This is a genomic window from Chryseobacterium sp. GTID13 (assembly GCF_056172655.1).
In genome coordinates, this window is sequence record NZ_JAOCMB010000007.1 from 634,386 (window position 1) to 692,056 (window position 57,671).

Consider the following 57,671-nt stretch of genomic DNA (forward strand, 5'->3'; position numbering starts at 1 on the left):
TACATCTTCTACAGAAAGACGGCTTCTTCCGTTTTCGTCAAAAACAGGAGTTTCCAGAGAAGTTCTGTATTTTCCGGTTCTTTCCCCTACATTCGCCTGGTTCATTTCAATAGCAGGACTGAAAAAGGTCCAGTCAAGGGTATTATTTTCTTTGATTTTGTTTAAATAATCTCTTGCTGCGGTTGCTCCCGGCTTGTAAGCTTCAGGGAAATCCGGAGTATCTACGATCTGTACGTTGTCCGGAGTATAAAGGCTTCCGGCTCCTCCCACTACGATCAGCCTTTTAACACCTGATTGTTCTACTGCTTTTTCAATATTGATGGAACCGTTTAGAAAATCATTATAAAGATTCGGGTTCGTCCAGCCTGCATTGAAGGCACTGATCACGGCATTATTTCCTTTTAAAGCTTCTGCCAGCTCTTCTGTGTTATTTACGTCAACGCTTTTTGCTGTTACATTTTCTTTTGATTCTACTTTGGAAGCATCTCTTACCAAAGCTTCTACCGCATATCCTCTTTCTGTTAATTCATTTACGATTTTGCTTCCTACAAAACCTGTTGCGCCGATTACTGCTACTTTTTTCATAATATTTTATTTTAAAATTAAATTGTAATAAAAATTGTTACATTTATGTTTAAAAAATTTTACTCAAACTGTTCCGAAAACTCTTTCAGAGATTTATCGCCTAAAAATTGAGTAACCAATTGATCTGTTTCTTCAAACAATGTATTTAAATGAGTATTAATCTCCTTCCCTACACTGCAGGCAGGATTGGGATTTTGATTCTTTTTGCCTAAAACTTCAGTATTCTTCACCGCTCTGTAGATTTCAGAAATACTGATGTCTTCTGCATTTTTACCAAGCTGGCTTCCTCCTTCTTTTCCCTGTCTGCTGATAACAAGCCCTGCTTCCCTCAATACGCTGATTTCTTTTCGGACAATCGCGGGATTGATATTGATGCTGCCGGCAATCCATTCAGAAGTGAGCCACTCCTGAGGACTTTTTGCCAATAAGGTCATAATATGTACTGCCGTAGCAAATCTTGTATTGTTCATTGTAATTACATGGCAAAGATATAAAAAATTTTAAATGTAACAAATTTTATTACAGTTAATTTTTTCTTAAAGAATTAATTTATCCAAATCCAACAGCAGATAGTTGATATTCTGGTTGATGGTTCGTGTTGCCGACTGCATCTGGTTCAGCATCGCAGCCCGGTTGTGGAGGTCATCTGCCCTGTAGAAACCTCCGTCACTGAAAATAACGGATTGGTCAGCAGCGGTTTTGTCATCATCAAACTGGTAATGAAGCCACCTTTCTTTCATGCTGCTGATAATGGAATGCTTTTCTTTATTGGAAAATTTTTTCTCGGTATACATGTACCAGATGAAGGGTGGAAAATTCGGAGATTCCAGTTTTTGCCTCCAGATGTCCCTTAACAGGTTTCTCTGGTGGATAAATTCTACCTTTTTCCCTTTTGGATTAAGGGTGGCAAGACCAAAGCCTGCTCCCAGAACTCCCCACTGATATCAACGGCATTACTCCATCCTCCATCCTGGATAATTCCTCCTGCAACGGAAGCTGCAGCTCCTGTTACGATGGAAAGAAGAATCAGCTTATTATTTTTGGATTCATTCAGGTTGTCTACATAATTTCCTATTTGGGCTACTCTTTCTCCTTCACAGTCGAATTCTGCTGCCACAGCATCCAGTTCGGTGAGAGCAATGGTAATCTTACTGTTGATTTTGCTTTTAAGCTGCAATACTTTAACCTGTGAGGCTATGGAAGAATCTTTTTAAGCTCAATAATCTGGTGCACCTCATCAAGGTTATCCAGGGCGTTCAGAATCAAAATACTCTGGTCAGAGAACATTCCTTTTAAATCTTTATTGGCCAGCAAAATAGAATCTGAATTGTAGGATGGAATTCTGTTGCTGTAGTTGTATTTAAAAGGAGCCTTACAGTAACTGTCCTTTAAGGTAAGGATGTTCTGCTTGATGGCCTGATTCTTTTTGGAAACACAGGAAGTGAGCAGGCTGAATACCGCCAAAAGATAAAAGATTTTTTTCATTCAGTTCTATTTTTTACTTTGTGTATTGCTTCTGTAATCGCAAAGACTAAGATTATTTAAACTGCTTTTTTAAGATATAGAGATTTTATCCTGATAAATTTAAAACACCTGACTTTTAGAAGGCTTTGGATGCAATGTATCGGCCGTGCTTTGCAATTATCTGCACGAATATAGTATAAATAAAAAAATTTACCTGAGTCCAGGTAAATTTTTAAGGTATTTTTAAGCCGGATTATTTTATATCCAATAACTCAACTTCGAAAACCAGCGTAGAATTAGGTCCTATTTCTTTGCTGATCTGCTGATCTCCGTAAGCTAAGTGAGGAGGGATAATAAGTCTCCATTTGCTTCCGACAGGCATTAACTGAAGCGCTTCTGTCCATCCTTTAATTACTTTATTTAAAGGGAAAGATGCCGGCGTTCCTCTTTTCACAGAGCTGTCGAAGACTTTACCTGAAATGGTTGTTCCGTGGTAGTGGCATTTTACAGTAGATTTAGGCCCCGGTTTTGCACCATCACCTTCGGTAATGATCTCATACTGCAAACCGCTTGGAAGCTGTACAACACTTTCTCTTTTACCATATTCTTCCATGTATTCCTTACCATCGTTAAGGTTCTTTTCTGCCAGTTCTTTTTTCTTTTTAAATAACATATCTGCTACTCCCATTGTTGATATTTTTTACAAAGATAGGAGTTTTTGAGTTGTGGGAGTGATTTGCGGGTGCGGGTTTTGAGTTTTGGGTTTAACGTTTTATGTTTAAAGTTTCGGGGTTAAAGGAAGCGAATTTAATTGTTTAGGGTATAGGTTGATAGTGTTTACTTCACTGTCTGAGGAAAATTCAAACAATTTTAATATTATGTTAACACAGATTCCGAAACTTGGCGTTATAATTGGATTTAAAAACTAAATGCCACAACCACTAAAATATAATAAGAAATTTGATGAACTTAATGAAGAGGAAAAAAACTTCTGGAAATCAATAAAAGGTCGATTGCAGATTTCGTAGAACAGTCATCTTCCATTAGCGACGTCAACTATGCCACCAGAAATGCCCACGCCAAAACGTATGCAGCAGCTGAGGGTACCTTTTTTATTGATCAAAACATTCCTGAAGAACTTCTTCCGTTTTTTGACAATGAAAAATTTGACCTGACCATCAGGTTTTCGAATGCTCATCTGAAAATTAAAAACACTGAAAAGGATATTCCAGCTTATGGATTTGCCATAAAGGTAAAAGATGAAAACGGCGGCCTGATCGCGAATTTCCCACTCGTTAATTTTCCTTTGTTTCCAACGAATTCCGTATCTCATTTTCTGAAACTATTTACTGCTATAAACCGTTTTTACATCAAAAAATGGAGCAGTATTTTTTCACTGGCTTCTCAGGCTGTTAAGATAATTCCTGCCACCTTTTCTCTGTCTTTTGTTAAAAATATATTGAAAATCCTGAGCAAAAGGAATGATTTTATCCTCTCTTTCGATTACCATTCTGTTGGCGCTTACCGGCTTGGAGATAATATGATTAAAATAAAGCTGGTCCCGGTGTCTGTAAATAAAAAATTCGGACGGAAATTAAAGATAAAAGATGCTTTGAAAAGTTATTTCCAAGATAACGATTATACGGCAGAGGTTTTAATTCAGTTCTGTTATGACCTGAAAAACCAGCCTATTAACAGGCTGAATGTAGAATGGAAAAATTCGCCTTACATCAAGATCGGAGAAGTGAAAATCAACAAAGGATCATTGCTGGATCCTGACAGCTGTACGAATGAGCTGCTGTCATTTAATCCTTTCGAAAGCAAGATATTTTTCCAGCCGGTCGGAAAGATCCAGAAACTGCGGGATGAAGCTTATAAAGTTTCGATGCAGACCAGAAAGAAAATCAATAAGCTGCTTCACGGGAAGAGCTATGAATAAGAAGCTTCAGATAATGAATACCCTGAGTTATTAATTTCAGTAAAATTTTAAAAATAAAAAAGGTGAGCAGTTTTCTGCCCACCTTATTCCGTAATCCTGCATTGGAATTTACCTGAATTTTCTGTCCTCTTCCTGAATGGCTACATCATTGATGCTGGCATATCTTTTCTGCATAAGTCCGTTAGGATCAAACTCCCAGTTTTCATTCCCGTAGGCTCTGAACCAGTTGCGGTCCCTGGTCTGATATTCATATTCGAAACGTACGGCAATGCGGTTGTCAGTATGGGCCCAGTATTCTTTTTTAAGATGATAATTAAGTTCTTTTTCCCATTTTTTCTGCAGGAAACTGACGATTGCTTCTCTTCCGTTAATGAAGGTGTCTCTGTTTCTCCATTCACTGTCTGCTGTATAGGCTTTGGATACTTTTTCAGGATCCTGACTGTTCCAGGCATCTTCTGCCATCTGTATTTTTTCTATTGCCGTTTCAAGGGTGAAAGGCGGAAGCGGATGTTTCTGTTCCATTTTTTAAGGAATTAGGTTATTCATTATTTTTTTGACCGCTCTATTAATTCATTGGATTTGAAAAGCTGGCTTTCTATAATACTGCTTTCAAAAAGTAAATAGATATGATCAGAAAGTTCTTCATCTTTCAAGAGTTGCAGAAAATAATTTCTGAGATCTTTTTTATGTTGCTGGATAACATTTAAAATTTTAACATTATCCATTGGAATCTCCGATAAAATATTGAGGAAACTGCAGCCCCGGAAATTTTCTTTCTCATTCATGTAGATAAGAAAATCAAAAGATTTCAGAATTCGCTGTTTTAAATTTTCTTCGTCATTACAAAAAAGATTCAACTCATTGAACCAATAGTGATGTCTTACATTTAGAAATTCTACACAAAGATCTTCTTTAGATTTAAAATGCTGATAAAAGCTTGCTTTGGCAACTGTAGCTTCGGAAATAATCTGGTTGATCCCTGTAGAATTGTAGCCCTGGCGGCCAAAAAGGTCAAAGGTTATTTCCAGTATTCTTTCTCTTGGAGATTTCATTCTTACAATTTTATACTGCAAATGTACGAGAAAATTTCTATATAGACAGACTAGTCTGTTTATTTTTAAATAACATAATGCCGTTTTTGTTTTTGTTAATTTTGAAACATTAAGGAGAGAGTGAAGGAAATAAGAGTAGTTAAGGAAAAATCTAAAGATTTCTTTAAGCGCGTTTTAAAAGCGAAGCGTTCTTAATGTTCTTAAAACTTAATTTTTGCTTAATGGTTATTCTGTAAACTCATTTTAAGCCATCCAAAATAAAAAAAGCTCCTGAAAGTTGTATTTCAGGAGCTTATATTTTCAAAGAGAATTTATTAATCTTCTAATTTTTCTTTTCCTCTTCTTCTTTTTCAGGGAAGATAATGGATAAAAGAACGGAGATCACCAATACTCCTCCTACAATTCCCAATGAAATCGGAGACGGAATATGAATCCATGGTGCGATCAGCATTTTTACCCCGATGAAAGAAAGGATAATCGCCAGTCCGTAAGGAAGCTTGCTGAACATATGGATGAAATTCGCCAGCAGGAAATAAAGAGATCTTAATCCCAGGATTGCGAAAATATTGGATGTATAAAGGATGAACGGGTCATTGGAAATTGCAAAAATTGCCGGAATGGAGTCTACTGCGAAAAGAACGTCAGTAAATTCAATTACCCCAACCACTACTAAAAGCGGTGTCGCCATCTTGATTCCGTTTTGAATGGTGAAGAATTTATCACCATCATAATTATCGGAAACTTTCCAGAAGCTTTTGATCAGTCTTGCCCCAGCAGTATCGCTGTAATCTTCGTCATCATCGCCATCGCCGTCACCCCATGATTTGATCCCGGCATACACTAGGAACAGACCGAACAGGGTCATTACTACGTTAATTTGTACAGGATGCCCGAAAATATTCATTTCAGGAAGATAAGTCAGGTTAATCAGCCCTACTCCTGCAAAGATGAATATCGCCCTGAAGATAAGTGCCCCGATGATTCCCCAGAAGAGAACTTTGTGATGGAGGTATTTCGGAACTTTAAAGAACCCGAAAACAAGGATAAAGACAAATAAGTTATCCACAGAAAGGGCTTTTTCAATCCAGTAAGCTGCCTGATACTGCGTAAATTTTTCTACGGCCAGTGCATGGCTTTCAGGACTTCCGTCTGTATTGAAAACCCAGTAGACTACCCCGGAAAATACCATGGATAACGAAATCCATACGATAGACCAGATGGTAGCTTCTTTGGATGATACTTCATGGCTTTTTTGTTGAATACTCCTAAATCCAGGAGCAGCATGATAACGACCGTTACCGCAAATCCCCACACCAAGCCTGGGTGCAATTCTAAAATACTTTGATGTTCCACTTCAGTTTATGTTATTATATGATAAAAGCAATAGATGTACAGTATGCACAAATATTGCTAATTTTTAATGATTTTTATTTGGTATCAATAGGTCAATAAGTTTTTAGCTCAAGCTTATAAAATTATTCTTTTTTTCCGAATGAGCCAAAACACCTCTTTACTGATTATTATTGATTATAAATAGTTGGCCTGAACCGTCTGGATCGTCTGTTCCAGTTTTCTGTCTGATGTAGGATCTCCGATGGCATTGAACTTCCATTCTCCGTTTCTCTTGTAGAAAACTCCCATCACCATTGCTACGTGCCCTTTGAATGAAGCATCATTGGCAATATCATATTTAGCAAAAACCTCTCTTACATTGGTAGGCGTTCCTTCATAAATACGGATGGAAGCAAAAGGTATGGTTCCGAAATCCTGGCCCTGGTAGCTGTTCAGTACCAAAGCAACGTGCTCTACATTAGGTTCCAGCTGGCTGAAGTCCACGGTGATCACTTCGTTATCCAATCCGTCATCTCCGTCTACGTCACCGGTAAGGTCATCTCCGCTATGTCTTACAGAACCGTTTTTTGATTTCAGGTTTCCGAAATAAATAACTTCTGTAACGTTTTTGTTGGAGTCATATAAAATACAGCTTCCGTCCAAGTCCACTGCTTCTTTTTTAGTTCCGAAAAATCCTTTTTTCTCGATTGCTCCCCAGTTGATTCCTACACAGGCTTGGGTAAGCTCGGCACCGTTTTCCTTTTTCAGGTTAATTCTCTGACCTTTTTGTAAGTTAATAGCCATCTTTTGTATGTTTAGTATTGTTGTTTATTTTTTGTAAAAAGCGAAATAGCTAAAGGGCAAATGGGCTTTTTTGCAGATTCGCTTTTTTGCCTTTCCGCGATTTTGCCTTCAGCATTTTCACATTAATTATTATTCAAATTCAAATTAAGCATTGCCCGCAGGATGTTTGTTTCTTCATCGAATGCGAATATTTTGCTCATGATATCAATATTCTCCAGGCTTTTAAGATAATCTTTCAGCACATTTTCCACTTCTGCGGGTATCGCTCGTTTTCTTTCGTTGATGGAATTTTCAAGCAGCTCATTCTTTGTTTTAAGCTGATTGATAATTGAACTCTGGTTGGACTGGTTTTCTGAAATATCCAATTTTTCCAGCTCGCCATCAAATAAATAAAGCTTTTTATCATCCACCCCAAAAATAAAATAGTCATCGGACTGGAAGATTTTAAAGAGCTCGTATTCCAATGTTCCGATCAGGTAGCCGCAGACAAAACGTACTTTGAACCCCTGAATGTTCAGCCTTCCTAACAGTTTCCTTTCTATCGTATAATCTTTATACTGATAAGCCGGAAAAGGCTTAGGTTTAAGCTGCTCTTCATCTGCTCCCGTTCTGTAGAATTCCTGACCGTACTTTTTATGGAAGTACAGGACATTATTCCAGTCTGCTGTAAAAACATCTTCTGTAAGGTCTTTGTAGAGGGTTTTCAGATGCTGGGAAAATATTCCGCTGTACATCTTCCGGTCGGTCTGAAAACTGTCTACTCTCCTTTCCTCAAAGCTTTCAATATATTTTGTATTAACATCAATTTCGTTAATAATCGTCAGCATATCATTTTCTTTCTGACGTTTTATTTTGGTCAGAAGCTCAATGAGGCTGTCGGTATACTGCAGGTGAAAAAGCTCCAGCTTACTGTAGTCCAGCGCTTTATTCTCCTGAAACAAATTGTGGATAATATCTGTTTTGATGTAAATAGATATGATATCAATATGTTCAAAAAAATTAGCAAGAAGTTTAAGCTTGGTTAATCTCCTTTTGCTCTGAGACATTATGGTTGCTGCGTCATCACCCACCTTGGTATATTGTTATTTAACCTCTGACATTTGCTTTTAGTTCGTGCTCCAATGTCTGAAGATCCTGATCCAGTTTTCTTCTTCCTTCTGCTCCCTGTTTTTGGATCTGCTTCACTTCGTTCAGTGTATTGATCAGCATTGAAGTGGTTTCTCTCAAAGTTTCTACTGATACGATCGTCTGTTCGTTCGCTCTTGCCACATTCACTGAATTCTGGCCAAGACGTTCTGCATTTTTCTTGAGTATCGCTTCTGTAGTAGAAGATACTTTCTGCTGAATTTCGATATTCTGCTGCTGTCTGAACATTGCCACAGCCAGTGAAAGCTGGTTTTTCCAAACCGGAAGTGTCGTGGTAAGGATCGTCTGCGCTTTTTCTGCGATAGAAACGTTGTTGTTCTGCACCAGCCTGATCTGTGGAAGCGACTGCATCATGATGATACGCACGACTTTAAGATCAGCCATTCTACGGTCTAATCTCGCAATGAAATCTCTTTTATCAGCAATCTGGTAATCCTGGTAGTTTTGCGGGGCAGCTTCCATTTGAGCGAGTTCCTCGGCAGCTCTTTCCATTCTTACATTTCCTGCAATCACAAGATCTTCAATAGCCTTGATAGAATTCACATTGCTTTCAAAAATAGTCTGCAGAACCGCGTTATCTTTGGTAGATGTTATGATTCCGGCATTCACTTTATAGGCAATCTGATCTATATTATTAATGATTTTGTCGTATTTTGCGAACAGATTTTCCACCTGCGTCATGACTTTTTTCATGAACGGAATTTTGCTCAGAAAGCTTTTCACTTTATTCTGCTGAAGCTCATCAACATCTACATAGTTCAGTTCTACCAGGAGATCATTGATCAATGCTCCAACTTCTCCTGAGTTTGATCTTCTTACATTTCCTAAGAAGCTGTCACTCTGGTTGGATAAGGTTTTCTGAAGTTCTGCACCGTAATTCACGATGGAACCTGGATTGTTTTCATCAATAGAGTTCGCCAGAAGCTCATATTTCTGTCTTTCTTCTGACGGTAAATGAGCCAGATTTACATTCCCTTCCTTGTCCACAAGAACCGGCGGTGCTGCATTATTTTGTGCAGGCTGACCTGGAGGAGCCATTGGTGTTGGTTCAAATGTTTTAAGAGGCTCAATTGACCCCATCGGATCTATGGGCTGATTATCCTGATTGTCCATAATTACTTTTGATAAATTGATACAAATTTTTCAAGGCCTTCTCTCTGACCAGCCCCTACTGCTTCAAATTTCCATTCTCCGTTTCTGTTGTAGATTCTACCGAATTCCACAGCTGTTTCAATAGAAAAATCTTCATCCAGCTCGTACTTCAGGATTTCCTCATTGGTATCCGAATTAAAAATTCTGATGAAAGAGTTTCTTACCTGTCCGAAGTTCTGCTTTCTCGCATCAGCATCATGGATCGTTACAACAACGGTAATTTCCTGAATTGCTGAATCTATTTTTGTAAGATCTATTTTGATCTGCTCGTCGTCTCCTGCCCCTTCACCGGTAAGGTTATCTCCCGTGTGGATCACAGATTTATCCGGTGATTCAAGGTTATTATAAAAAATAAAATGTTCATCCGAAACCAGTTTTTTGTCACTTCCCAATAAAAATAAAGAAGCGTCAAGGTCAAATGCTGTTCCTGTAGAAGTATTATTGATATCCCATCCTAAACCTACAGTGAATTTAGGTGCGTTAATATTTTCTCTCTGTCCTTTTTGTAAGTTAATAGCCATAATATAGTTCCGTTTGTGTTAAAGTATTGATGTTATTTTCGTATTCTTTTATTAAATGATAATTGTTGCTGATTGCCAGCTCCAGAAGCAGGTCCATCTGCTCCTTTTTTACTTTAGACGTAAGATAGTCAAAATTACTTGAATCGAGGCCTAAAATATATTTTACAATCCTTGTATTAAATTCGAAATCAGGCTTCTCCATTACTTCTGCAACGTGATTTACATTTTTCACGGCATAATAATTGAAAAAGTTTTCAATCTTCGGATCGAGGTCAAAATTTATCAGTTCCGCATAATAGAGGAACATAAAATCGGCCTCCACATTGTATTCATCCAAAATTCTGTTCACGGTAAATTCATGGCTTCCCGTGATTTTTATATCGTCTATAAAAATACAAAGTTTTCCGCGTAAAAAGTCTTTGTCAATGTAATAAGTATCATTGGCAATCAGATTTTTACGGTCTTCGAAATTGAGGTTCCCGTAATCCGTGATATAGGTGTGGTTTCTATTGATCTTTGATAAAATACTGGATTTCATTCCTTTTTGGAAGAGGTACATGTCCAAATGCTTTTTAAAGAAAAAACATAGGAAATTAGAGGCTGTCGGGATGGCCATGTACGGACTTGGCAGAACCACAATCTCTTTTTCTGTGTTTAAAAGCTCTGCATGTTCTGCAATGAATCCGTCGAATAATTCTTTCGCAAATTTTTCAGCATACGACTTAGCGCCATACTTAAAATAGCTGTATTCCGCAGGTGAGAATGTGAACTCATCCGCCGAATGAATGTGGTGTAAGCTGTATCTTTTGTTCATATATAATATTAGTGTTTTAATAAGTGGGCATTGAAACCGAAATCTTTTGCTCCTTTGTAATCTGCCACCGGGTTGTCTCCGATATGAAGAATACGGTGCATCGGAAGTTCCTGATCCTTAAGATTATTTTTTACTTCCTGAAAAATAAGGGGATTGGGTTTGGAAATATTGATTTCGTCAGAGTAAATATGGAAATCGATATACTGGTCCAGCTCTTCCTGGATCAAAAATTTCCGCATTGTCCGTCCTTTGATAAACCCTGTATTGCTTAAAATATTGACAGTTTTTCCCTGATTTTTGATTTGGTCAAGAAATTCTTTTATATTTTCGAAAATAACAACCGGTTTATACTCTAAAAACAGTTCTTCACTTTTCAGATAAAACGTTTCCAGTTTATTTCTATCTAATTGTTTTACATCTACATTCAGCGCACTCAGAATCATTAAATAGATCTCAAATGTATCAATATTCCCGCCAGTTACTTCATTGATCGTATTGCAAAGATCATCATAATATTTTACGGTTTTGGCAACTTCATCAATAGGTTTATCAACATTAAAAAACGAGGTGAACAGCTCAACTCTTTTTGTTTTAAATTCAGGATGAGATTTGATTAAAGTGAGCCACAAGTCAAAAGAAAAATGACAGTGGTTGTGAATGTCGATATCCGTTTTCAATAGTTTTAAGTTAAAAGTTTTATTTAGCTTCCTTGAAAAAGATTTAAAATTATTTAATCATCAACAAGTGTTTAACAGGCTATTCTTCCCAAAGATAAAATTTTTCTCATAAATGCATTATGTACTTCTCTGTTTTAAGAAATTTTTATGAATTCTGACTGGTTTTTCAAAGTGTTTTAAACAAGGTTTCATTATTTGTTTAAATTCAATTCATCTTGTTTTTACGATCTATATTAATTTTGAACCATTAAGGATATTGAAGGATCTAAGTTTCATAATCAACGATGAATTTTTTTGCTCTCGCTGATTTTGCTGATTCCGCAGATTTTTTCTGCCGCTTCTATTTTTTATCTTCTATCCTTTCTTTTTTCTTCTGAAAAATTCCATCTCTGTTTCCGGTTCTTTAAGGTTCGTTTTATTTTTTCTACCTTTGCGGTCTATGAACCGATTCGCAAATACATCTTCGCAAATCACACCGCCTTAAGGACTAAGGTGAATATTTCTCTCATATCCGGAATTACTTTTTGGATCTGTATTATTTTATATATCAATCAATTTTTAATCTTCACACCTTATTTTACAGACGGGTGTTTTATATATCTCAATAGTTTATGGAAAACATATTATCTGGTTTTCAATCATTGCGGAATGTCAATCTTAAAAATGAAATTCTGGCAGGCTTAACGGTTGCCATGACGATGATACCGGAGTCCTTATCATTTGCTATACTGGCAGGACTATCGCCTCTTACAGGATTATATGCAGCTTTTTTGATGGGAATTGTTACTGCTGTTTTTGGCGGGAGGCCAGGAATGGTTTCCGGTGGTGCAGGGGCAACGGTTGTCGTTCTGATAGCTTTGGCTTCATCTCACGGAGTACAATATCTTTTTGGAGCGATCATCCTGGGAGGGATTATCCAGATATTGGTAGGCACTTTTAAGCTCGGAAAATTTGTCCGGCTCATCCCTCAGCCTGTTATGTATGGATTCTTAAACGGTCTTGCTGTTATTATTTTTATGGCTCAGGTGGCTCAATTTAAAGTAGTTAAGGAGGGTATCACTACATGGATGGAGGGTTCAGCATTAATGATTATGGCTGGCTTAACGGCTCTCACTATTTTGATCGTCCTGATTTTTTCTAAGATAACCAAAGCTGTACCTGCATCATTGGTTGCCATTATCATAGTTTCTGCCCTGGTTTACTTTTTTAATATTGAAACCAAAAAGGTAATAGATATTGCTTCAGTAAGTGGTTCATTACCTTCCTTTCATATTCCTGAAATCCCTTTTACCATAGAAACCCTGAAGATTATTTTCCCTTATTCTCTGGTCATGGCCGGTGTAGGGCTGATAGAATCTTTACTGACTTTAAATATGGTCGATGAGATCACCAATACAAAAGGAAAATCTGATAAAGAGGCAGTGGCCCAGGGAATTGCCAATATTGCCAACGGATTTTTTGGCGGAATGGGCGGCTGTGCCATGGTAGCCCAGACACTGGTCAATATCGGAGCAGGTGCAAGAACCAGAATTTCGGCTATTATCGGGGCTTTAACGATCCTTTTTATTATCCTTGCCGGAAGCTCTGTGATTGAGCAGATTCCAATGGCTGCCCTGGTGGGGGTAATGATGATGGTAGCCATCACCACTTTTGAATGGGCTTCCTTCCGTATCATTACAAAAATGCCCAAATCAGATATATTTGTAGGGGTGCTTGTTGCGCTCATTACGATTATTCTTCATAATCTTGCCCTGGCCGTATTGATTGGCGTGATTATCTCTGCCCTGGTATTTTCTTGGGACAGTGCGAAAAGGATCAGGGCAAGAAAAACAACCGATGAATCAGGTAATAAAGTATATGAAATTTACGGCCCGCTTTTCTTTGGCAGTACAACTGCTTTTGCGGAGAAATTTGATGTCGCCGATGATCCCGAAACTATTGTTATTGATTTTAAGGAATCCCGTGTGGTAGATATGTCAGCCATTGAAGTCCTCAAAAAAATCACTGAAAAATATAAGGCACAGAATAAAAATGTTATTCTTAAGCACTTAAGTCCCGACTGCATCAAACTTCTGGATAATGCCGGTGGTTTTATAGAGGTGAATATTGAGGATGATCCTACCTATCGTGTGATGCCAAAATAATTTAAAAATAATTTTTACCAAAATAATAAGAGTGGATGTCTTCGGGGTTATCCACTTTTTTGTTGAAACCCCTTTCAGCATTACTATTCCAACTTAAAACAATTCACTTATTCGCTTATTTAATATGTTAATTTTAATTAAATTTTATTTTTACATATTTTTTTTATTCATTTTTAAGAAATTACTTCTATTTTTTATTTAAATTTGAAAAATTAACAAACAGATAGGTTACTATTCAACTAAAAAAATTATAGTAATAAAATCTGTTGACACTAAGGTAAATAGCTAAAAATATTACAAAACTGTATGGAAATACCTGATAAGCATATTTATACAGAATTAAAATCTAAAGCATAAAAAGGTTATCTGAATTAACTGATGAGAATATAGAGCAGGAAATGAAAGATATAAAGTATTCTTAAGAAATATAACCTTAACAATTATTGGCCGGTCATCCCTCAGACCGACTATGCATATACAAGATATGCTACCCAGCTTAAATTTCTCTTTTGCTGCCGCTAAGATTTTCTGAAGCGTACTTTTTTGACGCTACAGGCATTCATCTGGAATGTAATATATTGTCTATTTTCTTTTTATAAATTAACAAATAGTACTTATACATGTTATATAAAGAAATTCATATAGGAAAGTTTATCAAAGAGATGGTTGATGAAAATGAGGTGCCTATGGAAAGGATCTGTAATTTTCTCAATAAGGATGAGCAGTTTATTGAAAACGTATACCAAAGCAAATCGATCGATACAGACTTGCTTCTGAGATGGAGCAAGCTTCTGGAATATGATTTTTTCAGGCTTTACAGCTCGCACCTTATCCTGTATGCACCTCCTTCTGCTGTAAACAAAAATCAGAAGAAATCTGATAAAATTCCTTATTTCAGAAAAAATATTTATACTCAGGAAATCAAAGATTTTATTATGAAAAGAATCTTATCCGGCGAGATGACGTACGGCGAAGTGATCAAAGAATATTCTATCCCCAAAAGTACCCTTCACCGCTGGCTTCAGAAAAATAATGATAATACTAACGGATAAATAAAGCTCATTATGCGTCCCAATTACAAAAAGATATACTACGATATGCTGAGGCTGGAACATCCGGAAAAGCTGAAAGACCCAAAGATCAAAGAACTTCTGGAAAAACTGAATACAACCGAGGATATTCTGAATTTCAACGAAAAAATCTTTAAACAGTCTAAGGAAAGCCAGGTCAACAATCAGAAGCTGAAAACCTATGATAAAAAAACCATGTTCAAGCTTTTGCAGTACCAGAATAAGCATGGCTTTTCTACCAGCTATATGTCCAGAAAATACAAGATCAGCAGAACAACGATCATGAACTGGAAGAAAACTTTCGAAGAAGAAATAGAACAAGTAATTAATGCCGGCGAATAACTCAATGGACAAAACATCAATAAAATAAAAAGGACAGACTTATTTTCAGAAGCTGTCCTTTTTATTTATGTATTAACTAATTTCTTTACGGCAAGAACATGCTTACACGGTCCTCTCTCACCCTGGTATTTGCTAAACCATTCGCAGGTACAGCGTTCTTTGTTATTTTCTATAATCACTGTGTGATGTACACCGGTGCCTTCTACCCTTGCTTCGGTTCTCACCGCATTGTTATTTAAAACTTCAACTTTTCCTTCTGCAATAAGCTTTTCTGCATTTTTCATTCTTGGATTTAAACCTACAATACGGCTGAGCTTAAAAGGCAGTCTGCGGTAGAAAAAACCGTTTTCATCCAGATCGTAGCCTAAAAGCCCCATAGCAGCCAGTTTTCCCGTAATATTACCGGTTTTTTCAAGGCTTATATTCTCATTTAAAGCAAATACCGAAGGATTAAAAGACTGGTTGGCGTAAGCATATTTATCCAATGCATCTATCCATTCATCCGAAATATCGTCAATAAGGCTGTTTAAAACAGCTCCTTCTCCGGAAAATCCTCTCCAGGCTTCTCTTGACAATGAAAAGCTAAACCTCAGATTTCCCATGCAGAGCTGCCATGTGGTAGACTGCATATGGGCATGTGGAAATACCTGCATCTGATCAATATAAGGAAGAAGAGGCTCCAGCAGGCGCAGCCTGTGAAGTCCTCCGATGCAAATAGCGTCTGCTGACTTTACCGGTGAAAACATCGGCTTATTTCCCCTGATGATCAGGTAATAATCTGATTTTATGGGTCCCTTGGGTATTCCCCTGAACAGCTGCTGAGTCTGGATTTTATTAAAGCAATAAAGTTTTTCCGATTCGGAAAGATAGATCTGAACGGTACTTAGTCCTTTGATCCATTTCACAGGCAGCGGAACTTTCCGTTCTACTATTTTTTCTTCTTCTTTATAAAGTCCCAATTCTTTTTCACCTACAGAAAGCATTATTTTTTCACTAGGACGGATGCTTCCCAAAGCTGTAATCATGGGCTGATTAAAATCTACATTGGTGGTTCCGTTTTCCAGAAACTCACCGTGAAGTCCGTCAGGTAAAACATCTACCCGGGCATAAACACCGGCACAATGCGAAAAACCTTCAAATCGCAACCGCCCGTTTCCGGCAGTAACAATAGGATCTTTCAGCAATGCCAACTGAAACGGTGACAGGTTAAAGCTTGATTTTACAATATTGGAAAGGGTGATGAGGCATCTTGCCAGTATAAACGGCTGGCTGACATCTCCCCAGAAAAAGCAGGGTGCATTTGTATTTTTCTGAATTTCACTGTATCTGGACAGGAACAATTCTTCGGATGCATCTTTTTTTACCAAAGACGAAGGTCTCTGATAACGGTAAATTAGCGTATCTTCCATATCTATTTTTTTAGAAGAAGATTGCAGATTTTTTCAGGCTGGAGTTTTCTTTCCAGCTATTCAGTTTTTCCTTTAAGTTGGTATCGGTTTCCGATTGGTTCAGAGCCAAAACCTCATGATAAATATCCAGTATTTTTTAAGATTGGTAACGGGTGTTTCCATCTGGAGCAAAATATGGGTAAGAAGCTGCTCCAAAGCCAGGTTATGGTCTTTGCTGACGTTGATCATCTGGTGCTGCATGAGATCTGTAAGTCTTTTAACAGGAGCCCATTCCAGTTTTTCGTGAAGGCCGATCACCCTGCCCAGCTTTTTGTGATCCATTACTTTATAAGAAACATGTTCCAGCCATATTTCGGCAGCTGTTCCACGGATCACTTTGTCCCCGTCCAGGAAAATGGTTCCCAGAAACAGGTAGCCCATTGTATCCAGAGGCTTTTTCATCTGATGGAGAGCCTGGGCAATATTCAGAACAAAATTTCTTTCGTAAACTTCTGCAATTCCTGAATAAAACAGGCAGTCTTTAATGGTTTTAGCTAAAACATTCCCTAATGTATTGGGAAAACTCCATATCAATGAAGGGGTTTCTGAAAAGTTTTTCTGTTCCGCAACAAAGTATTCCAGGAAAAGCTGATGCTCTCTTTTTTCAGGTGATATTTTGGGATCCTGATGTTAAGCTCAACAGGATAATAGGAATTTTTTTGCTGTCGATTGTCTTCCATTCATAAATTCCGGTCAGGAATTCTTTTGGAATATCGTCATAACCAAAGTTTTGAAATTCTTCAAAAACAGTTTCAGGAGAGCGTGTGATTCCGGCCGTCATCCACCATGACGGATGTTCAAATTGTCCTTTGGGAGCAGAATTCCTGCTAAAGAAGAAAACCAGAAGATCTTTATACTCGCCTTTTAATTTTTTCTCCACCAGCTGTAGTGCTTCCGAAGTTTTTTCTAAAGAGCAGCGCTGCAATGCAAGCTGTACATCAAGATCATCCGGTTCTATATTTTTGTTCTGATAAATTTCGAATCTTTCAACCAAAATTTCAGGACTGATCCAGCATGGTTCATGAGTGACTGTAGACAGCAATGGCGTTTTATCTCCTGCCATTACCTGATTAAAAACATGAACCGCTATATGCTTAAACGGCTCCATAGTCAAACCTCCTGCATCAATATCTTTAATAGGCTTCAGCTTTTTATGATAGGTAGAATAAACTTCTCTGGAAGCTTCATCCTCACGGGTTTTCTTATATATTTTGTCAATATTCTTAAGCTGAAACGGAAATTTTTCTAATAGTGAAAGTCCGTAATTGATGATGAGATTACACAATAACACATTAAATTGATGCACTTCCCATTTGGCGATGGTTTTACAGGCTTTTTGAAATACGGGCTCAAAAAGCTTTACGGAGCCGGCATCAGCTTCATCTCCGAAACGGATAAGCCCCGCGAGTGCCAAATCGTAATAGTGGGTTCCCGGATTTTCAATTGCCTGCGGGAGAAGAAACATAAGATCTTCAAAGCTTTGCAGCTCCTGAACTTTACATTCCTCATTGATAAGCTCTAATTTTTCCGGCTCAAAAGCGTCCAATTCCAGCTGCCTGTTATCTATGTACTGAACCAGTAGCGGTCTTACATTAGCCAGAATATTATCTGCATAATGGGACAGCGCTTCTTTTATCTGTTCAGAAACAGGAATATATTTTATAATGATCTTTGCCGCTTTGGTCTGTATACTCTCATCTTTGTTCACAAAGGCTGCACTCAAAGCCAATGCCAGATTTTCTGTGTCAGTTTTCTTTTTCTGAAAAACTTTTTCTGTTACTGCCAGGCTTGCGGCCACCACTGTTTTGACTTCCGAACTGAGAAGATTGGGAAGGAAATTTGAAAATTCATCGGTTCTGAATGCCGGATCCTGAACGATCTTCTTCAAATTGGCAAGCATGGTATTGACTGCTTTTGACTGCACGGAGGCCAAACCGGCCATCAGCTCATCCTGAAATACAATAAGTTCCTCTTCAGAAGGCTTCAGGGCATTGAACGCATCCATGAACCATCCGGTAACATTCTTGTTAAAATTCCTGTTGGCAGCCAGCAGGCATTCTTTGAGGAATCTTTTTCTGTCAATTTTATTCTCGGCAATCAGTTTCTGCACCAATGAAGGCCATTCTCTTTTAAAAGGAAGTGACTTTGAAGGGAATTCGCACATATACCAGAAATGAGTTTCCAGGGTTTCCGGGAATTTTTCCAGATCATGGGGCTGAAGGCTTAAATGATATCCAAGCAGTTCGGGTCTGGGCTGTACATAGCCTTTTTTTGCCCACCCCAGAATATCCTGGTAATTAAACGCTGTAAATTCTGCATCTATAGAATTGTTGATAAAATCCGAAAACCAGGGCGGACATCCCCATTCAAGTATTTTTTCGGTCTGTTCCTTGTTCCCGAAAAGGCTCCAGTAATCTTTCCCGTAATGCTTCTGGTCCATACAGACAAACGATGCTATATCAATAATGGAATGTTGGTCTGCAGAGCCGGCAGTATGGTAGGAATTTTTCGTCATTACGATCTTACTGATCTCCCTGTCCAGTTTTTTTATGGTAGGGACCAGTGCCTTTTTTCTTCGGCCGTAAGCTGTTTCAGAAACGGAATAATCTCATGTGCTTTTTCCTCATTAAGGATCTCATAAAGTCTTTCTTTCATTTTGTTTTTAATTTGATAATAATTTTTTTCAGGTTATTTTAGTTTTGCCATTCTTTCAGTCTTACGGCTTATGCATAATCAGCTACAGGCCGATTAAGAGGTAAAAGTATATCGTCAGATTTTTAAGATTTAAATCTGATGATCTACCTTTTAAGAATGGATATCAATAGTTTTTCAAATGCCTTGCGGGCTCATCCGACAAAGCCGGAAACTTAATTCTCAAATCTCTTCAAAAGCCGTACCACACAAGGTTTCAATCACTACTCAACATATCCACGGAGAACGTTGTGAGCAATAATTCTTAAAGAAAGTTGATAGGGATTGTGTAATAGCCCGGTATCAGTTTTCTTGTACTGGTCCGGGTCCGGCTGGAAGCTAAAATGGCAGGCATGGAGACCTGACTGCAACCCCGGTCTTTATTTAAAAAATTCTTTAAAATAACCGTGGTTTCTTTCTTATCTTCTGGGGTAAACTTTTCAGGAAAAGGAATTATTTCTTTGGTTTTATAATGTAAATAAGTCCTCTTCAATTCATCTTCAGTAAGCATAATTCCAATCTTGGGGACTAAAATAATAAAAAAATGAGTGACAGGGTATGCAATTATCCCCTTAAAGTGAATTTTTTAACAAAAAATTATGCTTTTAATAGTAATTTAATCCGTATTTCTGAATAAAAAGTTAAATTATTTTCCCCTTTTTCTTTGTAGCATAAGATCATTCTTTGAGATAGTTTCAAAACTAAAAAACTCCCTTTCTGAGAAAGAGAGTCATCTATAAAAATAGTTTTTAAATAATTTTATTAACCTTGATTAAGGCACCAGTAAAGAATTTTCGCAATATTCTTCGCATCATCCACACCTCGGTGATGAGTCCCTTCAAGCTTGAGATTAAGTTCGCCTAAAGCTCTGCTCATTCCCACACTTTTTCTCACCGTTGGATGCAGCTGGCCAAACAATGTCTTCACATTGATATGATCATCACTTAACGGATAATCCACATTGAATTTTCTGGCCTGATTTTGCAGCATGGTCAGGTCATAGTTTCCGTAACTGGCCCAGGTAAGATCTTCGGAATTGTATTCTGCTCTGAGGATATCCAATGCATCTTCCAGCATGATGCCTTCATTATCCAGCATATTCTGCGTAATGGAAGTCAGTTCCGTACAGAAAGGACTCACCTTTGAGTACTGCGGCTTCACTAAAATGCCTTCATTTTTTGAGACCTTACCGGTTGCAGCATCCATAATGCAAACTCCGATCTCGATGATCTCGCTTTCCTGGCCTCTGGGCGGTCTGTCGTTCCAGCAGGTGGCTTCCAGGTCTATAATTAATATATTTTCTGTTGTTTTCATTTTTTAATAATTTCTAATTGATTATTCTGCATTTGAATAATGTGTCGCCGGGCATGCAGGGAAAGGAAATAAATGTATTCATACACATTGATTTTCCCCAGACCATTGACTGTCATTGTTGTTTTGCAGAGGAGGCCTTCTCCGTTTTTCATCAGCTCTAAATAGTGTAAACACTGATGATACTGCTTTGAAATCAAGCTTCTGATTTCCTTTAAATCCAGTTCACCTTTTGGCTCCATATGTTCAGGTCTTATCCATTCAAAAGCACCATGTTCGCCTACTTTTTCAAAGTTCTCTTTATCAAAACTGTAATTTTTTATTTCAGCATTCAGATCAAGATGATTGTAATTCCGCATTGCTTTTTTTGAACCTTTTTCGATCAGAATAAGCAGATAAAAGTTGGCAAGATAAATATGTTCTAAAACCTGCTGAACGGTCCAGCCCCCGTTTGAAGGCTGGTAGTTCAGCATTCTTTTATCTTGATCAAACCATTCGTCGACTTCATTAAAACAAAGCGTTAAATGTGTTTTTATAATCTGAATCAATCTAAAAATATCCATTACAAGTTTTTAAAGTTTTTTAAAAGGCTTTCAATATTTTCTTTTCCTACAGGATTCATGGAATGACAATAAAATCTCGGCAGATCCAAATGATGATCCATACAATATTCTACCAGCCATTTGGCACAATCGTAGCCTGTTTTTTCCATGTATTCATCAGAACCGGGTTTCAGATAATGTACCTCTGCAAGATCATGATCAAAAGAGATCATTTCCGGAAGTCCTTTTTCCAGAATTCTGTGGACAAACTGTTCGTAGTTTCGAACGATATGCCAGTCTTTCCTTAGGAAAATGTCCTGTCTGGTATAATGATATGCCTCAACCGGATATCTTATATCATCCAGAAATAATAATCTTTTTGTTAATTTCATTACTTTATTTTAATTAGAAAAGTAAATATTCAAAGCTTTGATAACACTTTTCACATTGGTATTGGGATAAAACCCTGAGCTGTTGATACAGTTTATTTCAACAATTTTCCATCCTTCATCCGTTAAACAAATATCCATTACAAAGGCTTCTTCAAGGTTGAAAAGTCGGATCATTTCTTTTGCAAACGCAAATCCGTCTTCTGCAACTTTTTCTTCGAAAGGAGCGTCATCATTAAATTTATAATAACCTCCATCGACGATTTGCCCGCCAATAATCCAGAGTCTTGCTTCTTTGATCGTACGTTTAGCTTCAGAAACCTGTACTAAAGAATCTTCTGTGATCCTATTTAATTTGTTTTCGATGGATTCAAAAGCGAAATCTCTCCATTCTGTTTCTGTGAAAACTTTTCCAGTAAAAATTTTAGCTTCATTATAAGGTTTAATGAATTTTGTTTCATTTTTTTGCCAGATTAATTCTTCTGAAATTTTATGGACTGAAGCTTTGTAATTCAGAAGGTTATCCCCATAATGTTTTGAATACACTTCATAAAGGTGATTACCTCCATAAAAAGATCCCGGAAACCATTCTGTATTCTGCTTTGCCAATCTCGCAATCGTCACTGAACCATAAACGAAAACATCTTTTCTATCTGTTACAAAATCTATTTTTTGTGCTGCCGGCGGAATATTAATTACATCATAATCAATATTCAGCTCTTCCAATGCATCAAAAATTTTGTAATGTTCCGGATCCAGATATACATTGGCCTGAATTAAAAAATACATGGTTATCAGTTTTTTATTAAGTTCTTTTTATTTGTTTTTCAAAATCTTTGAAATTTCCAGTTTTCTCCATTAATGATTAAACCATCATATCAGCACAATTGGAGCTTGCAAATGCATAAGGTTTTGCTTTAAACACATAGCCCATTCCCAGGATGTAGCCCATTGCATCTTTCAATGCTGCATTAGATTTAAAATCCGGGTCGGTATTAATGTCTACGTGTACCTCCATTTCTACTCCATAAGCATCCAGAATGGCACAGATAGCGTAAGCAATTTCTACGGATCTGTTTACCTCATTCAGCATTCGCTCTTTGATACTGATTTTCTGTATTTCTCTTTCTTTTCTGATAAAGGTAAACGCTCCTTTTCCTTCACGAACAAATACGATTGCCGTTGCATAACTGATGGCATCGCCATATACGTGAGAGTCTGAACCCACACATACTTTCAGCCGGTGACCGTTAGCCTGTTCGCGGATAATGGCTTCTTCTACCAGCTGTGTGATAGGTTTCCGGAAAAAAATTCCTTTCATATTCTGCCATACTTCTTGTTGCGTTTCCATTTTTTCTACATGTTTTTAAATTGTTTTATTTTAATTGTCAATGCTGAATGGTCAATTTGTTTTACTTATCAATTTAAATTCACTTACGAAGTAAATTCACTATTGATTATTGACCATTTATGATCATTTTTCTGCACTCCGAACAGGACTCGAACCTATACCATCAGTTTTGGAGACTGGGATGCTGCCATTACACTATCGGAGTAAATTGTGTTGATTCATCAGGATTCGAACCTGAACAACAAGAGTCAAAGTCTTGTGTGCTGACCAATTACACTATGAATCAGGATAGCTATGATTTATAAATGATGATTGATGAATGATCAATGATATTTTTAGCTTAAATCCATCCTTGATCGTTTATCAGTTATCAATTATTTTCTGTGGAACAGGCAGGAATCGAACCTGCGCCTCTAGTTTTTCAGACTAGCGTGCACACCTTGTACACCACTCTTCCGGGCTTACAATTAATAAGTAATTGGTAATGAGTAATGAGCAATAAATTGTATTCATCAATTCAATATTAACCATTTACAATAATTACTTATTGCTTATTACTCATTATTCATATTTCTGTACCTCTCCCCGGATTCGAACCGGGACTTTACGGGGTTTAAAGCCGTTTTCTCTGCCAGTTGGAATAGAGAGGTATTTTGTACGGAAAGAGGGATTCGAACCCCCAAAACCTTGAGCCTAAATCAAGTGTGTCTACCATTTCCACCATTCCCGCGAATTGTTCATTAGTAATCAGTAATGTGTGATACTACAATTGATTCTTTCATCATTTACAATTACTTATTGCTCATTACCAATCATTCATGAACAAGGTCAGAGAAAGCCTGTCAGTATAAATTATGCCTGTTAGTGTTTTTGATCTTCTTCGCTTGACAAACTTTTCTCTTTCCCGTTTTTCTGTGAATGATCAATCAATTTTATTTCTCAATCTGAACTTTCATGGTATTATGTATTCACAATTGATGTATGACCATTCACGTCTGTACTCCATAAGGGAATCGAACCCTTGTCGTCCGGTAGAAAGCCGGATGCACTTACCGCTATGCTAATGGAGCGTTTAAACCAACCGACCAGGAGTCGAACCTGAACAACAAGAGTACTTTTCCTGCATGCTGCCGTTACATTATCAGCGGTTTTGTGGAAGTAGCAGGATTCGAACCTGCTCAGCAATGAAGCAACAGAGTTACAGTCTGCCCCGACTCTCCAACTTCGGCGTACTTCCAGATATGATTATAAATGATAAGTGATGATTGATGAATGATGAATGATCTTTATGGTCATTAAGCAAATTATGTCACTTATAAATTCTAATTTTTCCATTTGTGAAGAAAAACAAAGCCTGTCTTTATTTTTAGTTTGATATAAGAACTTCTGCGCTCGACAAACTTTACTTTTCTCCGGAACTAATCTCATTTTAGTTATTTGAGATGGCTATGGGATTCAAACCCACTCAGTTTTCACAACGGTTTTGCAGACCGCCCCGACTCTTCCACTTCGGCGAACCATCATTTTATGAGTAATTAGCAATTAGTAATGAGTAATTTTTAAACTAACTTCTAACCTCTATTTTCTAATAAAAAGAAAAAGGCTGTCGGTATTTTCCGTATTTGGCGTAAAGATCTTCTGCTCTTGACATACCTTTTTTCTCTTCTTTTGAAACAATTAACATTTATTTTGTGTGAATGGTGAATTGTCAATCCGTTTTACTGTCAGTTTTTTAAATTTACTTGCGAAGCAAAATTCACCTTTCACTTTTCACTTTTGTAATTTCGGAAGGACTCGAACCTTCAACCTTCGGCTTATGAAACCGATACTCTAAGCCATTGAGCTACGAAATCATTTTTTGAGGTGAATTGTCAATTGTCAATCCGTTTCACGGTCAATTTTTTAAATTCACTTGTGAAGCAAAATTCACCTTTCACTTTTCACTTTCTGTAATTTCGGAAGGACTCGAACCTTCAACCTCCGGTGTATCAGACCGACACTCTAACCTATTGAGCTACGAAATCATTTTTTGAGGTGAATTGTCAATTGTCAATCCGTTTCACGGTCAATTTCTTAAATTCACTTGTGAAGTAAAATCACCTTTTCACTTTTCACTTTCTGTAATTTCGGAAGGACTCGAACCTTCAACCTCCGGTGTATCAGACCGACACTCTAACCTATTGAGCTACGAAATCGTTTTTTGAGGTGAATACTGAATTCTCAATCCGTTTCACGGTCAATTTTTAAATTCACTTGCGAAGCAAAATTCACAATTCACAATTGACCCTTCACCATTCACTTCTCTTCTTGCCATAGACAAAATTCGTCTGGAAAATAGGATTCGAACCTATGACCTCCCGCGTCCAAGGCGGGTAAACAACCACCGTTATCTTTCCAGTTTTCAGATTCACTTCAGCATTTTTTCCGGGAGACAGCCGGGGCCAAATGTTCCATGAATCTTTGCGGTCTATGCGGGAATCGAACCCGCGGTGCCTAAGAGACAGTCGGGCAGGTTACCATTACCTCAATAGACCTTTTTTGTGACCTCGACAGGATTCGAACCTGTAACTTACGGTTTAGAAAACCGATACTCTGTCCAATTGAGTTACGAGACCGTTTTTTTATTTGTGAATGGTCAATTGTCAATTCGCTTTGCTTGTCAATTTTAAATTCACTTACGAAGTAAAATTCACCCATTGACTATTCACGTTTAATAGTAATCCCAGAAAGATTCGAACTTTCAACCTCCGGTTTAAAAGACCGGTGCTCTAACCATTTGAGCTATGAGATTGTTTTTTTAATGTGAACGGTCAATTGTCAATTCGCTTTGCTTGTCAATTTTTCAAAATTCACTTGTGAAACAAAATTCACCATTGACTTATTCACATTTAATGGTAATCCCAGAAAGATTCGAACTTTCAACCTCCGGTTTAAAAGACCGGTGCTCTAACCATTTGAGCTATGAGATTGTTTTTTTATGTGAACGGTCAATTGTCAATTTGCTTTGCTTGTCAATTTTAAATTCACTTACGAAGTAAAATTCAACTATTGACTATTCACATTTAATAGTAATCCCAGAAAGATTTGAACTTTCAGCCTCCGGTTTAAAAGACCGGTGCTCTAACCATTTGAGCTATGAGATTGTTTTTTCATGTGAATGGTCAATTGTCAATTCGCTTTGCTTGTCAATTCTAAATTCACTTACGAAGTAAAATTTACTATTGACTATTCACGTTTAATGGTAATCCCAGAAAGATTTGAACTTTCAACCTCCGGTTTAAAAGACCGGTGCTCTAACCATTTGAGCTATGAGATTGTTTTTTTAATGTGAATGGTCAATTGTCAATTCGCTTTGCTTGTCAATTTTAAATTCACTTACGAAGTAAAATTCACCATTGACTTATTCACATTTATTTTGGGGTATCTTCGGGGATCGAACCCTGTTCTCCGGTTTCACAGACCGGCGCTTTACCAAATAAGCTAAAGAAACCATAAAAAAAGCACCTCTTTTCGGGAGGTGCTGTATATATTTTGACGTGTCAGATCACTGAGACCTACGTATATAAGCACCTTTTATTTATAAATTCAATATCGAGAATCATACAAGGATATCCTTTCGGCTCCTGTCCGTTTGGTCTCGAATACTGATTAGATATGTTATGTAATTGTTTCATTATATTCTTGTTATTTAAAAAGTTTTTGAATCGTGAAAACCTGTTGCTTTCAATTTTCGGTTGCAAAGTAAGTATGAAATTTTTTAATCTCCAAATTTATTTTTCGATTAAATTACTGAAAATCAAATAGTTAAACTAAATATTTAGCATAAGAAATACCTGTCCGCAATATCCTGCAGATTCCTCAAATACCTAAATGACTGTCTCTCATCGGGTTACTTATCACTCTTATTTATTGTATTAAATGTTCATTATTGATTAAAAAATTTTCGTTTATATGGTTATTTTTTTCATTCTAAATAATTTATGGCCTAAAACACAAGAAACGCCTCGATATCTCGAGGCGTTTCTGCGGTATTTTGTTTAAATTTTTACGGGTTTATTGTAAATAATTTTCAAAGCAAGCACATTTCGCCTCATTCCATATCATCCATTCGTATCCGAATAATCCTTTTATTGAAGGGCTATCGCATAGATTTACATTGATATGTGCTCTTTGTAGTGTCATAATTTTCTGGCGCAAAGATATGAAAAATTGTTTTTGAGAAATCAAATTACACTTTTGTTTGCCGGGAATAAGGTGGCTTCGAGTGCCTCAGCCACTTTGTTTTTGTCGGTAGAACAGAACTCTGTTTAATTAAATTTTTAAATTCCTAATTCTTCAATCTTAATTTCTCAATATCCTGTTCCTCCCTGTTTTAAACCTCGAAATATCCTTTAAAATCACACTGTCATCAGGATTGAAATGCTTCAGTTCATTAATGATCTCAGAACGTGTGCTTACTTTTTCTGCAATAATTTCATAAGCAATATGACGGGTTACAGCCTGCAGTTCAGGAGCTTTTTTAAACTCGTATTTCATGGCTTCAAGATAGATCCCTTTTTTATAAGACGGAGTATCCTGATAAATACTCTGAATCTCTTTTTCCAGTTTTTTAAGGTCAAAAATATTGGCGAAATAATTATTCAGGCAGTTGAAAGTGTCTTTGTCTTCATTCCAGCCTTTTAGAAGAATTTTTTGAGCTTCTTCCGGCTGTTCCATTTTTTTGCTGTATACCAGTGATGCTTTTACCATCTGGTTGTTCGCCGTATAATCATCCGCAACCATCTGATAATAGTTCAGGGCATTTTTTATATCATTCAATTCTTTATAAAGGTCTCCTACTTTCTCTTTCTGCTGCATTTCCTTGTACAGATCAATCGCTTTTTTGTATTGCTTTGCTTTTTCGTAGCAGGATGCTGCTTCTGATTTATTATTTAATTTTTTAAGGTAAACAACCGCTGCCTCATTATAGAAACCGCCGTTTTCCAGGGTTTTTGCACCGCGGAAATTATCCTGGAGCAGGTTCATGTATACTTTGGCTGCTTTTTTATAATCTTTTTCCGCGATATATTTTTCAGCAAGTTCTTCGTATTTGTTTCTGATTCTGTCAAATAAGGAGGTCTCCAAATAAAAGTTCGCGCCACCGGAACCTCTTCTTCCCGAACTTTTACTGTTCCGCTCCTTATCCTTTAAAGCAGTAATCACAATCATAATAATAAAGGCCACCACCAGGAAAATAATCAGTGTTCCCACCACACTCCAAAAACTTTCGTGAAAGAGCTGTGCAGCGATGCCAATGATCTTAAACACTGCCAGGATCATAAATGCAATCAGGAACTTGTCTATAAATTTCTGTTTATTCATCGTCATCAGAGTTTAAAATGGTTTTGTCTTCGCTGAACAGGCGGTAAAGGAGAAGGATCACAAAGATGACCAGTATCCATACGAACCAGTTGTACCCAAACATTTTTACCAGCGGATAAAACAGATATACCAGCATGGAAACCAACAGGACAGACAATGTAATCTTCACCCAAAGCGGAACATTATCACCACCGAGGTTTAATGATTTCCTTTTAAAAATAAAAGAATAGAGACCTACAGCCCCAAACATAAAAATCACAAGATACAGGATATCTGAGATCCCGGTTTTCTCATTATTAGCGCGCTCTCCGGATTCAAGGGTTCCAACTTTTGAATCTTTAACCGGAGTGGGCGGAAGCTCTGTTATATCAAGGGTTCCATACAGCTTCCCAAGAGAATCTGCCACAAGAACCTGCTTTTTCTTTAAAATAAATTTCACAATCTCACCGTTCACAGGTTTTCCTTTGGTGTACTGTTTCAGTGAATCTGAAATCCGGCGCTTCATGGTTTCTTCCTGCTGAACAAGATGTTTGGTGATTCTTTTTGAATAAACAATTTTCAGGGAATCCCTGCTGTTTTGCTCTCTGGCATTCAGTTTTTCAATATCATTTCCAACCTCTCCCAGATTTCTGCCTCCTGATTTTTTATACCGTTCTCTTTCATTTTTATCTTTTGACATGGCAGCTCCGGCCGCAGTATATTCATTGGAAAGCTTTTTCCTTTCTTTTCCGTAAATGGAATCGATCTTCATATCAATATCTGTCACTCCGGACTGATAAGCAATGATATCTGCCTTAAGCTTTTCCGTTCCGTTCATAATATTACCCGACGAAACAAGAAAATCTTCTTTCTGGGCTCTGTCTTTATCCGATGGCATGAAAATTCTGAAAAGTATAGCAATCACCACAACACCCCAAAAGATCCACCGGAAATTCCGGCTTCCTGCACTTTCTTTCCGATCTCCCGAACCTCCGAACAGGGAACTCAGCCAGTTATCTCCAAAAGTAAACTTTCCAAAACCGTCACCACGGGACGTCCCCATAATATCTAGCGGGACACCTAGTTCTACAGCTCTGTCAGGATATTTTTCTAAATATTTTAAGTATTTTTCAATTTCTTTTTTGTTTCCTGCCATTACTTTTTTCAGGTCAAAAGGCAGATCTTTCATCCATTCTTCTTCACTTTTCGGCTGCTGAAGGGTTTCCAGGACTTTTTCATCATCCATCTCAACGGTGAAGCTTTCGATATGTTGTGGAATTTTTACCCCGTTGGAAGGTTTTCTTACTTTTCCGATTGAAATTTCAGGTTCCTGTATCACGGAAAGCCAGTCTATTTCTTCCGTAAGTTTGACAAAACCAAATTCAGGATGCATCACCATAAACCGTGAACCGGCAGACTGCCAGTCTTCCGGGTTAATTTTTGGGTAAAATATGGTGTTTTCAGGGATAAACAATTGGTCGTCCACACACTGGAAATAAGCATTTCTCCCGATTTCCTGGGGCGCTTCATCATGAAACACCAGCAAGCATCCGTACAGAACATTAGGCTGATCTGAAGGAATAGCAAAGGACTTTACGCGGCTGAGATCTATTCCCAGTATTTCCATTTCATGAAGCCATAGTCGGGGTGAAGGACCTTTAATCAAAAGTCCTTTTTTAAGAAAAGTGTTTTTAGGAAAAGGTTTTATTCTAAGCTCCATAATCCAGGATCTGGTCAATAAATGCTGTTAAATACTGAGTATACATTTCTTCCATCGTTTTCACTTTTAGTAAGGTATTCTTTGGAAGGTAATATTCTGATCCGCCATATTCGGTATTAGTCGCCAGGGCCAAAAATCCATATTCTGTGGAAGGAATATAAAATGTGGGGATTCCGGTATTGCTGCTTTTAAAGGTAAGCATGCCGCGGGAATCTGTAATGACCTCGCTGCCATCCTGAAATGTAAACTTATTTTTATTCTGCTCTGCAAGGATCTTTACGGTAAACCTGTTCTTATAAAGGTTCAGGGAGTTCTCGTATATTCTGCTGAGTTCATTTCCTGAAACCACCAGATTATTGTTTTCATTGATGCCCATTCTGTTGAAGTTGCTGATGATCTTCATTCCGCTGCGGTTCAGCTTGGCTACTTCAATCTCTGCTTTTGCGACATTTTTATCTATTTCGCCGTCATCATTGAAAATGTTTTCTACAAATACATTTCCTTCCAGACTAATTTTATAAAGGGAAGAATTCGTAGGCTGGTGAAGGTAGAAATTCTTTCCAAAATAGATCAGGTGATAGGAACCGGGGATATTCAGTCCGGTAACGTTCTGCTCGGAATATTCTTTGGTATTCAGATTAAGCTTTGAAACGAGTTTTTTATCAGCCTGGTACTGGCATAAAATAAAATGCTGCTGCTTGTTCTTAGCCAAAGCAAACTGCCCTCTCGGCTTCACCGAAATATCTTCAATCAAAACTTCGCAGCCATGATAGGTTTTATAATAATCATAGGAATGCCTGTCATAATAATTATCGGAAAGATAGGTCTTCAGCAGCTGTTTTTTTGAACTCAGAATATAAAATTCACCTTCGTATAAGAACTGGGCAATTTTATTGGACGGTGTGGGAAACAGCATCGGGTAATTTTGCGGAAGGTCTGTTTTCTTACCGTTGATCTGATGGGCTTTTTGCTTACGCTGTGGCGGGTTGGCCCATAATTCCTGCAAAGGAAGCTTTATTTTCTGAATATGTTTTCTGGCTCCTTTATGGTGCTTGTAGAAATTTAGCTCCCCGTTAGACTCTGTTGTGATCAGGAATTTCAGCCTGTCCCTGTTTTCATGGATTACCTTTTGGATCTTTTCATCGGCAAGGTTTTCCTGATGGGTAATGAAGAACACTTCAAGATCTTTTTCAGTATGTTCTTCGCTGAAGAATTTTTCCAATGCTTCTGAAACTTCCAGAACGGGACTTACCTGGTTGAGGTTTTCAATAATATGTTCCGGTTTATCCAGAGAAATCGGAATACCCGCCTGTCCCAGTGCAAAGGCTTTACATTCTGAATGGGCTTTCGGATGTTTAATGACGGCAATGGCTGATGCAAATGCCATTACTTTGGGTGTTCCCCAGTTTCTAAGGGAAGTATCGATTAAAATAATACGCTCAAAAATATTTTCTTCCGGCGGTATTTCTCTCTGAATATATAAAGCTTCGTTATTGGCTACACGGTTCATAAAAACCTCATCTTCGTTGGCAAATTCAGAAAGCAGCATTCTGTGCAGATCTCCTTTGTTTGCCATATCAGAAATCCCCCGATAGGCTGTTCTCCGGGAGAAAGATGGCGCATAGGAATTCTCAGTCCGCTCCAGATCCTTTTAATGAGACTTCCTACCTGAAAGGTTTTGGGTTCTTCGATCAGTTGCTGAATGAAATCCTTATTTGTTTCTACAGTGGTTTCCTCTTCCACCACTTCGTCATCCAGCTCCGGTTCATCTATATGATCCCGCATAGCATCAACGATAGACTGCGTGGTAGGGAATCTTTCGTTCAAAAGATTGAGGGTACTCAGATCTCTGTTAATTGCTGATGGTCCCGCATATTTTTTCTCTGCACTAGCAGCCAGCATGTGGGGTCTCCGGTAATAATTCGTGAGGATCATTTCTGCCTTTCCGGGAGACAGCCTGTTATGTGAGTCCTGAAATAAGGTTTGAAGAAGTACTATTCTGTTTTGCCCCTGTTTATAGGTTTTATTTAATGATTTAAGCTTTTCAAGGAATTCAATGCTCTTTTCGGCGGTGAAATCAAAATTTCCGATACTGTGAAAATCAGCGGTATGTTTTAAAGGACCTGCGAAATCTGTGTAACCGTCCTGCATTGCATACAACACCATGAGCAATGCCCCGAAAGGAGGCCATCCCTGCGGCTGAAGCTCTTTCAGAATCTCCATTACGTAAGGTCTGTAGGCTATGGCCCCAACGCCCGGAATCGAGATAAGGTTATGAACATGGTACCCGGAATCTCCGGCGATATCCTCGTCGGTTTCCCACTCCCAGAAGTAGTTTTCGTATGACTGGAAATATTCGTTTAAATCCATTCTTTTGTTTTTTCAGTAAGACGGAATGAGCTTACAGACAGCGGCCGGAAATCTTCTTTTTTAATGGGAAGATAGGTTCCGTCTTCATTCCATAACAGCCATTTGTCCAAACTTTTATTATACTGCTGCTGCAGAAGGGAACTCAGATTTTTAAATTCGAATTCAAGGCCTGCCGGCAGAAGATGCCCGTCTCTTGTCCAATAGGTTTTACCCGGAAGGCTTAACAATGGAGTTCCGAGAAACAGGGCTTTATCATTAATCACCGCCCATTCAATTTTTTCAAGTCTGAAATTCGGTTGGGCGGGAATGCTTTCTTTAATTTCTGAAATTATACTTAATAATGCCACAGCAGGATGTTCTTCACTGCCTGGCTTTAAACTGACCTTAACTTTTTCATCTATTCCAAAATAATTCTGATTGGAAGCCGGAAAAGTAAGGCTCAATGCTTTATCTATCGGTGACCACAGCAAAGCAGTTCTCATCTTTTTGTCTGGAACCAGTGCCCCTTTTTAAATAAAAGTCCTTCACGCAGTTCGTACAATATAAAATTCGGCAGCTGCTGAATCTCCGGGGATACAGTCTGTTCTTCGGTGAAACCTTTCAGCCACACGGTGTCTTCATCCACCGCAATATGGATGTTTTTCCAGTCTCTTATTGAGCCGAGAACATCTTCATCGGCACGGGGAATTTCTGCACGGAATTCTTTTACACACTTTGAAGGATCTTCTGCCATAAGCTTTCAATTTCTTGCTGTATATACTGTTTCTGCTCCGGATTCCTGATCCAGTCGCAACGGGTCTGAAGGTATCTCAGTTTATCTTTGATCACATTCTGCTCTTCAAAGCTGAGCATTCCACCGTTCCATTTTTCCACAAGGATTTTTACGTCTTTCATTACTTCCTCCGGATTCGGAGTTTTGTTCTGCATAGCCTGTGGGTGGGATTTCGGATGATCATCTTTTTCAATAGTCCTGTTGATGATGCCTTCAAGAATTTCAATCTGCTCTTCTGTATCCCAGATATGTTTCAGCACCCAAAGGTCGGAAAGTACGGCTTCATTTCTTCCACAGATTAAAGCGCTGGCAGCAATCAGGTTCTGAAGTTTTACCGCTCTACGGTCTGAAATAGCAATTCCTGTATTTCTTAAGCTGATAATGGTATTTAAATATACTTCGTAGATTGGTTTCAAATCCACTGTTTTACAAAGGTTCTGAAGTTCCCTGATTTCGTCTGCAAGAATTTCCGGAATATCGGTTTCTGCTTCATTCTCCAGCTTTCTTCCGGCCAGAAGGACTTGCTGAAGAAGCTCAGGATTTACATAATCTACATTGATTCTGACCAGAAAACGGTCGAATAATGCGTTGAGCGATTCATCTTCCGGGAGAACATTACTTGCTCCCACGAACATAAGCGCCGGCAATTTTTTTGTTTCTTTTCCTCTTTTGAAGATTTTTTCGTTCAGAGCGGTCAGAAGTGAATTCAGAATCGCGGAATTGGCATTGAATATTTCATCCAGAAAAATAATTGAAGCTTCCGGCATCATGCCTTCGGTATTGGTAAGAAGCTCTCCTTCTTTGAGTTTCCGGATATCGAAAGGACCGAAAATTTCGTTCGGTTCTGTAAAACGGGTTAATAAATACTCAAAGTTTTTCCCATCTTTGACTGTTTTTGACAGTGTTCTTACAATGGCAGATTTTGCAGTCCCCGGAGGTCCGTACAGAAAAGCATTTTCTTTTGCCAGCAGGCAGATTCCCAACAGATCCACAACATCATTTTTTCCTACGAAGGTATCTTTTACGTAGTTGAGAACGGTATTAAGTTTTGTAATATTTTGAGTCATCAGTATTTATTTAATGAAAAATCTTAATAATAAAAAGTATATAAATCCGCTAATAATTAATGCGAGCATCAGATCGATATAGAAAGTCAGCGGCAATCCGAAATATTTAAAAACCAATAAACAATAGATCACCACAATAAACAAGGATAAGATCAATGAAAGGTACGGAGACCAAGCGGTAACGATCATCAGTAAAGCAATCACAATGAAATACATCATGGCAGACGCCACTATGTAAAAGTTTTTTCCGTAAGCGTTATATTGGCTGTGAATAAATCCCGCAAAATCTGAAAATTGCTGTTTCCCGGATAATAATGCCCAGGTATTGGAGCCCAAATCACTGAACATGGTCAGCGTATTATTTCCAAGAATAAAATTTACCGTACCAAAAACTACCAGGAAAAAAACTGTTGTCATGAGATGAAAAGCGGTACTATTATTCCCGATTTTTGCTTCATGTCTTTTCAGCTCAGGACCGGTTAAACCAAACTCATCCCCAAAATCAACATTGACATAGCTGGAAAGCGGTATATAACCGTATTTAACCTCAACATGATTTTTGAGGGTATAGGAATACAAAGGTTTTGAGAATGACATAAACATATGAACTTCTTTAATCCTCTTTTTAAAGATGATCTTTTGGGCATAGTATGCCAGAATACTGAAAATAAAAAAGTAGGAAGCTATTACAAAACCGAGTGTAACTGCAGTATTAATCTCCATGTTCAACAATCTTTAAATCTCTCCAATAAGTATCTTTATGCATTCCGAAATCCGCCATTAAAAGTTTATTAATATAGGGAATTTCAGCTAGTTCATAAGCTCTCTTTTCTACAATTCTCTCCAGATATAATTTCCGGTAGGTTTTGTCCTTCAGCACTTTTTCCCAGTTGACTTTTCCCAGATCAAGATGATACCCAATTGCTGAATAATGAAACTGTGTAAGAATGTCTTCCAGAATCTTAATCAACGGATCATCTGGATCTGCAGCATGTAGCAGAGATGCAATCTGTGGCAAGAACCTTAATGATAAATCCGCAGATAAGATGGAAGAAGTATCAGGTGTTATTTTCAATTTCGGAATCAGTCTTTCTATATCTTTTGCTGTATTTTTCCGGATAAGATAGAGCTGGGTACTGTGATATAAAACTTTAGCTGCCCAAACCGCTGCTTCCTTGTGACAATGGATATCCGCAGATAAAAATTCCAGCCTTTCTTTTTCAAATTCCGCTTCAAAATAATCTCCGGCTTCCTGCTCTTCTTTTGCTGAGATATGCTGTAAATCTGAAAAAACAGTCATGTTGCCGCTTTTCCGCAGCAGAAAAATAGTATCCAAAAATGGGGAGCCGGTTTGCATCATCTAACAAAAATAAAACTATTTCGCAGAGAATAAAATTTTATATGGATGATTAATAAGTTAAATACTATTTCCAGTGTAGAATGGATAAAAGTTAATTAAATTAACGATAAATTATTTTTACACTGTATTTTATCCGCATTGCACAGATAATGAACGATTGGCTTTAATGAAAAATAATATGTTTGTGAATGTGTTGAAAATACTTTAATGGATTTAGGTTTCGGCGGCAAAGCCGCCGAAACCTAAATCTAAATCCAAAACTTTACTTTAAAAACAGCGATTAATCAGTTATTTCAATAATGTTATTTTCCGGATCCAGAATTACGCTTTCGTAGTAGCCATCACCTGTTGTACGGGGTTCACCGGCTATGGTATAACCGTCCTTTCTTAAAACTTCTGTCAGTTCATCTACTTTTTCCTTACTTCCCGTAGAAAATGCCAAGTGAATAATCCCGAACTGCTGGGAATCATAAGAGTTCCCGCTCTCCTGAATGTCGGGTCTGTTCATTATCTCAAGACGACAGCCATTTTCAAAACTTAAAAAATAAGACTGGAAGTGCTTTACAGGATTATGGTATTTCTCATTGGAGACGGCTCCAAAATAGGTCTGGTAGAATGTTCTCATTTTTTCCAGGTCTTTTACCCAGATCGCAATATGCTCTATTTTCATTGGTAATTTACATTTTAACTTTGGCTAAAATAAGAAGGAGATGATGGAAATACTTCTTCTGTGTTATTGCTTTTTGATTCTGTATTTGCAATAGTGATTGAATTATCTTTTTTACCACCCCGTCAGATCTCTGATCTGCCACCTCTCCGGAGGAGGGGAATTTTGGGTACGCAAAACTTATGGCATTGAATATATTTCCATCTAAAAGTTGCTATCTTTGTCCCTTCAAAATAACATTATGAGTATTCACATCAGTGCAAAAAAGGAGAAATTGCTAAAGTAGTATTGCAGCCGGGGATCCGCTTCGTGCACAATATATCGCTGAAAATTATTTGGAAAATGCTAAACTGGTAAGCAAAACAAGAGGAATCTTTTATTATACAGGTCTTTACAAAGGTAAGGAAATCACTGTAGGAGCCAGCGGAATGGGTTTTCCGAGCATCGGGATCTATTCTTTTGAATTATTTACGGAATATGAAGTAGATACCATCATCAGAATCGGGACCTGCGGGGCCTATACTACAGATCTTAAGCTTTTTGATATTTTAAATATTGAAAATGCAGCCAGTGAAAGTACCTATGCAAAGTATGCATGGGAAATTGAGGATGAAATCCTTCCTCACCAGGGAAATATCTTCGGGACGATTAATGAAACTGCTCAGGGGCTTTCTTTGGCGGCAAAAGCGATCAATGTTCACAGCAGTGATATTTTCTATAGAAAAGATCAGAATATTCCTGCCATTGCTACAAAATATAACTGCCCGGCAGTAGAAATGGAGGCTTTCGGATTATTTGCGAATGCCCAATATTTAGGAAAAATGCAGCTACGATTCTTACAGTAACCGATATTATTCCTACCCACGAAAAAATTTCTGCTGATGAAAGAGAAAAAGCCCTTAAACCAATGATGGAACTGGCTTTGGAATCGGCACTGAAAAGTCTTTAGAAGGCGAAAAGGCTGAATTGTAAAAAGGCGAAGAAGCTGATAGGCTAATATGCGATTTTGCCATTTTGCCATTTTGCTGTTTTACCTTTTGCTATTTCGCTGTTTCACTAAAAAAAGAGCTTTACTTAATTTGTAGAGCTCTTTTTTATAGTCTGAAAAATTTTCTGGTGGTTTTTGAGGTTTCCTCGGCCACTTCAGAAATGCTGATCTTCTTCCAGTGAGCAACGGTCTGGGCTACATAAGGAAGAAAAGACGGTTCATTGCGGCGGTTCTGTATTTTTGGCATATTTTTCGGGAGCATAAAAGGCGCGTCGGTTTCTATCATCATCCGGTCAAGTGGAGTGTATTTGATAACTTCTTCCAGATGTTTAAACCTTCTATCATCACTTATTGCTCCGGTAAACCCTAAATAAAAGCCTTTATCAAGATAGACTCTCGCTTCATCTAATGTTCCTGTAAAGCAATGGACAACAGCTTCCGGTAGTTCAGAAAGGTATTCATCCGTAATTTCATTAAATCTTTTAAAAGCCGATCTTTCATGGAGGAAAAGAGGTTTGCCAACCTCAATAGCCAGTTCCAGCTGAGCCCGATAACATTTTTCCTGAACAGGTCTTGGAGAAAAATCCCGGTCAAAATCCAATCCGCACTCTCCTACTGAGACCACATGCCCCAGTTTCAGAAGACTTCTGAGTTCAGAAATGCTTTGCAGGTTAAAAGATTTCGCATCATGAGGATGGATTCCTGCTGTAGAAAATAAAATATCAGGATATTCTTCCGCAATTTCAGCAGATTCTTTGCTTCCGCGTATGCTTGTTCCCGTGAGGATCATTTGTTCTACCCCATTATCTAGGGCACGGTTAATAATTTCTTCATGTTCATTATAGAACTGTTTATTGGTCAGATTAATGCCAATATCAATGTATGTATTCATTTGTTTTTTGAATTTGTCATTTAAACTGGCAAAAATATCTGATTGATACGCAGTCTTTTTGCGCAGTGAAGAATTTCGTTTTACTCATTGATAAATTTTTCCAGAAAGCCTATCAGCTTTTTCCCTCCATGGCTCCAGCGGATGCCATGACCTTCCTTTTTCCTGACTTCGAAAACAATTTCATGCTTGTAATGATAAAAAACATTCCACCAGGTTCTGTTGTCCAGAATATAGCAGATCTTTTCCATTACTTTTTCCTGTTTCTGCCGATTGTTACCCTTGACCTCTCCCCAGAATGGGTCATCCATTCTTCCGGTATGTTTTTCCCAGGCTCTCTGCGCGGTAGTTATTTCGCTGTTAAAAGGCCGGCAACATGCTTGAATAAGATTTTCCTTTAAAGGTGGAATGGCATTTTCGTCACGAATACTGGCAGAAGTGAGACGCTGCCCCAGGACATTTAACCAGTGCTCAAACGAAATTTCTTCCAGCTGTACTGCTTTTACCTCATCAGGATCACTACTTTGAAATATTCCGGTGAATTTTCTGAAGCTTTCTGTCCGGTCTGTTTTAATTTCTTCATTAAAATATGGAAAACCCCATTCCAGCTGATCATTCTTAAATTTCAGGATATTATTTTCTATAGCCTGCAGATGTTCTTCGGCAAGAACGGCATGGTATTTTTCCTTCCATGCATCTGAAATCAGAGGAATATAAGGGTCAAACAATTGCATCTTCAAACATTTTTATAAGGTTCACCTGCAGTTTCTCTTCTGCGACTAAATATCCTATGAGATTAAACCACATTTTACAGTGATCCAATATCCATGCATCCGAAGATATTGCAATTTCTGAGTTTTCTGACAAAAATTTATCCGGATTATATTCCAGTCCGGCTTCCCAGTTCAAATCGTTTTCGTGTGCAAAATCAAGGATAATTTCTTTAATTCTTCCGCTGTTGGAAACCGGCTTATCAAAGATCCAGATGAGTTTCTGTATTTTAGCTTTTTTGAAAAAACTGCTACAAGTTCCACTGCTCTTAAAGTCTGATTGACCCTTTTATAGGTTCCGTGAATACCTGAAAGATCGCGGAAACATCCATCGGAACCCTCAAAAATATAAGCTCCCGAGAGCAGGCTTTCCATCAGGATCAGCACATTAAAACCGTCGATATAAAGTATCTTGCCTTCCAGTTCTGCCGCTTCCAGCTGCCTTAGCTTCCTGTCATCTATTTGTTTTTCCGATGCAGAGGCTCCCCGTAACGCCTGGATCTGGCGGGTTTTCAATTTGTACCTGTTTCCTACCAGTTCTGAGGAAGCTTTCTCAGGATAATCCCGGGTCAGTAAATACAACATGTCCTGTGCTGCCATTTTCAGTCTGTCCAGTTGCTTTTCAGAGCCAAACAGCGTATCATCTCCTGTATTTTTTCCGCGGTTTCTGTTATTCATATTCAAAAATAGTTTTTTAAGCGGAAATAATTATGCTGATCCGTTACTTATGATTTATTCTCTGTCAATTAATTATATATCAAATGGAGAGTTATACATTTTACAACAAAAGAGATATTCTGTACAACGTTTTGATTTTCATAAGGAATATGTTTGCAGAGAATAAAAATATCAATTATGAATACACTGAAAAAATTCTATTACCTGATTACTGCTGTATTGATGCTATCAGCTTTTGTATCCTGCTCTGATAACGATGATATTGTTCAGGAAAAACCTACTCCTTCACAGGTTCTTTCTTCCACTCCGTGGGAAACGACCGGGGCTAAGGATAAAAACGGGAACTCAGTCGCTCTGACGGATGCCAATGTAGCAGGCTTCGTTGGTTTTGCGTATTTCAAAGCTGATGGAAACTTTGCGATCTATAATCTCAGTGACGCTTTAAGATCCCGCGGAACATGGTCTGTAGATGCCGAAGGAAAAACGAGAACCATTACAGCACTTAATCCTGACGGCACTTCAATTTTCAGCCGTGTGGTGGACATTCTTGTCCTTAACGGAAATGAATTCACTTACAGGATTCACACCAATCCAAATGATCCATCCGTTTATTATGATATTATCCATACAAAAACGGCTCACACGGAACCGGCGAACGGACAGCTTATCCTGGCTTCCACTCCATGGGAAACAACCGGAGCCAAAGATAAAAACGGAAATCAGGTAGCTTTGACGGATGCAAGTGTAGCAGGCTTTGTAGGATATTCTTATTTTAAAGCGAACGGAACTTTTACGATTTACGGACTGAATAACGTCCTGAGGTCACAGGGAACATGGTCTATCTCTCCCGACGGGAAGAAAAGAACGATCACTGCTCTGGATGCCAATGGAAATGTCTTGTTCACAAGGGTTGTTGATATTCTTACTTTAAATAATTCGGAATTTACTTACAGAATTATTCCTGATGCAGGAAATCCTTCTGTTTATTACGATATCATCCATACGAAAGTGGCTCATCAGGAACCATAGATTTAAGTTAGTTGATTATGAATGGAAAATCCGGCTCATATCTGAGCCGGATTTTAACTTTAATAGCACTTAGTTTTTCACACAAAGTTCTATTTCTTTAGTATATATTTTAGGAAACAAAGAAGAAATCAATCTTCGGTTGGTTGGATTAAAGATATATGTTCAATCGTTACATCAATTCCTGCCACCATTTTTTCCAGGTTACTTTTCCTAATTGATCGAGATCTGCTTTTTCCCCTATCATTGGAAGTGTAACGGGTATACTGTTTTCTTCCGCGTATTTTGAAACCAGCTCCAAAGGTTCGAACCATGGATGCTGAGCGAGTTTGAACTTTGAATTATGAACAGGGAGGAAATTTTCGGCCCTGAGTTCCTGGACTTCTTTGATAATCTGCTCGGGAAGGCTGTGAATATATGGCCATTTTTCGTTGTACTGTCCGCATTCCATTACGGCGAGATCAAAAGGTCCGTATTGATCTCCTATCTCTGTAAAATGATTCCCATAACCGCTGTCGCCCCCAAGAAACAGCTTTTTAGACGGCGTCTGCAATACAAAGGAGGTCCAAAGCGAAATATTCCGGTTCAGAAGACGTCCGGAAAAATGTCTTGCAGGGGTGAATGTAATGGTAAAACCATCTGCTAAATCAACACTTTCCCACCAGTTTTTTTCAATAATTTTCTCTGTCTCCCAGCCCCAGTATTCGAAATGCTGTCCGGTTCCCAGGCCGCAAATAACTTTACCTACTTTATCTTTCAGACTCTGAACGGTTGAATAATCTAGATGATCCCAATGATCATGAGAGATAAGAAGAAAATCAATTTCCGGCATATCATCCGGCTTATAGTGGTCCGATCCGGCAAAGGCTTTTATAGAACCAGGCATCGGGGATGCATTTCCGCTAAATACAGGGTCTATCAGGAATTTTTTGCCGTCGATCTGGATAAAATAAGAGCTGTGCCCGAACCATATGAGTACATTTTCATCAGGTTTAAGATTTTTCAGGTCGGTTATTACGAAGGGAACAGGCAATTTCGGGCTTACATTTTCTGTTCTGCATAAGGTCTGGAAAAGTAATTTGGTCATGCTTTCCCCTTCCAGAAGGGCTGGTGTGGGAAGTATGTTCTGGAATTTCCCGTTGGTATAATTGGGCAGTGTGCTGAAATAGGTTTTTCTCTTTTCATTGGGAAACTGTCCCATTTGTTTTTTAAAATTCATTCTTTTGTTTTTATGTTCCGAATCTTCATTTTTTAGAAAATCAGAATAATAAATATATGAATAGATTTCATATTTATAGCATAAACGAACCAAGAGAGTATTTACTTTAGATTATCATGGTTTTCCTGACATCTGAAGAACTTTAGAATAAACAACAACTTACCAGGAAGATCTCCAACCGACTTTTAGACTGTATCGTTTTATCGCAAAAGCCATTATTTGTTAATTTTTTACTAATTTTTTCAGTTTGATGTAACAAACTTTCAGCAATAAATGTCTTATTGGTGAAATATCACTTTGAATGAAAATAATTATATCTTCGGCCGCTTTATTAATAAGTTCTTTGCTATTTGCACAAGCAAAAAACGATACCATCAAGCAGAAGGAAAATCAAATTGAAGGAGTTACCTTAACGGCAAGAAAACCTACCGTAGAATCTAAAGCTGACAGAACGGTGTTTAATGTGTCCAACAGCTCTATTCTTGCGGGAAATACGACCTGGGATGTCCTCAGAATGACCCCTTTGGTAAGTATTGATAACAATGATGCCGTAAAAGCGGAAGGGGAATCGGTAACGGTTTACATCAATGACAGGAAGTCTGTTTTTACAGGCAAGGAATTAAAGGAGTACCTGAAGACGATTCCTGCAGATAATCTGATGAAAATTGAGGTGATCACCAGTCCTTCATCACGTTATGAAACTGCCGGATCGGTCATTAATATTGTCCTAAAAAAAGAGACGATGAAGGAATAAAAGGCAGCGTAACCTTTAACAACAGACAGAACACAAAAAATTCGCAGTATACCAATCTTAACCTTAACTATCATAAGAAAAATTTTACACAGACCTTAATCGGCAGTTACAGCGACAATACTTACTTTCAAAAGAATACCAGTGTCAACAGTTTATATAAGGATAATGATATTACCAGGATCAGCAATGAAACCTTAGGCAGAGGCCAGAGTCCTTCCCTATCCTCCACTTCCGAATATGAACTGAATGATAAAAATAATATAGGCGTTATTCTTGAATATTATCAGAGTAGAAACTCATCAACTTCTGATGCAGACCTCATCAGAACGAAGAATGATTTACTGTTTGATTCTTACCACCAGAACCAGGATGTAACAGGACGTTACCGTACACTTGGAACCAATGTTTTTTACAAATATTACGATAAGGAAAAAACAGGATTCTGGATGTGAATTTAGGAACCAACTACAATTCTCAGAAGAATACGAATGAGTTTTTAAAGACTTACGATACTTCATCAACCATCAACAGGCTTGGTATCAATTCTCATGAACAGACGCGAAATTATTACCTGAAAGTAGATTACACCCAACCTCTGGGAAAAGGAGGCAGTTTTGAAGTGGGCGGAAAAATGGATTTTAACAATAATGTAATTCCCAACAGCTTATCCGGAAATAATGCAGATAACCTGCGTCCCAGCGATGTTTTTCATTACGAGGATAATATCAATTCCCTGTATGTCAACTTCAGTAAAACGTTCTTCGAAAAACTGGAAACGAGAATCGGGGTACGCTATGAGCATATTGATTATAAGATGAGGCAGGATGTAGCCGGAACGGAAAGAAAGGATTCTTACGGTACTCTTCTCCCGAATTTATTGCTTAAATATTCTTTTTCGGATAAATATGACCTGAGTTTAACGTATAACCGTAATCTTTGGCGCCCGTGGTATGCGGAATTCAATCCGTTCCTGGTGCCAACCAATGACGGAACATTCTCCCGCGGAAATATGGATCTGGAACCTAACCCAAGCCACAGGCTTTATATGAAATTCGGATTCAAGAAAAAATATTTCCTTTCTGCAAGGTATATGTATACGGATAAGGATTACTGGACCACTTTTGCAGAAGAAGACGGACGGACGGTTACCCTGCCGGACAATCTTAACGGGAAAGTGCAGAAGTATTATCTTTTTGCCAATACTAATCAGACTTTCCTGAAGAATAAGCTGAATGTAAATGTCGGGGTTGGCTGGTACTATATCGATAACCATGACTTCAACGAAGTGAATAAACTTGACAGCAGAGATTACATCAGCTATATGGGGGCTTCAGCCAATCTCTCCTATACGAATCTTTTTAACAAGAATATTAACCTGAGTGCATGGGTGGAAGTCTCTAATCAGAACAATGGAAACTCATTGGCCAACAGGACCAATATTTTCCATAACATCTCTGCAACGAAGATATTCCCTAAAACACAGATGGAAGTAAGCCTTCAGCTGATGAATATTTTCAGCAGACCTAATTTTGATACGACTACTTACAGCCCGGACGGAACTTTCAGATCAGCCGTGAAATCCGACTGGTACGGATTTTCACTTTCGTTCGTAAAACGTTTCGGAAACCAGAAAGTAAAAGGAAATACCAAAACAGACGTGGAGAAAAACGACGGCGGAGGAAAGTAGCGGAATTACTCATACATAATAGGCCATCTGCATTGTTGCAGGTGGTTTGTTTTATAATGATGTATCTAAATTATTTCCTGACAGGATGGCAAATTTTCACTTTAATAAATGATTTTTAATCACTTATGCGAAAAATATTTAAATTGAATTTATAATTTTTATTAACTTCACTGAACCAATTAAAAATATTCATTATGAAAAATCTAAAGAAAATCGGAAGACAAAATTTAAGGGAAATTCAGGGAGCAGGACCAATTCCGGTTCATCCATGCAACTGTTTTTGTTATATCAACAGCACCAAAGTCTGGAACGCCTGTAATCAGTATTGTCCTGGCGGTGAAGTTATCCCGGGGGTTGAAATCGGTAATGATCCAAAATGCGATTACAAGCTGCCTCTGTAAGAATTTATTACCATTAAAAAGCCGCTGACACTATTGTGAGCGGCTTTTTATATTTTTTTATTTCCATTGAAATCTAGTTCAGAATTCCATTCATTTCAGTCAGGATAATCGGCTTTCCGTCGGTCACTACAATGGTATGTTCGTGCTGTGCCATATAGCCGCCTTTATTTCCTACCATCGTCCATCCGTCATTAAGCTCTACGGCAAGGTTTGAAGAGGTTGAGATGAATGTTTCGATTGCCACTACGGAATTTTTCTTGAACCGTCTGGAATCGAAACGGTTCCTGTAATTCATCAATTCATCGGGCTGTTCATGAAGACTTCTGCCGATTCCGTGTCCTCCAAGGTTTTTAATGACCTTAAAACCTCTCTTTTTAGCTTCAGTTTCCATAAGAAATCCGATATCAGCTATTCTTACACCTCCTTTAATATTGTTGATTGCTTTCTGTAAAATCTCTTTGGAAGCATCTACCAGCTTTTGATGGGAATGAATATCTTCTCCAATGATGAAAGAGCCTCCGTTATCTGACCAATAGCCGTTGAGTTCCGCTGAAACATCAATATTAATAAGATCGCCTTCTTTTAAAACACGTTCATCAGTCGGAATGCCATGACAAAATTCATTGTCTACACTTATACAGGTCCATCCCGGGAAACCATACGTTAAATAAGGTGCTGATTTTGCACCGAAACCGGAAAGGATCTTAGCTCCGTATTCGTCAATTTCTTTTGTCGTCATACCAGGCTGAGCATAATTGATCATCTCTTTTAAAGTATAGGCAACAGCCTCACTTACTTTTTGCATTCCTGCTAATTCCTGTTCGTTTGTTATTGACATTTTATTTTCGTTTGATGGTAATTGTAAAAACATTTTTAGCGATAAACACCCGTGAAAACTACAAAGTTAAGAATTTTAGCCTCTTTAACTGTGAAGAACACATTAGCTATTATCCTAATTCCTTAGCTTTTGAATATAAATCTGTGGCTTCTGCCGATATCTCCAATGGATCATTGATGTTTTCCAAATAGAAACATCCAAATTACGGTCTTATTTGTATAATCTCTATAACAGCATTTAGAGTCTGTTTAATTTTATTAAGCTCTAAATCTTTCTAAAAATTTAATATATATTTATCTAAAAATTACACATGCTAGAAAATTTCGAATTCTATCTTTTTTTAGTTCTCCTCATCACCATGCTTATTATGCTGGCTAAAAAATTCAGGTTGCCTATCCTGTTTTGCTTGTGCTGGCAGGCCTTTTAATAAGCTTTATTCCTGGAGTACCTGCCATAAAAATAGAACCTGAATTAATATTTATCATTTTTCTACCACCCTTGTTATATGAAGCCGCATGGTCAACTTCATGGAAAGAACTTTGGCGGTGGCGAAGGATTATTTTCAGTTTTGCTTTCGTCGTTGTATTTTTCACTGCATTATCGGTTGCCATTTTCGCCAATTATTTTATCCCGGGATTTTCTCTAGCTTTAGGTTTCCTATTAGGCGGAATTGTTTCTCCACCCGACGCAGTAAGTGCCGGAGCGATTTTAAAATTTGTAAAAGTACCCAAAAGGCTGGCTTCAATCCTTGAAGGCGAAAGTTTGCTGAATGATGCTTCTTCTTTAATTATTTTCCGGTTTGCGATGATTGCTGCAGCAACCGGACAGTTTGTATGGCACGAAGCAGCCGGAAGCTTTGTATGGATGTGCATTGGCGGTGTAGGAATCGGACTTATCATCGCGTATGTTTTTCTGAAAATGCACAAGATTTTACCCACTGATTCAAATACCGACATTTTACTGACTTTCATTGCCCCATTTTCAATGTACCTGGCAGCAGAACAGCTTCATGCTTCCGGAATTCTGGCAGTGGTAAGCGGCGGACTATTTCTCTCTTACCGAAGTCATGATTTTTTGAGCAGCGCCTCCAGAATACGTACTGTAACGGTTTGGGAGAGTCTTTGCTTTTTACTCAACGGAATTGTTTTTATGCTCATCGGCTTAGATTTACCCGAGATTGTTTCCGGTTTGGGTGATACCGATATTTATACGGCAATAGGTTATGGAGTTGCTGTTACCGCAGTTCTGATTATTGTAAGAATTTTCGCAGGCTATGCAGCGGTGGTTACGACCTTAATTATGAGAAATTTTATCACCGTTGCAGACGCACAATCTCCCGGCTGGAAAACACCGATGATCATTGGCTGGACGGGAATGAGGGGTGTGGTCTCTTTGGCTGCAGCACTTTCAATTCCCTTAACTTTAGAAGACGGAACTCCTTTCCCACAAAGAAATCTGATTCTTTTCATCACATTTCTCGTGATCCTTTTAACATTGCTTGTTCAGGGACTTACCCTTCCATTTTTATTGAAAAAATTCCCGCCTATAGACCGGGATTTTGTGAGAAGTGAAAAGGAAATTGATTATGATATTCAAAACAGCCTTGCTCAGGTAGCAGTGGATAAAATCCGTAAAGATTATGCTCACAAAATAGAAAGCTTCCCCGCACTGAAAGATCAATTAGAGAAATACGAGAAACAGTTGAGTAGTTCCGAAATCATTATTAATTTCACAGAATACCGGAATATTTATATTGACATTCTTGAAACTCAAAGAATCTGGCTTATCAACAAAAACCGCGAAGAACTTTTATTAGATGAAGAAATCATCAGAAAACATCTTCGCTTACTTGATCTTCAGGAGGAAAGATTGAATATGAAAAGTTAGAGCTTCTTATTGCATCATTATTGAAAGACCTGGAATTCTATCTCTTTATTGAAACAGATGAAAAGCAGGCTGAATTTACACACGTGGATATAGAACAAGCCATAAAAGAGCGTGAAGCCAAAAACCTTACTGTACCGTATATAAAAAAGATACCTCAGCACCTTTTGACAGAAAGGCAAAAAGAAGTATACAAAAACCCTGAAAAAACCTGCGGAGATAAAGAATACTTTCAGGTAGATATTGAAAGCTTATTGTTTCCTTATGAATTTTTTCCCCTTTATGAGTTTCAACGAATGATTATAAGAAAAATCAAAGAAACTTCTCCGTCTGAAAATATCGAAGTTTTAGAAAACGATATTGATATTTCAGAAATTAAAACAAGCAAAACAAAAAATATAGCTTTGCTGCACCATATCGGAATATTGGATTTCCTGCGTTCTCAATATCCTAAGATTACATATAACCAGCTGGCAAAATTCTTTGAACTCTTAACCAAAGAACCTATTACAGCAAGGAATCAAAGCAGCCAGTTTACAAAAGATAAAAATTCATTAAAATACCCTATCAAAAATATTCAGGATAAAGAAGAACTGGACCTCATCCTAACTCGTTTCGGAATGAAAGCCGTTATCTTACAGAGTTCGTTTTAGTTCATACTTCTGAGCTAACGTTTTTTACTGTTTAGATAACTTCGTTTTACTATTCAATAAGTTATAAATCTTTTTTGTATTTTCTGATACTTTGTCCCATTCTCCAACAGAATAATATTTACAACTCAATGTGGTGTTTCTGTCAATGTAATTTAGCTCTACATTTCCTACATAATCAGAAGCATTTAAAGCAGTAAATTTGGGTTTAAGAATAGACGATTTAATCCAATTTTTTAAGCTGTCTTTTTCATCTTTGCCAAGATAAATTTTTGTTTTTATAGTGTCTTCAATAATATATTTTGGGGGAATATCATAAATCTGTTTATTCCAGATAATATTTTCAACTTCTGAACTGTCAGAATTTTTTTCAATTGTAATTTTCTGAAAAACTGTGATAACCTGCAATTTTTCCCAAGTGTCATTCTCTAATTTTTTTTCAGGTTGCTTTGCGCATGAAAGCAAACAACTTAGAATAAATATTGATTGTATTCGCATCGTTTTTTGAGACTTTTTCATATCTAAAATTTACAAAACACTTATTTAATTGTTGCCTTGGGTAGTTTTATTTTGCTACTAGTTATTTTTTATCTATATAATTCCCAAATCCCACCGGTTCAATTTTCTCTTTTCTGATCCATTCAAGAGTGTGATCTAGCAAATCAATAAATCTTTTCTTTTTATCATCCCAAGCAAGAAAATCTTGTTTTAAAATTTCATCGGTGAAAAGTTCTTTTCTTATCAATCTATTATTCCATACGGCATACATGGTAGAAATTCTTTCACAGAACTCCCAAGTCTTATCTTGAAATTTATCTAAAAGATTATTGATGCTTTCAGCCTGATCTTTAAACTCCCGATTAAATAAGGGTGTTAATTCGTTTGATGCTGATAAAGGAGTGTAAGTGACTTTGGATGTTGCACCAAACTTATCTTTCTTTATTTCGAAAAATCTTAGAGATTTTAATTTTGGTTCTATTACATGTTCCAATTCCCAAGCATATGGTCCGGCTACATTTTTCTGATATTTTAATTCTGAGGACAGTTGACAATGATACTCTACCAGATGAAGCATCTTTTGTAATTTTACCCGACCAAAATCCTTTGAATTTTGAGTACTTAATTTTTTAATAATATAGCCTGCAAGAATTGCCATATCTCCGGTATCACAATTTTTAATTGTATTTTGAATAGAATAAATTGGAGATTCTTCTGCAACTAATTGTAGTTTTTCATTTTCTATGCCACCCTTCCCTTCAAGTGCTTCTCTTAAAACCTGTTGAAGAAGTTGTTTATTGTAGTTTTGACTTTCTATTATTGACGTTTCCAATTCGTTACAATAATTCATCAATTTGTCTATTAGAGAAACTATCCGTTTTTGTATTTCAATTGGAGGAAGCGGAACAATAGTTGTTTCTAAAACATTTACGTTCAGAGTTGGGTTAATAGACTTTGTTTTCTCTTTAAAAAACAATTGAGGGTAAAATGAGTTTAAATAATAAAAAATAAAATCCCTATTAATAAGGTTTGAGGGCATAAATCTACAGACCGCTCTCGCAATATTGGAACCTATCCATAAATTATTGACTTTACATATTTTTCCAATACTGCCAACAACACAAATCAGAATTTCTCCACCCAGGATACGTGTTTTGGCAAATCTTTCATCTATAGTTTTACTAATTTTCTTAGTAGGTAATATATTTGGGAAATCTAAGTCTTGAACTCTTATTAAGGGGATACCATCTTCACTATGATTACCTGGAACTAATACTCCATAAGAAAGACTGAAGAAATTATTTCGTATGTCATCTAATTTACACCAAGTCCAATTTTCGGGAATTTCAAATGGAATTTCATCATCAGAAATTAGCGATAAAGGTTTAGATTTTTTAATCTTTTTTCTTTGATTAATTTCTCTTTTTGATCCTGAATTTCCTGTAAAAGATCAGCACCAGTTTTTCCATCAGAAGTTTTGTTACTAACCAATTTTCCTTGCATTGCTTCTCTGAGAAATGCTTGACGTAAATCAGTAACAATACTAATCTGTTTATTTAATTCTGAAGAAAGAATTCTTTGATCAATTAAATCTAAATGTAACTTTAATATTTGTTTTTCAATTTTTAAATCGAAATATGTTGTGTTAACTTTTTCATCTTTTAAATCATTCAAAAAACTGACAATCTTTTTTTGAATTTCTTTTGGCGGAATTGCAAATTCTAGTTTTTCTATTTGCTTGGGGCTTACATTTGGAATTGCTGCCCCCAAGCTAAATTCTTAATAGTATTGGAAACACTTTTCGCAATCCAATAAACATATTCTCGCTCAAATCTTGTTTCATCTATTACATCAAATCTCCCAACGCGTTGATTAAGATATAATTTCCCTAGATTTTCCTGTACAATTCCTAATTTTGATATGGTACCACCGGTTAAACAAATTATAATATCTCCGGTGTTTAATTCATATTTTGACAAGGTAGAATCTTCATCATAAAAAACACAGTTTGAAATATCTATTTTTTCATTATTGAAATCAGAAATTCTAATAATTGGAATTCCGTTTTTTTTATACAAGCTAGTCTTAAAAGCATATCCTCCTCCAATTTTTATATATTTCGAAAGTGGTTCCAGTTTATATTTATCACCAAGTTTTTTATTTATGATACTCACATAAGTACCAATATTTTTATAAAAGATATCCTTCCAAATATCATCAACAAATTCGTTATACAATTTATTGCCTTTCCCCATTACTCAATTATCTGTTTTAATTTTGAAAGAATATTTTCTGACTTATTAAAAGAACTTGAAAGTTTAGAAATTAGTTCAGTGGAAGTATACTCTTCAACATCATCTATTTTATGTGGATTTTTTATATCAAGATCAAAGTTGCGATCTTTTAAAGTGTCAATTGACACTTTCCAACATGTCTCCGACTCCTTACGATCATTCCACCATTCTTTAATCGGATCAAACTCAGATTCTTTAATAGGTTTGGTTTTGCTATAAGACTTTTGTCCTTCCGGTAATCGGTGTTCATAATACCAAACATCTTTTGTTGCAAAAGTTGATGTATCATTATTATGATGCACTTTATCAAAAAACAACAGATTGGTTGCAACTGTTGCGTAAGGTTGGAAAACAGAATTTGGTAAACGAATAATAGTGTGTAATCTACAATCTTTTAAAAGTTTTTCCCTCACTCTTTGTTTCACACCATCTCCTGTTAAAGATCCGTCCGGTAAAACAATTCCTGCACGTCCACCTACTTTTAATAAATGAATTATCAAAATAAGAAACAGATCTGCAGATTCTTTGGTACGGTAATTCTGAGGAAAGTTGTTTTCATTGTTATTTGCAACAATTCCCCCAAAAGGTGGATTTGCTTCGATAACATCCACACGATCCTTTTCACGATATTCTGACAACGGTTTATCTAAGGAATCACGGTAGGTAATATTAGGAATTTCTACGTCGTGTAAAATTAAATTGGTGGTTGCAAGTAGATACGGTAATGGTTTATATTCCCACCCAATAATATTATCCTGTAAAGACTTTAAATCATCTAAAGAGGAAACTTTTTTTGAGATATTTTCAATAACCGCAGTTAAATATCCACCCGTTCCACATGCCGGATCTAAAACCTTTTCTCCTAATTTAGGATCAAGAATATGAGTGATAAATTGTGTAATAGCTCTCGGCGTATAAAACTCTCCGGATTTTCCGGCAGACTGTAAATCTTTTAAAAGCCCTTCATAAACATCTCCGAAGGCATGTTTATCCTTTGTATTATTAAAATCAATTTCATTAAGTTTATTTAAAACCTTACGAATATTGATTCCACTCTTCATATAATTGTTATTACCGTCAAATACTTCATGAACGATAACAGCACGTTGATTTCCGGTACTTAAATCTAAGTTTCTAAGGGCAGGAAAAAGTTCTCGGTCTATAAAATAAAGTAATTCATCACCGGTCATTCCTTCGTCATCTGAAGCCCAATTTTCCCATCGGTATTTTTCAGGAATTGGAGAGACATAATTCTCATCCATTAATTCCGTTTCCTGATCTTTATCACAGAAGACCTTAAAGAATAGCATCCATCCCAATTGTTCCAAACGTTGTGCATCTCCGTTTAGACCTGAATCCTGCCACATGATCTTTCTTATACTTTCTATTACGCCTGTAATACTCATTTTTTATTTTTATAATTTGCAAAAGTACGTTCCTTAAAAATCTACACCAAGATTATGATCATATAATTTAGGCTATTGAGTAAATTTCATTTTCAAGTTCCTTTATAGCATTGAGATACATTTCTCTCCCCCAAATGTTTTTACAATTTCCATCGGCGAACCAAATTCAGAGATTGGGTTTAGTTTCAATACTTCCATTGATTCGATTGTTTCAACACCTTCATCTGCGTATTTATCTACGAGTGCAGTAAGAACATTTCTTGCTTGCTCACCGTATTTTGCGAAATAATTTCTTTTTTTAACTTCATTTGCACGTTCTTTTCGAGTCAGTGGTTTTTGATCAAATGCAACGTGACAAATAATATCAAAAAGATCACATTCTTTGTTTACTGCCTGCAAAAGTTCTTCAACCATAACACCCTGTTCTGCCAATTCCTGAATAATGGCATCTTTTCTATCGGAATTTTTCCAAAGATTTAAGAACTGATCTAATGAAGTATATTTTTCACTTAAAATATCTTTAGTATAATCTTTTAAACTTACAGTAATCGGTTTACCTTCTTTATCAAAATATAATTCTCTTGAATTTAAAACAGTGACATCTACACCGTTTACATAGACTTTTGACGGTTTTGTTTTCTTTTCTGTAAATGGATCTGGATATTCTGGTTTAGGGTCATTTACTTGATCAGTACTTCCTTTTTCGTCAGTTTGAAATCCGTCCGGAACATCATTATCGAAATCATCGTTTGCCGGAGTATCTTCATCAATAATTTTTATTCTTACCGGATCACCATCAAAATTAGGATCAGCAAATAAATCTGTCACATTTCTAAAATCCATAATGGTAAAATATAACTTACCAAATTCTTCATTCACTCTGGTTCCACGTCCGACAATTTGTTTAAATTTTGTCATGGATCCAATTTCGGTATCTAATGCTATCAATTTACAAGTTTGGGCATCTACACCGGTAGTCATTAGTTCAGATGTTGTGGCAATAACCGGATAAGTTTGTTCCGGATCAATGAAATTATCCAATTCTCTTTTTCCTTCATCATTATCACCGGTAATTCTCATAACATACTTATGATTTTGCAATACAAGATCGGAGTTTAGATTTGCAATTGCAGACCTCATTCTCTCAGCATGATCTATATCTCTACAAAAGACAATTGTTTTATTAAATCTGCTTGTATTTTGAAGGAACTCGGTTACTTTTTTTGCGACTGCCCAAGTTCTGTTATCTATAACTAAATTTCGATCAAAATCCTTTCTATTGTAGATCCTATCTTCAACAATATTACCGTCTTTATCCCTTTTATCTTTTTCAGGTCTCCAACCTTCCACATCTACATCTAAGGTCACTCTAACAACTTGGTAAGGTGCTAGAAATCCATCTTCAATCCCTTGTTTCAAACTGTAAGTATAGATTGGATCACCAAAATATTCAGAATTACTTACGGTTTCTGTTTCTTTTGGCGTTGCAGTAAGACCTATCTGTGTAGCAGATTTAAAATAATTTAGAACCTCTCTCCAAGCTGAATCTTCCTTTGCACTTCCTCTATGACACTCATCAATCACAATTAAGTCAAAAAAATCTTCACTGAATTGCTTGAAAATATTTTTTTCATCCTCATTTCCGGTTAAGCCTTGGTAGATTGCTAAATATATTTCATAAGATTTATCCACTTGTCTCTTTTGAACAATGGTCATTTTATCACGAAAATGTTTGAAATCTCCTCTTTTAGTCTGATCAATTAAAGAATTACGATCCGCAAGAAATAAAATTCTCTTTTTGGTTCTTGACTTCCATAGTCTATGAACAATTTGAAAAGCGGTATAAGTTTTACCGGTTCCCGTTGCCATTACCAACAATATTCTATTTTGACCTTTAGCAATAGCTTCAAGCGTTAAATTTACTGCATTCTGTTGGTAATACCTGGGAGATCTTCCGGAACCATCAAAAAAATAATCTTGTTCAACAATTGATTTGGAATCATCTTCATTAATACCTTTAAATTTTAAGTATTTACTCCATAATTGTTCCGGTGAAGGAAAATCATTTAGTTCAATTTCGGTTTCAATATTTGTAGAATTAGTTTTATCATGGAATAAAAAACGATCTCCATTCGTAGAAAATACAAACGGTAACTGAAGAATATCAGAATATTCCAATCCTTGTTGCATTCCAGCTCCGACTTCATGATTATTTTCTTTAACTTCTATAATCCCGATCGGAATATTTGGCTTGTAATATAAAATATAATCCGCCCTCTTTTTTTACCACGAGTAGATAATTTGCCACGAACGATGATTCTACCATCTGTAAAATTAACTTCCTCTCGAAACTGTTTCATTTTATCCCAACCAGCATTTTCTAATGCCGGAGTTATAAATTTTGTACAAATATCTCTTTCCGAAAATAATTTTTTACTCATGCTTAATTGTATAAACTAGATATATCATGATTAATAATGCAATATACTATATAATTAAGAATCTTTTCGTCAGAAAATTTCAAAAAGTAAATCTTTTTAAAGTGGTTACTTTTTGATAGCCATGTTCTTTATTTACTCATTTGTATGATTGTCTAATATTTTAGCTTAGCGATAAAATGTTGCTCTTGTCAATCCAAGTGGCATATAAATTTCTTCGGGAGATTTTGTATTGTGTTTATATATTGTTAGCATAATCAACAATTTTGCAATTTTTCCTTTTGTAAACCGTTTAAAAAAATTTTAATTCCAGTAAGCATACTAATTATCTCATTACTGTACCAACACTTTTCAAATAAAACATAGTTCGGAAAAATAATTTTGTTCCGAATTTTTTCCGAATTCACCTTTGTTGCATAATATTTAAAACAGTTATTATGACGACGATTCAATTTATCGGAACCACACCTGATGATCTGATCAAGGAGATTAAAAAAGAAATTATCCCGGAACTAAAAGAGCAGCTTAAAGAGCAGTTTCAACCCAAAGAGCCTACCAGCTACCTTACCCGCAATGAAGTATGTGAAATGCTTCATATTGATTTATCAACCCTTCACCGATGGAGAAAGGACGGAACCCTGATTGCCTATAGCCTGGGAAACCGGATCTATTTCAAGAGAAACGAAATTGATGAGTTTATTAACCGTAACAGGCTGTAATTAAGTTCTGTTGTGACCTTAGAATTTCAAAGTAGCATGCTGGATTTCCTTAAATTCCGAACGTTTTACCAGAAAGTAATAGATAATCTGGTTAATAATACAGACTTTGAACAGTTAAGGTGCAAGGGAAATCATACCACTATATACCAACATACAAAGCAGAATATTAAACTGGAATGCCGCAAATCTAGAAACACAGTTGAAAACGAATTCATTTTTGTAGATATACTCATCACTCCGCACTATTATTTCAACGGGAATAAACATAACGGGAATGATTTGAACCCCGAAGACTGCAAAGAAGTTTTGACAGAAATATTTTTCTCTATTCTGAAAATTAAGCCCACAGAATTTATAGAGCTGCAACTAATTAATTTGGAATACGGAATTAACATTATCTCTAAAGTTGATATGAAAAACCTCATCGAAGGAATCATAAACTACAAAAAAACCCCTTTTGTTTTTGGTGCCAACATTCAGACTTATAAGATAACCAATGCTACTCCTTACAAGCAGATTAAAGCCTATGATAAGGGCATCCAGTTTATAAACTATCCACAGTACGATATACAAAGAAATACATTTCGTTTTGAGGTTAGAAGCAAGCAGGCAAAGAATATTCGTAAGCTGGGAATCTATTCACTCTTTGATTTATTCAGCGATGAGGTTTACCAAAAGATGGGGGAAAGTTTACTGAGTGAATGGGAAAATGTCCTTATCATCAATTCAGAGCCTGATTTAACTGGGCTAAAACCTACAGAGATAAAATATATTACCGAAGCAGGCACCATTGAATTTTGGATAATAAAACTACAAAATCCTTATCGAAACTGTTATGCAAGAGAAGTGAAAAAATACTACAATAATTTACAGAACAAGAACAATCTGCACCATACAATCAAAGTGCAAATTTTAGACAAAATTTTTGAATTGTTAAGTGGTGCAAATTCCACACAGGAACTACCGATAAAATCTGGATTTTTCAAAAATGAAAAAATTCTTTCAGACTGATAAATTTGGAATATGCACCATTTATTAAAATAACTCTAATAAATAGTGATCCAAACTAATACTATAATTCATAAAAAAGAAAGAAAAAAGAAGCTCAAAAAATATAGAAATAAAGATTATGATATTTTAATAAAGCACAGTTTTATTTAAAGAATGTTTAAAGAAAATTTAAATGTTAGTGAAACCACTGTTTTAATATATAAGCCCTTAAAAAAAGAGGCCGAATTTAAACTTTTTGGCTGAATCTATCTGCGATTTTTTGATACTCAAATTTGAGCTGTAAACTGAGCCACGAAGTGAACCATAAGATGAAAAAAAGTCAGTTTGAATGTTACGGAATCATGCACCTTTGAAATAAAAGGTTGTTAAGGTTTGAAACTTGAAATTATAGTTAAAATTCAAAACTTCATATTTAGAACCTGTGAAAACCTGACATTGAAAATGCAATATGTTAGTCAATGTTAGTATTAAAAAATAGTTTTTGAACTTGAAAAAACTTGAAATTGAATTTTGCATAACCTTATAAAACCTGAGATTGAAAACCCCAAAGCAAACGAAAAGCAACTGTAGAACAACTATAAAAACAGGCTAAAGTAGATTCATTTTTCTACTGGACTTATCGGCCACAGAATAAATTATAAAATTATCACACAATGAAAATAGAAAGAAAACAAACCTTGCGAAATAATAAAGGTTTACAAAAGTTGACAGAATCAGAATCTATAATTAGCTCGATCCTATCTTTAGACAAAATTACTCATGAAGATATAAAAGAGTTAACCACTGAGCAAAGGAAAAATTTTTCTGAAACTATCCAAAATCATTTCAATCAACTGCGGGGTGAAGAAAGGGACATCTTTTATAAAAAGATTGAAGCTATTATGGTAGATGATACTAAAAATCAAATGTGGGAGCAGAACCATATTAATATCATGTGGGCTATTACTTCCCATATCAAAGAAAATGGCAGGATGCCTACAAAAACTGAAATAGCGAGTAAAACAGAACTGAGCAGGCAAACAGTTCATAAGCATTTAACGGATTATAAAAACAGTGCCTACTATTCAGAATTTCACGAACAGTTTCATATCATGCAGTCTAAAGTAATGACCACAGTTTTCCAGCATGCCATTAATGGTGATATGAGGGCTGCTAAATTATATCTGGAATGTATTGGAGCTTTTAAAAATAATTCATCAACAAATAGTAACAATGATATTAATAATAAAACCCTTATACAGAACCAAAATAATTATATCCAGATTAACGGGATGGTTTTAAGTCAGGAAACTGTTAAAAACCTCAACCCGGATCAACTTAACACAATTGAAAGGATCTTAAAAACAATTGAAGTGAAGGAAATTGAAAAGAAAAATTGATTTGCAGAACAACAAAGATTTTCCGATGGGCAAATTAAATCGACCTTCAAATTTCAAAACATGTTGTAAAAG

General features: G+C 36.8%; 52 protein-coding genes, 19 tRNA genes and 6 pseudogenes (1 of these 77 only partly in view). 14 read left to right on the top strand and 63 right to left on the bottom strand.

What is annotated here, in order from left to right; translation table 11 throughout:
* From N4G44_RS22270 to N4G44_RS22295, 6 genes are all read right to left on the bottom strand, one after another.
* Window positions 1-585: the 5' portion of an NAD(P)-dependent oxidoreductase gene (locus N4G44_RS22270; protein ID WP_474929964.1), read on the bottom strand. 69 nt of this gene lie to the left of the window's left edge; 585 of the gene's 654 nt are visible here — the first part of the coding sequence; its start codon is at window positions 583-585; its stop codon lies off the left edge, out of view.
* Window positions 586-644: 59 nt separating this feature from the next.
* A complete protein-coding gene (locus N4G44_RS22275) occupies window positions 645-1,055 on the bottom strand; it encodes an Rrf2 family transcriptional regulator (RefSeq protein ID WP_474929965.1) in 411 nt (136 codons plus the stop codon).
* 66 nt (window positions 1,056-1,121) lie between these two features.
* Window positions 1,122-1,379: a hypothetical protein gene (locus tag N4G44_RS22280; protein ID WP_474929966.1), complete on the bottom strand. Its 258-nt coding sequence runs from the start codon at window positions 1,377-1,379 to the stop codon at window positions 1,122-1,124.
* Between the two features lie 83 nt (window positions 1,380-1,462).
* Window positions 1,463-1,762 carry a hypothetical protein gene (locus N4G44_RS22285; protein WP_474929967.1) on the bottom strand — a complete coding sequence of 100 codons (300 nt, stop codon included), beginning with the start codon at window positions 1,760-1,762 and terminating at the stop codon, window positions 1,463-1,465.
* 17 nt (window positions 1,763-1,779) lie between these two features.
* Complete coding sequence (locus tag N4G44_RS22290; RefSeq protein WP_474929968.1) at window positions 1,780-2,070, bottom strand: hypothetical protein; 291 nt, start codon at window positions 2,068-2,070, stop codon at window positions 1,780-1,782.
* A gap of 232 nt (window positions 2,071-2,302) precedes the next feature.
* Window positions 2,303-2,737, bottom strand: coding sequence for an FKBP-type peptidyl-prolyl cis-trans isomerase (locus N4G44_RS22295; RefSeq protein WP_184166602.1), 435 nt, complete (start codon window positions 2,735-2,737; stop codon window positions 2,303-2,305).
* A gap of 771 nt (window positions 2,738-3,508) precedes the next feature.
* Between N4G44_RS22295 and N4G44_RS22300 the strand changes: the two genes are divergently transcribed.
* Window positions 3,509-3,988, top strand: a complete 480-nt coding sequence (locus N4G44_RS22300; protein WP_474929969.1) for a catalase family protein — start codon at window positions 3,509-3,511, stop codon at window positions 3,986-3,988.
* 108 nt (window positions 3,989-4,096) lie between these two features.
* On the opposite strand, the gene N4G44_RS22305 is transcribed toward N4G44_RS22300, so the two are convergent.
* The 9 genes and pseudogenes from N4G44_RS22305 to N4G44_RS22345 all read right to left on the bottom strand — a co-directional run bounded on the left by N4G44_RS22305 (window position 4,097) and on the right by N4G44_RS22345 (window position 11,486).
* The gene (locus N4G44_RS22305) at window positions 4,097-4,510 is read right to left on the bottom strand and encodes a DUF1348 family protein (protein WP_474929970.1); all 414 of its coding nucleotides are present in this window, start codon (window positions 4,508-4,510) and stop codon (window positions 4,097-4,099) included.
* Window positions 4,511-4,533: 23 nt separating this feature from the next.
* Entirely contained in the window at window positions 4,534-5,040 is a 507-nt protein-coding gene (locus N4G44_RS22310) for a TetR/AcrR family transcriptional regulator (RefSeq protein ID WP_474929971.1), read from the bottom strand.
* A gap of 322 nt (window positions 5,041-5,362) precedes the next feature.
* A pseudogene (locus N4G44_RS22315) lies at window positions 5,363-6,393 on the bottom strand (TerC/Alx family metal homeostasis membrane protein).
* 174 nt (window positions 6,394-6,567) lie between these two features.
* Window positions 6,568-7,176, bottom strand: coding sequence for a TerD family protein (locus tag N4G44_RS22320; protein ID WP_474929972.1), 609 nt, complete (start codon window positions 7,174-7,176; stop codon window positions 6,568-6,570).
* A gap of 122 nt (window positions 7,177-7,298) precedes the next feature.
* Window positions 7,299-8,246, bottom strand: a complete 948-nt coding sequence (locus N4G44_RS22325) for a hypothetical protein (RefSeq protein ID WP_474929973.1) — start codon at window positions 8,244-8,246, stop codon at window positions 7,299-7,301.
* A 16-nt stretch (window positions 8,247-8,262) separates the two neighbouring features.
* Window positions 8,263-9,435 (bottom strand): toxic anion resistance protein, encoded by a 1,173-nt coding sequence (locus N4G44_RS22330; protein ID WP_474929974.1) that lies wholly within the window; start codon window positions 9,433-9,435, stop codon window positions 8,263-8,265.
* Between the two features lie 2 nt (window positions 9,436-9,437).
* Complete coding sequence (locus N4G44_RS22335; RefSeq protein ID WP_474929975.1) at window positions 9,438-9,995, bottom strand: TerD family protein; 558 nt, start codon at window positions 9,993-9,995, stop codon at window positions 9,438-9,440.
* Complete coding sequence (locus N4G44_RS22340) at window positions 9,985-10,809, bottom strand: phosphoribosyltransferase family protein (RefSeq protein WP_474929976.1); 825 nt, start codon at window positions 10,807-10,809, stop codon at window positions 9,985-9,987. Before N4G44_RS22340 ends, N4G44_RS22335 begins: the two co-directional genes overlap by 11 nt.
* Before the next feature lie 8 nt (window positions 10,810-10,817).
* On the bottom strand, window positions 10,818-11,486 hold the full coding sequence (locus N4G44_RS22345; RefSeq protein WP_474929977.1) for an HAD family hydrolase: 669 nt from the start codon (window positions 11,484-11,486) through the stop codon (window positions 10,818-10,820).
* A 611-nt stretch (window positions 11,487-12,097) separates the two neighbouring features.
* Between N4G44_RS22345 and N4G44_RS22350 the strand changes: the two genes are divergently transcribed.
* The 3 genes from N4G44_RS22350 to N4G44_RS22360 all read left to right on the top strand — a co-directional run bounded on the left by N4G44_RS22350 (window position 12,098) and on the right by N4G44_RS22360 (window position 15,042).
* Window positions 12,098-13,630 (top strand): SulP family inorganic anion transporter, encoded by a 1,533-nt coding sequence (locus N4G44_RS22350; RefSeq protein WP_474929978.1) that lies wholly within the window; start codon window positions 12,098-12,100, stop codon window positions 13,628-13,630.
* A gap of 620 nt (window positions 13,631-14,250) precedes the next feature.
* Complete coding sequence (locus N4G44_RS22355) at window positions 14,251-14,682, top strand: transposase (RefSeq protein WP_474929979.1); 432 nt, start codon at window positions 14,251-14,253, stop codon at window positions 14,680-14,682.
* A 12-nt stretch (window positions 14,683-14,694) separates the two neighbouring features.
* The gene (locus N4G44_RS22360) at window positions 14,695-15,042 is read left to right on the top strand and encodes a helix-turn-helix domain-containing protein (RefSeq protein WP_474929980.1); all 348 of its coding nucleotides are present in this window, start codon (window positions 14,695-14,697) and stop codon (window positions 15,040-15,042) included.
* 65 nt (window positions 15,043-15,107) lie between these two features.
* On the opposite strand, the gene N4G44_RS22365 is transcribed toward N4G44_RS22360, so the two are convergent.
* From N4G44_RS22365 to N4G44_RS22545, 37 genes and pseudogenes are all read right to left on the bottom strand, one after another.
* Window positions 15,108-16,451 (bottom strand): SWIM zinc finger family protein, encoded by a 1,344-nt coding sequence (locus tag N4G44_RS22365; protein ID WP_474929981.1) that lies wholly within the window; start codon window positions 16,449-16,451, stop codon window positions 15,108-15,110.
* Between the two features lie 10 nt (window positions 16,452-16,461).
* Window positions 16,462-17,105: pseudogene (locus N4G44_RS22370) on the bottom strand (DUF7825 domain-containing protein).
* Window positions 17,095-19,005, bottom strand: a complete 1,911-nt coding sequence (locus N4G44_RS22375) for a DUF6493 family protein (protein ID WP_474929982.1) — start codon at window positions 19,003-19,005, stop codon at window positions 17,095-17,097. The pseudogene N4G44_RS22370 and the gene N4G44_RS22375 overlap by 11 nt, the downstream one beginning before the upstream one ends.
* A 441-nt stretch (window positions 19,006-19,446) precedes the next feature.
* Window positions 19,447-19,692: a hypothetical protein gene (locus N4G44_RS22380; protein ID WP_474929983.1), complete on the bottom strand. Its 246-nt coding sequence runs from the start codon at window positions 19,690-19,692 to the stop codon at window positions 19,447-19,449.
* A gap of 251 nt (window positions 19,693-19,943) precedes the next feature.
* Window positions 19,944-20,495, bottom strand: coding sequence for a 3'-5' exonuclease (locus N4G44_RS22385; protein WP_474929984.1), 552 nt, complete (start codon window positions 20,493-20,495; stop codon window positions 19,944-19,946).
* The gene (locus tag N4G44_RS22390; protein WP_474929985.1) at window positions 20,492-21,055 is read right to left on the bottom strand and encodes a DinB family protein; all 564 of its coding nucleotides are present in this window, start codon (window positions 21,053-21,055) and stop codon (window positions 20,492-20,494) included. Before N4G44_RS22390 ends, N4G44_RS22385 begins: the two co-directional genes overlap by 4 nt.
* Window positions 21,055-21,426, bottom strand: a complete 372-nt coding sequence (locus N4G44_RS22395; RefSeq protein ID WP_474929986.1) for a cyclic-phosphate processing receiver domain-containing protein — start codon at window positions 21,424-21,426, stop codon at window positions 21,055-21,057. The genes N4G44_RS22390 and N4G44_RS22395 overlap by 1 nt, the downstream gene beginning before the upstream one ends.
* Window positions 21,427-21,435: 9 nt before the next feature.
* Window positions 21,436-22,212, bottom strand: a complete 777-nt coding sequence (locus N4G44_RS22400; protein WP_474929987.1) for an ATP-grasp domain-containing protein — start codon at window positions 22,210-22,212, stop codon at window positions 21,436-21,438.
* A 76-nt stretch (window positions 22,213-22,288) separates the two neighbouring features.
* Entirely contained in the window at window positions 22,289-22,774 is a 486-nt protein-coding gene (locus tag N4G44_RS22405; RefSeq protein ID WP_474929988.1) for a ribonuclease H-like YkuK family protein, read from the bottom strand.
* A gap of 134 nt (window positions 22,775-22,908) precedes the next feature.
* Window positions 22,909-22,979: transfer RNA gene (locus N4G44_RS22410), tRNA-Trp, on the bottom strand.
* A gap of 8 nt (window positions 22,980-22,987) precedes the next feature.
* Window positions 22,988-23,060: transfer RNA gene (locus tag N4G44_RS22415), tRNA-Gln, on the bottom strand.
* A gap of 98 nt (window positions 23,061-23,158) precedes the next feature.
* A tRNA-Phe gene (locus tag N4G44_RS22420) sits at window positions 23,159-23,231 on the bottom strand.
* 119 nt (window positions 23,232-23,350) lie between these two features.
* Window positions 23,351-23,424, bottom strand: a tRNA-Leu gene (locus N4G44_RS22425).
* 6 nt (window positions 23,425-23,430) lie between these two features.
* Window positions 23,431-23,504, bottom strand: a tRNA-Leu gene (locus N4G44_RS22430).
* 268 nt (window positions 23,505-23,772) lie between these two features.
* Window positions 23,773-23,844, bottom strand: a tRNA-Glu gene (locus tag N4G44_RS22435).
* 83 nt (window positions 23,845-23,927) lie between these two features.
* Window positions 23,928-24,011, bottom strand: a tRNA-Tyr gene (locus tag N4G44_RS22440).
* 203 nt (window positions 24,012-24,214) lie between these two features.
* A tRNA-Cys gene (locus N4G44_RS22445) sits at window positions 24,215-24,296 on the bottom strand.
* 257 nt (window positions 24,297-24,553) lie between these two features.
* Window positions 24,554-24,627, bottom strand: a tRNA-Met gene (locus N4G44_RS22450).
* A gap of 97 nt (window positions 24,628-24,724) precedes the next feature.
* Window positions 24,725-24,798, bottom strand: a tRNA-Ile gene (locus N4G44_RS22455).
* 97 nt (window positions 24,799-24,895) lie between these two features.
* Window positions 24,896-24,969 (bottom strand) — tRNA-Ile (locus tag N4G44_RS22460).
* Between the two features lie 131 nt (window positions 24,970-25,100).
* Window positions 25,101-25,172, bottom strand: a tRNA-Pro gene (locus N4G44_RS22465).
* Between the two features lie 65 nt (window positions 25,173-25,237).
* A tRNA-Asp gene (locus tag N4G44_RS22470) sits at window positions 25,238-25,308 on the bottom strand.
* A gap of 7 nt (window positions 25,309-25,315) precedes the next feature.
* Window positions 25,316-25,389: transfer RNA gene (locus N4G44_RS22475), tRNA-Arg, on the bottom strand.
* 102 nt (window positions 25,390-25,491) lie between these two features.
* Window positions 25,492-25,565, bottom strand: a tRNA-Lys gene (locus N4G44_RS22480).
* A gap of 101 nt (window positions 25,566-25,666) precedes the next feature.
* Window positions 25,667-25,743 (bottom strand) — tRNA-Lys (locus N4G44_RS22485).
* A 100-nt stretch (window positions 25,744-25,843) separates the two neighbouring features.
* Window positions 25,844-25,917 (bottom strand) — tRNA-Lys (locus tag N4G44_RS22490).
* A gap of 96 nt (window positions 25,918-26,013) precedes the next feature.
* Window positions 26,014-26,090 (bottom strand) — tRNA-Lys (locus N4G44_RS22495).
* Between the two features lie 100 nt (window positions 26,091-26,190).
* Window positions 26,191-26,264: transfer RNA gene (locus N4G44_RS22500), tRNA-His, on the bottom strand.
* An 851-nt stretch (window positions 26,265-27,115) separates the two neighbouring features.
* Window positions 27,116-28,135: a soluble NSF attachment family protein gene (locus N4G44_RS22505; RefSeq protein WP_474929989.1), complete on the bottom strand. Its 1,020-nt coding sequence runs from the start codon at window positions 28,133-28,135 to the stop codon at window positions 27,116-27,118.
* Window positions 28,128-29,852, bottom strand: coding sequence for an APC family permease (locus N4G44_RS22510; RefSeq protein WP_474929990.1), 1,725 nt, complete (start codon window positions 29,850-29,852; stop codon window positions 28,128-28,130). Before N4G44_RS22510 ends, N4G44_RS22505 begins: the two co-directional genes overlap by 8 nt.
* The gene (locus tag N4G44_RS22515; protein WP_474929991.1) at window positions 29,824-31,410 is read right to left on the bottom strand and encodes a hypothetical protein; all 1,587 of its coding nucleotides are present in this window, start codon (window positions 31,408-31,410) and stop codon (window positions 29,824-29,826) included. The genes N4G44_RS22510 and N4G44_RS22515 overlap by 29 nt, the downstream gene beginning before the upstream one ends.
* Entirely contained in the window at window positions 31,341-32,204 is an 864-nt protein-coding gene (locus N4G44_RS22520) for a hypothetical protein (protein ID WP_474929992.1), read from the bottom strand. Before N4G44_RS22520 ends, N4G44_RS22515 begins: the two co-directional genes overlap by 70 nt.
* Window positions 32,195-32,937 (bottom strand): annotated as a pseudogene (locus N4G44_RS22525) (hypothetical protein). The gene N4G44_RS22520 and the pseudogene N4G44_RS22525 overlap by 10 nt, the downstream one beginning before the upstream one ends.
* Entirely contained in the window at window positions 32,910-34,043 is a 1,134-nt protein-coding gene (locus tag N4G44_RS22530; protein ID WP_474929993.1) for an AAA family ATPase, read from the bottom strand. The pseudogene N4G44_RS22525 and the gene N4G44_RS22530 overlap by 28 nt, the downstream one beginning before the upstream one ends.
* Before the next feature lie 6 nt (window positions 34,044-34,049).
* On the bottom strand, window positions 34,050-34,766 hold the full coding sequence (locus N4G44_RS22535) for a hypothetical protein (RefSeq protein WP_474929994.1): 717 nt from the start codon (window positions 34,764-34,766) through the stop codon (window positions 34,050-34,052).
* Window positions 34,756-35,403: a hypothetical protein gene (locus N4G44_RS22540; RefSeq protein ID WP_474929995.1), complete on the bottom strand. Its 648-nt coding sequence runs from the start codon at window positions 35,401-35,403 to the stop codon at window positions 34,756-34,758. Before N4G44_RS22540 ends, N4G44_RS22535 begins: the two co-directional genes overlap by 11 nt.
* Window positions 35,404-35,683: 280 nt before the next feature.
* Window positions 35,684-36,073 carry a VOC family protein gene (locus N4G44_RS22545; protein WP_474929996.1) on the bottom strand — a complete coding sequence of 130 codons (390 nt, stop codon included), beginning with the start codon at window positions 36,071-36,073 and terminating at the stop codon, window positions 35,684-35,686.
* A gap of 332 nt (window positions 36,074-36,405) precedes the next feature.
* Between N4G44_RS22545 and N4G44_RS22550 the strand changes: the two genes are divergently transcribed.
* Window positions 36,406-36,915, top strand: a complete 510-nt coding sequence (locus N4G44_RS22550) for a phosphorylase family protein (RefSeq protein WP_474929997.1) — start codon at window positions 36,406-36,408, stop codon at window positions 36,913-36,915.
* A gap of 249 nt (window positions 36,916-37,164) precedes the next feature.
* On the opposite strand, the gene N4G44_RS22555 is transcribed toward N4G44_RS22550, so the two are convergent.
* From N4G44_RS22555 to N4G44_RS22565, 3 genes and pseudogenes are all read right to left on the bottom strand, one after another.
* Window positions 37,165-37,950 carry a TatD family hydrolase gene (locus N4G44_RS22555; protein ID WP_474929998.1) on the bottom strand — a complete coding sequence of 262 codons (786 nt, stop codon included), beginning with the start codon at window positions 37,948-37,950 and terminating at the stop codon, window positions 37,165-37,167.
* A gap of 80 nt (window positions 37,951-38,030) precedes the next feature.
* Window positions 38,031-38,681, bottom strand: coding sequence for a hypothetical protein (locus N4G44_RS22560; protein WP_474929999.1), 651 nt, complete (start codon window positions 38,679-38,681; stop codon window positions 38,031-38,033).
* Window positions 38,668-39,395, bottom strand: a pseudogene (locus N4G44_RS22565) (DUF434 domain-containing protein). Before N4G44_RS22565 ends, N4G44_RS22560 begins: the two are co-directional and overlap by 14 nt.
* A 177-nt stretch (window positions 39,396-39,572) precedes the next feature.
* Between N4G44_RS22565 and N4G44_RS22570 the strand changes: the two are divergent.
* Window positions 39,573-40,424, top strand: coding sequence for a DUF4822 domain-containing protein (locus N4G44_RS22570; RefSeq protein ID WP_474930000.1), 852 nt, complete (start codon window positions 39,573-39,575; stop codon window positions 40,422-40,424).
* Between the two features lie 169 nt (window positions 40,425-40,593).
* Here the strand turns inward: N4G44_RS22570 and N4G44_RS22575 are convergent, their stop codons facing one another.
* Complete coding sequence (locus tag N4G44_RS22575) at window positions 40,594-41,640, bottom strand: MBL fold metallo-hydrolase (RefSeq protein WP_474930001.1); 1,047 nt, start codon at window positions 41,638-41,640, stop codon at window positions 40,594-40,596.
* A 301-nt stretch (window positions 41,641-41,941) separates the two neighbouring features.
* Here N4G44_RS22575 and N4G44_RS22580 point away from each other — a divergent pair, with 301 nt between their 5' ends.
* The 3 genes from N4G44_RS22580 (at window position 41,942) to N4G44_RS22590 (ending at window position 44,482) form a co-directional block, all read left to right on the top strand.
* Window positions 41,942-42,394, top strand: coding sequence for a hypothetical protein (locus N4G44_RS22580; protein WP_474930002.1), 453 nt, complete (start codon window positions 41,942-41,944; stop codon window positions 42,392-42,394).
* Window positions 42,395-42,842: 448 nt separating this feature from the next.
* Window positions 42,843-44,081, top strand: a complete 1,239-nt coding sequence (locus N4G44_RS22585) for an outer membrane beta-barrel family protein (RefSeq protein ID WP_474930003.1) — start codon at window positions 42,843-42,845, stop codon at window positions 44,079-44,081.
* Between the two features lie 194 nt (window positions 44,082-44,275).
* Window positions 44,276-44,482, top strand: a complete 207-nt coding sequence (locus N4G44_RS22590; protein ID WP_040996914.1) for a bacteriocin-like protein — start codon at window positions 44,276-44,278, stop codon at window positions 44,480-44,482.
* Window positions 44,483-44,555: 73 nt separating this feature from the next.
* On the opposite strand, the gene map is transcribed toward N4G44_RS22590, so the two are convergent.
* On the bottom strand, window positions 44,556-45,320 hold the full coding sequence (gene map, locus N4G44_RS22595; RefSeq protein ID WP_474930004.1) for a type I methionyl aminopeptidase: 765 nt from the start codon (window positions 45,318-45,320) through the stop codon (window positions 44,556-44,558).
* Window positions 45,321-45,630: 310 nt separating this feature from the next.
* Here map and N4G44_RS22600 point away from each other — a divergent pair.
* Both N4G44_RS22600 and N4G44_RS22605 read left to right on the top strand, forming a co-directional pair.
* Window positions 45,631-47,207 (top strand): annotated as a pseudogene (locus N4G44_RS22600) (Na+/H+ antiporter).
* 20 nt (window positions 47,208-47,227) lie between these two features.
* Complete coding sequence (locus tag N4G44_RS22605; RefSeq protein WP_474930005.1) at window positions 47,228-47,857, top strand: hypothetical protein; 630 nt, start codon at window positions 47,228-47,230, stop codon at window positions 47,855-47,857.
* 24 nt (window positions 47,858-47,881) lie between these two features.
* On the opposite strand, the gene N4G44_RS22610 is transcribed toward N4G44_RS22605, so the two are convergent.
* From N4G44_RS22610 to hsdR, 6 genes and pseudogenes are all read right to left on the bottom strand, one after another.
* Window positions 47,882-48,373 (bottom strand): hypothetical protein, encoded by a 492-nt coding sequence (locus tag N4G44_RS22610; protein WP_260540323.1) that lies wholly within the window; start codon window positions 48,371-48,373, stop codon window positions 47,882-47,884.
* A gap of 61 nt (window positions 48,374-48,434) precedes the next feature.
* The gene (locus tag N4G44_RS22615) at window positions 48,435-49,769 is read right to left on the bottom strand and encodes a restriction endonuclease subunit S (RefSeq protein ID WP_474930123.1); all 1,335 of its coding nucleotides are present in this window, start codon (window positions 49,767-49,769) and stop codon (window positions 48,435-48,437) included.
* Window positions 49,724-50,122 carry a restriction endonuclease subunit S gene (locus tag N4G44_RS22620; protein WP_474930006.1) on the bottom strand — a complete coding sequence of 133 codons (399 nt, stop codon included), beginning with the start codon at window positions 50,120-50,122 and terminating at the stop codon, window positions 49,724-49,726. The genes N4G44_RS22615 and N4G44_RS22620 overlap by 46 nt, the downstream gene beginning before the upstream one ends.
* Window positions 50,098-50,607 carry a restriction endonuclease subunit S gene (locus tag N4G44_RS22625; protein ID WP_474930007.1) on the bottom strand — a complete coding sequence of 170 codons (510 nt, stop codon included), beginning with the start codon at window positions 50,605-50,607 and terminating at the stop codon, window positions 50,098-50,100. Before N4G44_RS22625 ends, N4G44_RS22620 begins: the two co-directional genes overlap by 25 nt.
* A complete protein-coding gene (locus N4G44_RS22630; RefSeq protein ID WP_474930008.1) occupies window positions 50,607-52,052 on the bottom strand; it encodes a class I SAM-dependent DNA methyltransferase in 1,446 nt (481 codons plus the stop codon). Before N4G44_RS22630 ends, N4G44_RS22625 begins: the two co-directional genes overlap by 1 nt.
* 67 nt (window positions 52,053-52,119) lie before the next feature.
* Window positions 52,120-54,493 (bottom strand): annotated as a pseudogene (gene hsdR / locus N4G44_RS22635) (EcoAI/FtnUII family type I restriction enzme subunit R).
* Between the two features lie 434 nt (window positions 54,494-54,927).
* Here hsdR and N4G44_RS22640 point away from each other — a divergent pair.
* From N4G44_RS22640 to N4G44_RS22650, 3 genes are all read left to right on the top strand, one after another.
* Window positions 54,928-55,209, top strand: a complete 282-nt coding sequence (locus N4G44_RS22640; protein ID WP_474930009.1) for a helix-turn-helix domain-containing protein — start codon at window positions 54,928-54,930, stop codon at window positions 55,207-55,209.
* A gap of 36 nt (window positions 55,210-55,245) precedes the next feature.
* Entirely contained in the window at window positions 55,246-56,220 is a 975-nt protein-coding gene (locus N4G44_RS22645) for a hypothetical protein (protein WP_474930010.1), read from the top strand.
* A gap of 881 nt (window positions 56,221-57,101) precedes the next feature.
* Window positions 57,102-57,599, top strand: coding sequence for a hypothetical protein (locus N4G44_RS22650; RefSeq protein ID WP_474930011.1), 498 nt, complete (start codon window positions 57,102-57,104; stop codon window positions 57,597-57,599).
* Window positions 57,600-57,671: the final 72 nt, after the last annotated feature.

Bases quoted from the DNA above. Each gene is read 5' to 3' on its own strand.
- N4G44_RS22405 (WP_474929988.1), bottom strand. From the start codon at position 22,774: ATGGAAACGCAACAAGAAGTATGGCAGAATATGAAAGGAATTTTTTTC.
- N4G44_RS22400 (WP_474929987.1), bottom strand. From the start codon at position 22,212: ATGTATTTTTTAATTCAGGCCAATGTATATCTGGATCCGGAACATTAC.
- N4G44_RS22515 (WP_474929991.1), bottom strand. From the start codon at position 31,410: ATGGCAAACAAAGGAGATCTGCACAGAATGCTGCTTTCTGAATTTGCC.
- N4G44_RS22590 (WP_040996914.1), top strand. From the start codon at position 44,276: ATGAAAAATCTAAAGAAAATCGGAAGACAAAATTTAAGGGAAATTCAG.
- N4G44_RS22580 (WP_474930002.1), top strand. From the start codon at position 41,942: ATGAAAATAATTATATCTTCGGCCGCTTTATTAATAAGTTCTTTGCTA.
- N4G44_RS22530 (WP_474929993.1), bottom strand. From the start codon at position 34,043: ATGACTCAAAATATTACAAAACTTAATACCGTTCTCAACTACGTAAAA.
- N4G44_RS22650 (WP_474930011.1), top strand. From the start codon at position 57,102: ATGGTAGATGATACTAAAAATCAAATGTGGGAGCAGAACCATATTAAT.
- N4G44_RS22560 (WP_474929999.1), bottom strand. From the start codon at position 38,681: ATGCAATTGTTTGACCCTTATATTCCTCTGATTTCAGATGCATGGAAG.
- N4G44_RS22375 (WP_474929982.1), bottom strand. From the start codon at position 19,005: ATGACGAAAAATTCCTACCATACTGCCGGCTCTGCAGACCAACATTCC.
- N4G44_RS22625 (WP_474930007.1), bottom strand. From the start codon at position 50,607: ATGGGGAAAGGCAATAAATTGTATAACGAATTTGTTGATGATATTTGG.
- N4G44_RS22310 (WP_474929971.1), bottom strand. From the start codon at position 5,040: ATGAAATCTCCAAGAGAAAGAATACTGGAAATAACCTTTGACCTTTTT.
- N4G44_RS22355 (WP_474929979.1), top strand. From the start codon at position 14,251: ATGTTATATAAAGAAATTCATATAGGAAAGTTTATCAAAGAGATGGTT.
- N4G44_RS22390 (WP_474929985.1), bottom strand. From the start codon at position 21,055: ATGGATATTTTTAGATTGATTCAGATTATAAAAACACATTTAACGCTT.
- N4G44_RS22385 (WP_474929984.1), bottom strand. From the start codon at position 20,495: ATGAAAACAACAGAAAATATATTAATTATAGACCTGGAAGCCACCTGC.
- N4G44_RS22545 (WP_474929996.1), bottom strand. From the start codon at position 36,073: ATGAAAATAGAGCATATTGCGATCTGGGTAAAAGACCTGGAAAAAATG.
- N4G44_RS22630 (WP_474930008.1), bottom strand. From the start codon at position 52,052: ATGAGTATTACAGGCGTAATAGAAAGTATAAGAAAGATCATGTGGCAG.
- N4G44_RS22380 (WP_474929983.1), bottom strand. From the start codon at position 19,692: ATGCTTACTGAAGATGAATTGAAGAGGACTTATTTACATTATAAAACC.
- N4G44_RS22640 (WP_474930009.1), top strand. From the start codon at position 54,928: ATGACGACGATTCAATTTATCGGAACCACACCTGATGATCTGATCAAG.
- N4G44_RS22280 (WP_474929966.1), bottom strand. From the start codon at position 1,379: ATGTATACCGAGAAAAAATTTTCCAATAAAGAAAAGCATTCCATTATC.
- N4G44_RS22575 (WP_474930001.1), bottom strand. From the start codon at position 41,640: ATGAATTTTAAAAAACAAATGGGACAGTTTCCCAATGAAAAGAGAAAA.
- N4G44_RS22295 (WP_184166602.1), bottom strand. From the start codon at position 2,737: ATGGGAGTAGCAGATATGTTATTTAAAAAGAAAAAAGAACTGGCAGAA.
- N4G44_RS22340 (WP_474929976.1), bottom strand. From the start codon at position 10,809: ATGAACAAAAGATACAGCTTACACCACATTCATTCGGCGGATGAGTTC.
- N4G44_RS22330 (WP_474929974.1), bottom strand. From the start codon at position 9,435: ATGGACAATCAGGATAATCAGCCCATAGATCCGATGGGGTCAATTGAG.
- N4G44_RS22360 (WP_474929980.1), top strand. From the start codon at position 14,695: ATGCGTCCCAATTACAAAAAGATATACTACGATATGCTGAGGCTGGAA.
- N4G44_RS22505 (WP_474929989.1), bottom strand. From the start codon at position 28,135: ATGAATAAACAGAAATTTATAGACAAGTTCCTGATTGCATTTATGATC.
- N4G44_RS22395 (WP_474929986.1), bottom strand. From the start codon at position 21,426: ATGAAATTAACAAAAAGATTATTATTTCTGGATGATATAAGATATCCG.
- N4G44_RS22610 (WP_260540323.1), bottom strand. From the start codon at position 48,373: ATGAAAAAGTCTCAAAAAACGATGCGAATACAATCAATATTTATTCTA.
- map (WP_474930004.1), bottom strand. From the start codon at position 45,320: ATGTCAATAACAAACGAACAGGAATTAGCAGGAATGCAAAAAGTAAGT.
- N4G44_RS22570 (WP_474930000.1), top strand. From the start codon at position 39,573: ATGAATACACTGAAAAAATTCTATTACCTGATTACTGCTGTATTGATG.
- N4G44_RS22350 (WP_474929978.1), top strand. From the start codon at position 12,098: ATGGAAAACATATTATCTGGTTTTCAATCATTGCGGAATGTCAATCTT.
- N4G44_RS22555 (WP_474929998.1), bottom strand. From the start codon at position 37,950: ATGAATACATACATTGATATTGGCATTAATCTGACCAATAAACAGTTC.
- N4G44_RS22305 (WP_474929970.1), bottom strand. From the start codon at position 4,510: ATGGAACAGAAACATCCGCTTCCGCCTTTCACCCTTGAAACGGCAATA.
- N4G44_RS22335 (WP_474929975.1), bottom strand. From the start codon at position 9,995: ATGGCTATTAACTTACAAAAAGGACAGAGAGAAAATATTAACGCACCT.
- N4G44_RS22365 (WP_474929981.1), bottom strand. From the start codon at position 16,451: ATGGAAGATACGCTAATTTACCGTTATCAGAGACCTTCGTCTTTGGTA.
- N4G44_RS22320 (WP_474929972.1), bottom strand. From the start codon at position 7,176: ATGGCTATTAACTTACAAAAAGGTCAGAGAATTAACCTGAAAAAGGAA.
- N4G44_RS22275 (WP_474929965.1), bottom strand. From the start codon at position 1,055: ATGAACAATACAAGATTTGCTACGGCAGTACATATTATGACCTTATTG.
- N4G44_RS22520 (WP_474929992.1), bottom strand. From the start codon at position 32,204: ATGGATTTAAACGAATATTTCCAGTCATACGAAAACTACTTCTGGGAG.
- N4G44_RS22540 (WP_474929995.1), bottom strand. From the start codon at position 35,403: ATGATGCAAACCGGCTCCCCATTTTTGGATACTATTTTTCTGCTGCGG.
- N4G44_RS22535 (WP_474929994.1), bottom strand. From the start codon at position 34,766: ATGGAGATTAATACTGCAGTTACACTCGGTTTTGTAATAGCTTCCTAC.
- N4G44_RS22290 (WP_474929968.1), bottom strand. From the start codon at position 2,070: ATGAAAAAAATCTTTTATCTTTTGGCGGTATTCAGCCTGCTCACTTCC.
- N4G44_RS22645 (WP_474930010.1), top strand. From the start codon at position 55,246: ATGCTGGATTTCCTTAAATTCCGAACGTTTTACCAGAAAGTAATAGAT.